The following is a 53,111-nucleotide window of genomic DNA, read 5'->3' as shown; positions in this document are numbered from 1 at the left end:
AATTTCGGGGGATTTCGGGAGAATCAGAAAAACACCATTAAAATCAACATGTTAAAAAGAGACCGAATACGATTCCTCTTTTAGATTTAAAAGAATTTTTCTTCTTAAAATCAAACGATTAAATCAATATCATCTCAAAAAACACCTTCCATTACCTTACTTCCCTAGTCTTTAAATTCATATAGTTAACTGCTAATTCGGAACCATTCGTAAAAATTTCGATACGTTTAATGCGTTCGGCTTGTGTTTTGTAGCAAGGTACGATTAAGTCTGACTGGCAGCTATGAGCGAAAAGCGGAAGTCTATCTACTTGAACATGGTTCCTGAAGCTGCCGGGGGTATTCAACTCCAATAGTAGCTATTATGGCTTGACATTTAAGGGATTAATCTCTGGAATCGCACTTAGTGGATTAGATTCTCCGGTATATAATTGATCTTAGGGGTAGAAATGCAACATTTAAATGATTTTCCCAAAAGAGATAGAAATCATAGAGTTGAAAGGTTTGCCATTACAGCTTTTGAAGGATTTCTTAGGGACTCAAATGATTTTTTTATACAGAGTCAGGATGTTAATGACTACGGGGTTGACTATCAACTGGAAATAACATTTAACGGTCAAGCGACAAATATTAGATTATTTGTTCAACTGAAAGGTACGGAACAGGAATTGAATTTTGATGGCTCAGTTAGCATTTCAGTTAATCGAGCTAACTTGAATTACTTATTGATGCATCCTTATTCATTTTATGTGTGCTTTCACGCTCCTACAAAGATGCTCAAGATATGTTTCGCTGAAACTATATTGAGAAATTATGAACAGTCAGAAAAAAATTGGTCTACGCAAGAAACCCTGACTGTAAAGTTTGTGGAGGATATTTCCGAATCCCGTCTACATCAAGTTTCAGAAATGCTTAGGCACAACGCCCTTGCAATGCGGGATGCACGAATAAATACAATAAAAAATCCAATTAAAAACGTTACAGAGACAATTAGTAAAACTGTAGCAAAGATTCATATTCCTGAAGATAAAGCATTAGTTCAAGAGATGTTAACGTCATTATATGATGATAATCATGATGAAATAATTAGTGCTAGTTTTCATGAGTTCTTGGCAGTTTTGGGCACAGAACATCCTGGTATGATTATCCCTTACATGTCAGAGATTAATAAGGGTATGGATGGTGTAGGCCATGATGAGAATAGAATTATTGATGGAATTAAATATCTTAGATTAAGATTATCTGAAGGAAAAATTACTAAAGGTAGTCTTTATTATTCTATCGGCAACGGATTTACGGCTCTTAATAAGGAAAATGAAGCCATTCAAGAATATAAAATGGCATTGGAATATTTATCTGGTGATGACCAATTAGCAGCACAATGCTATAAAAACATGGGGGGGAGTTATTCTTCTTTAGGAGATGAAGAAAAAGCCATTGACTGCTACCAAACAGCACTTAAATTAGATCCTAATTTAAGTGAGGCAATTTATGCATTAGGCGTATACTACAATAAAAAAGGAAATTATGAGTTGGCACTTGAGTATTTCGATTCCATTATTTTTTCGTACAACTCTCCACATAGACTAGTTGGTGTAGTGCAGTGGCGAATCAATACTCTTTTCAATCTAAAGGACTATCGCTCAGCATATAGAGAAATCAATACATTACTGAGTAGAAGCGAAAATAAAGAGCAGTTATGGAAGTGGTGCTTAATGTTAGTTGCTACTTTTTGTCGAACATCTACAATCTCTGCAAAATTGAGTTTACCGTTCTGGGAACGTTTTTTAAAAATGTACCCACACAATCCAGATGCATCAAGAGAATTACTTTTAGCAAAAAATTATCTTAGAAAAAATAACGATGAAATCTTCTTTTCTTATGATGATTTCAAAGAGGAATTTGAATTGCGTATCTTGGATGTTAAATATGAAGATACAGCATTTCTATGGGATCGTTTGGGTCATTGGGCTCAAGATGAAGATAAGTGGTTAGATGCAGAATCATGTTTTCGAAAAGCCCATGACATTGACGGAGGGGAATACGGATACTGTCTTGGTGTCGCTTTAAATCATCTTGGACGGTTTAAGGAGAGTTTACCCCTACTCCTTGAGCAAGCTGAATTAATTCAACCAGATGATTTTAGTTGGTTTCAAGTGGCAATTTCCTATGAGTTTCAAGGGCGTATACTAGAAGCCATCGAAGCTTATGAGAAATGTTTGTCTTTGAATGAAAAAAATGAACTGGCGTTGTTTAATCTTGGTGGGCTTCATTGGAATAACAATAACTTAGAAGAAGCAAGCCGTGTGTGGAAGTTGGCCGTTAAGTTTTATCCTGAACATGAACTTACGCATAAACTTCGCAGTGATATTCCATTTATCTTGATTTGATAGTATTGAATTTAAGTTGGATACCAAATTGAATAAGAGTTATAAAACTTAACTGCCACGTCTACCCTTTCCGTTAGTTTCACTATGTATCTGGGAGACGTCCGCTTCTGGCACTAAGCCGACTGTCAGACCTAGCAAAGGTTTCTGATTAAGTATGAGTTGCTACAGATGATTGGTCTCATTTTTAAGTCACCGACCAAGAATGCAATGAATAGACCGAGCGATTAAACTCAGAGCTTCTTGATAGCGCTTCGCTGCTACAAGCTAGATGACTAGCTTAACTCTTTTCTTCCTCCTCACCGAAAAATTACATAACCATGACAGTCTATTGATCAATCGACACAACTGTTAGAATAGCGTCATTCAAACATGGATGTTTTTTGAAAAATTTAACAGCAGGCAGTCATCTTAATGTTAGCAACAACTCCAACACAAAAAACAGCATCTAATAAATTTCGTAATGATATCAATGGTCTTAGAGCATGGGCGGTTATTGCCGTTGTTCTGTACCATTTTGGTGTACCAGGGTTCTCGGGTGGGTTTGTCGGTGTGGATGTTTTCTTTGTCATCTCCGGCTTTTTAATGACCCGGATCATCGTTTCTGGCATGGAGTCTGGCAATTTTTCATTCTTACAGTTTTATCTGGCCAGAGCGCGAAGAATTATTCCCATGCTTTTGGTGCTATGTTTTGCGCTATTAATTTTTGGTTGGTTCTGGCTGCCTGAACAGAATTATAAATTGCTAGCAACCCATGTGGTAAATACACTCTTTTTTATATCGAATATTAAATTTTGGCGTGAATCGGGTTATTTCGATGCGTCCTCACATGAAAAGTGGTTGTTACATACCTGGTCACTTTCTGTGGAGTGGCAGTTTTATATTATTCTGCCTATTATCATTTTTGTGCTGTGGAAGTTCATCAATTACAAGGCCGTTAAATTTGCCTTATTCGCACTAGGATTCCTATCACTGTGCCTTTCTATCTATGCTTCACAACGCTGGCCGTCAGCGGCGTTTTACCTTCTGCCAACCAGAATGTGGGAAATGCTGGCTGGGGGGATGGCTTGGTGGGTAACGCGTAGAAAGGCCATGCCGGAGACTCTGGCGAGATGTACAGAAGTTATCGGCATAGTATTTATCTCTGCGTCAATTGTGCTATTTAACTCATCAATTGTTTGGCCCGGCTCAAATGCGCTATTACCGGTAGCTGGTGCGGTGTTGGTACTGATTTCTGCGCGGCAAAAATCAATTTTCACCGCTAATATTATCGCTCAAAAGTTGGGGGCCAGTTCCTATTCTATCTATTTATGGCATTGGCCTATTGTCGTCGCATTAACTTATTTAAGTTTACTCAGTAACTATAAATGGGTGCTGCTGGCTTTAGTTGCTACCGTGATATTAGGTGAATTATCTCTTAAGTTGGTGGAAAATCCATCACGGAAAGTTTTCGCCAAATTATCCACCACCTCTAACCTGGTCTATATATCACTGTGTACACTGGTCGTTGGTGTGCTGGCACTGACAGTTAGGCACAGTACGCTCGATCGCGACATTATGGCAGATAAAGAAACCGTTGAGCTTTATGCAAAAATACAATCATTTCATGTAATGCCAAACCGAGATAATGGTTATTGTTTTTATAATGTTGACGGTGAGTCCGACCCCATCATCTCAATGGAAAAATCAGTGTGCAAACTGGGGGTTAAGTCATTGAAGCCAAAAGGTCTGCTGTTTGGTGACTCCTTTGCCGGACATTATGAACCCTTCGTCGATGAAGTCGCGAAGAAACTCGGTATATCAGTAGATTCCGTCACCACTAACTGGTGTTTCCCGAGCTTAACGGATTCAACCAATGGCACTAAAACACGAGTGGCCTATAAACAGTGCCTGTTAAATAGAGAATATCTAAAAGATAATATTTCAAAATATGATTTCGTTATATTTTCTGGCATCTGGTTTGATTTATATCGCAAAGGTTATCAAAATGAAATTGTTGATGTGATTAAATATGCCAAATCTAAAGGGGTGAAAGTGTATGTCATGGCATCCCCAACACAATACGACATCAATGTTTTTGCTAATTTTATCGCTGCGGGGGTCAATGATTTACCGTTTAAGTTAAAAGGTAACTCCAATAAAAAAGATGATGACACCCAAAAGATGGATATTATCTTCTCGCAATTAGAAAAAGATGGGTATATAAAATTCATCAAAAAAGATGACATATTTGATGAAAGTGACTCATACCATTACAACGGAATAGAGATCCCCTACTCTCTTGACGGTGCTCATATCTCAATTGACAGTTCATTGATGGCTGCCAAACGATTTATTGAAACTGGTGTCTATAAAAAATACTTTTCAGATGTAAAGTAAATATACAATTAGCCGGGCGATAGCGCCCGGCATTGGTTACTCTGGTACCACCGGCCAGATAATATCAGGCGATTGCGCTATATCAATTCTCATTAAGAGAACCCGATATTTCTTCCATGCGGTAATCAATTCTTTTTCGCGCTCCGTTGCCATTGCCAGATCAACTGCGTCCTGAAGCGGTGCAATAGCCTCTGCGGCTAACGTTAATAAATTGGCTTTCTTGTATTCATCTGCCTTTTGCTCCAGTTCTGCATGGGTTCTTGCCAGCACCCAGCCGGAGCCATCCCATTCATAATAATTGCCATCATCGGGACAGACTGATACAACACCATAATCCCCGGCTAAAGCTCGCTGGTAGATCTCAACACAATACGTCATAGAATCTACTGGCGCGGCGCTGAAATTAAAGGTTCCACCGGCGATATTGTCAGTGATCGTAACATCAATATAGCGCTCGATATTCCGTGAGCGGGGCGCGGTGGCAGTAATTTTATCTATATCATTAATCATGAGATACGCATCCATAATGTGTTTCGGGTAAGGCCATCATTAACCGCCGCAAAACCTTGGCAACGCCATGTCCCGGTTAATAGTGTTTGTCCGTTATTGTAGTTTGCAACGTTATTCCACTTTAATTCACTGCCCGCTTTCACATCCCCCGGATTAACGGCATTTCCGACATTGGTAGAATTGATGGCGAAAGCATAAGAGCCAATACCGTAAGTATCCGGCACTCTGGCTTGCGCTATTACATTGGCAATATAAGTGCTTAAATAGCCGCCCCATACCGTGCCATACACATTGCCGTCACCTGGCAACCATGCGGCACCGTTTCCTGCGGTCACATTGCCCACCGCGTTAACTGCTGACCCCTTTAGCGCGCCCGCTGTAGTCAGGCTGCCGGGTAAATTGATTGCTGTATTGGATGACTGAAGCGCATTAACAATACGTGAGTCATTGCCCGCCGCCACGGTGTTAGCGATTGACCCCACATCCAGCACTGCCGCCCCTTTAAGCCCTAAATTGGTTCGTGCGGCGGTTTTATCTGCTACATCGTTGAGGTTTTGGCTTTTCTGTAATGCATTGGTGGCAATGGCTGCGGTATCCGTTAAGCCAAGGTTAGCAATGGCGGTAGCTATTGCCTCCGGCCCTGCCGCCGCGATTTCAGCGAGGTTATTAGCAGTCTGCAAATAGGTACTGGCCCCCTCTTTACGCCACACACCAATGTCTAATGCGCCAGTGGGTTCTACGCCGGTGTTTTCTGACAATGCAATATAGCTATTGCCGCCGTGACTCACTCTCGCCCCAGCCTGATAGGGGGCATCGGTAAACCAAATTAGCTGCCCAAGGTTTTGCAATTCCTGTAAGGCTAAATCGACCCGGTTATGCCACCAGTTTTCCCACTTGGCCTCGGGTGGATCTTCTGATGCCCCCCCTGCCCAACCACGCGCAATCAGGCCGTCGCCGGGGCGTTCAAATTGTGCAGGCACACTGGCCCACGGCTGATTAAAGCTGTCATTTCTTGCCATATAGTGGCTCCAATTAGATATAAGCGCCCATGCCGTAAGGCTGAGCGTCGAATGTGCCTTTATAGGCAAAGGGATGATGGTTAACGCGGATCAGGCTGGCTTTGACGCCTTGCGGTCGGGGGATTAAATCAAATAGCTGAATGAGCACTAAGACATTAGCGGGGATCGGTTTATCGACCCAGATAGTTTTCATGGTCATATCCTGCCCATCGATGATGGCGGAATTAACATCCAGAATGTAATCAACGGCAGTTTTGATTTCATCCAAGGTGGCGTTGGTGTTGTTTTTCTGGATCTTGGCTTTGATTAATATGCGATAGAGATAATCCGACACCGGAACTTTGCCGATTTGTTCATGCGGGGCTTTATACGGCGCGACATTATAGGGCTGTGCGCCGCCGGTACCGTTATAAGCAAATATCGATAAGTAATCGCTGCGGATGAGTGGCCGCTCAGTAAATCCGGCAATGCGACCACAGATATCCAGTTGATCGCCCTCGGCATTATCAATATCCAACAGGTTATTGATTTTAGTGATCTGCTCTTCCAGTGAAGATTGGCTGATGTCCGGTAAAATACTGATCCATTCAAGCAGTTTCGGCGCATTTTTATATTGCAGGTAAATCCGTGACAGCGCTTTTTTGCGGTGGTTATACATAAACCACCTCGATATTCTCAGTACTGAACACACCGAGGTGATTAAAGGCTATTCTCACTGCACTCTCATTGGCCTGTTCGACAGCAGTACCAACGGTAATCGCATTCACAAAGCCATTACCGGCCACCAAATAATTGACTGGGGTAAATAAACGGCCCGCACCAATACTTTCACCAATTTTAAAACCCAACTTAGAAAAGCCATTGGTCTGATCAAAACCGGTAATGCTGTAATCGACAATCGCCTGTTTTATCTCTTCGTCAATAAATTCGCTATTACTGGCGATCTCTACCCGTACATAGACCGGTATTAGTTGGGGGCGAAAAAAGGTTACGGTGATCGGGTTACCTTTTGGGGTAACAGTATCCAACGAGATTTTATTAGGGAAAGTGTTATAACGGTTTAACCCACAGCCGGGGCTTTTATTGATGGCAATACTGTTAATAACATCCTCGATGCTGCCACCATCAACAAATATCGCCATTGAGTGACCGAGCACCCCATTCTCGTCGGCTTGATCCTCAAAATTTTCATAAATCCGCGCTCGTTTAACATCATCAATATTGACCAGCGCCGCATAAATATTATCAATCTGATTGGAGCCAGGTAATGCCACTGATTCATTGCGCCGGATGCGAAATGCATTATTGGTTTCTATATCCAACCCCATTGACGCTGCTGTGTTATTTGTCACCGCCGTAATGCCGCCGATCGATGTGGCAATAATGGTCAGATTATGACTATTGGCCCCCTGCGCCCCTGCCAGCGTACAAGTGACATTCACCGTCGCATTCCCTGCCGCGTCAGTAATAACATCACCATCGGTCGCCCATAAGGTATTAGTCGCCCTATTTCTGATTAATGTTCCGGCATTGATCGGAGTAAAAGCGATACCGCTAAAATTAACGGTGGCAGTTGAATAGGTCGCACTTTTGCGTTTGATTCCAGCGAACGCAGCAATGCGGTCTAATTGTTGGTCAATCGCTGAGTTGGGATCGGCTGCGTGATAAGCATTAATTACCGCTTCATCCAAATTAGCTAATGCCTCACACCAGACCGCTATTGCCAGACCATCTGGCGATTCCGGGTTAATATTCCAGCCATCATCAATAGCAAGATAACGCTGGCGCATAGTATCCAGATATTCACTCAGCGTGGTGCCGCTAGCCCCGTCACGATTAATGGTTGCCATTAGATAAGATCCTCAGTGAACAGGAAATCAAATGCGTCGTTATTAATATCAATCACCGCGGCAAATATCGTTATTTTGCGATTCTTCATATCGAGATCCATTTCAAAGCGGTTAATGGTCAGCACGCCTTTGGCCGCCAATAAGCGCTGTTTAATATTGGCTTCGGCAATATCGCGTGAGGTTTTGCCCAATATGCTTTGGAACCACGGCGTTCCCTCGGTGGCATCAAGAAAATACTCGCCAAGAAATAATCGTAGGCAGCAGATCATGGCTTGCCGGGTTTCTTCTTTGCCGCTAGCAAACTGGCTGCCGTGGGTAACAATGTCGCCATTTTGGAAATTGCGGATCACAGTGCCTCCGGAAACAAAAAGCCCCGGCATAAGCCAGGGCGATAATAGGTAGAATGAAATCAGGGTAATGAGCTATTGCGGCCCATCAGTGCGATCATTGCCGTGTTGCACGCCGCCGTGGTCGTGGTCGCCAACTTCCAGTTCGCCAACCGCCAAGCCACCTTGAGTGACCTCAGTACGACCATTAAGGGTGGTTTGCCCATTATTGGTAAATTCAGGGCCGCTATAACTCATGCCAGATTCGGTAAGCGCCAATGAGGTACCGCCAGCCGTCAAAGTCATTCCACTATCAGTGAGGTGAATGCGCACCCCGCCACTTTTGTTAGTTAAACCAATCCCCTCGGTCGGCAAGCCCGCAATCGCGGTTTGCTGTGAGCGGTAACCGGGGGCAAAGAAAGCATCGGACGGATTAAACATCCGTGCATCCAGTGGTGCTACCGGCCCCCCCTGACTGAGCCAATTGTCGATAGAACGTTGGCTGAAATGAATATAACCCTCGGTACCCGCGGGTAATTCATGAAAAACCGTCCATTCGGCACTGCCAGAAAATTGCACCGGCACATGTTCGATAACGGGGAGTGTCTTAAATTGACCGTCACCGATATGACGCTGAATGCCACACTCCACCACTGCGCGTTGCTGATCGGCGTTATAGCTAATGACTTTGCCGGGCATGCCGATCATCAGGTCACGCACCATATCGCGCTTGAGCAGCATCATGGTGGTATACAGCGGGTTGCTCTCAATCATCATTACCTCAGGGCATACGCCATTGACTGATCAGCGTGGTTTTCCACGTATCACCCCATAAAGTACCTTCGTGGTAGGTACGCAGCACATTAAACTGGCCGGTCTGCTGCTGAATATTCGCCAGATTATTGAGGTCGGAGTTATACATGCCGCTGAAATTGATCGTCCAAAAACTTGAGGTGACATTAATCACATCAGCCGGCTGAATTTGATGATTCATTTTGACGTCAATTTCCATAGTGCTGAGATACCAACGCGGGACGCTTTCCATACCATTTTTAGCGGTGATCTCATGGGTCGCCCATTTTCTGGCGGCTCCCTCTCTGGCTAATAGCACCCGTGATGGCGTGATCATCCAGTAATATTTCCAGTCATCTTTTACGCTATCGAGAATATCGCGACACAAGCGGCCACCAGAATTATAGGAAGTGGCAAAACGTGGTAAGTCGGAAAAGTCACCAATCACTTCAACATCAAGGCCAAAAGCCGCGGCGACATCTTTGAGCATTTCAATAGCAGGAGTATTCGCCCCCCAGGTTTTAAATATAGTGGTATTCCATGCCAGCCCAATCGTGCGGCAATATAACCGCAGGCAGGTATTTACCCCCTCTTTGACCACTTCGACATTGTGAATGCGTCCGCTGAATATCGTGCCGATGTTGTCGCCATAACCGGCTTTTAATACCAGGTTGCCATAACGTTTTTCTTTGTCGTCATAGCGCTGGATCAAGGCGCGGGTGCGTGCTGAAATGCCGTATAGGGTGATTCTGGCAGTAGCATCGACATTCTGCGGGGTATTATCGACAGCAAAACGGATCTCTAATGGCGGCTGATAGGTAAGTTCATCACCACTCACTGGGGTAATGGTCAGTAAGTAATTACGGCCAAAATAGCTACTCATTATCGGGATACCATGTCAGGCGATTATTAATGCCAAGATTGGCGATAGTCGGGGTCTCCCCGGCTAATATCAGTAGGCCAATATCGGTATTGAGTCCCGCCAATAAATTAACGCCAATATGCAAAGCACGCCCCAAAACTACCGGCTCGCCCTGTTCATAAATATCGACGCAGAAATAATTAAAACGGGTGAGCCAGTGCAAACGAAAAACCAAATAGTGATTATTTAATTGCACCCGAAAACGCTGTACCGCGTAACCATTATTTAATGGGATAACTTTCATTACGTGGCCTCGACAAAAACTTCACCAAATGAGTATTCACGTTGCCCCTGAGTGGCAGCACTATCGCCATAGGGTAAGTTGTCATTGGTTTCAGCAACGGTGTCGTAAATAATATTGAGCTGCAACAGTTCAACCACAATCTCCAACCCGCCCTCATTCTCTTTTTTCAATTGGGTGCGGGTATTGGTGATCAGACAGTTTTTATAGGCGGCCCCACGGCTGGCCACTAATTCGAACGGCGTATGTGAGCGCTGTAATTCACGCAATTGCTCGAGTAAATTTTGCGAACGGGTTGAGCGCGATTGTGATCCCAAGCTGCCGGAATAGAGACTGGTGCCAACCGAAGCAGCCACTCCTGCCAGCGCCGCCGCCCGGCCAGAAAGCAAACTGGCCGCCATACCGGTTGTGATACTGGCTCCGGCCCCCAGTAGTCCGGCAATGCTGCTATCTTGCTGGGCCAGCAGTTCACGAAACCAGTTATCGGACACACCGATAATCATGGTTAGCGCCAACGCGCGGGTCACCGCGTTATCGTGGGCGGTATTGGCATCTTCCAGCGGGAACTCACTGACATCAGTACGCAGCTCGCTCGACTCTTCCAGTAATGCATCAAAATAGAGATTGCCGATTTTCGGTCGGTTACGAGTAAATAGTCCGGTAATAGCCATCAGTAGTGCTCCGTATGCATCATGTCGCGCGCTTGCTGGGCCAGTTGAGTGGTGGCCTGTAGCACCCCGTCACGGATGGATTCACTATCACCGCCCACGGTACCCACATTGATAATATTGTGTTGTTCCAGTCTGACATCACCACGGGGCGGGGATGCGGCAACTGATTGCATGGGGGTGGTTTGGCGGTCGCTGTAGCCCTGAATCTCTTCCCATGAACGTTTGGGCTGGGCGTAATTTGATGAAGGTAGCGAGGCCCACACCCCGCCAAGCCCGCTGGTGGCATCAGCAAAATTCCCGTTCGTCACATTTTCTAGCTGACCGGCACGTTGAATAAGAAACAACGCGGCGAGATCCTGACTGCGTGGTGAAAAGTCGGTCAAATTAAGCGCTTTGACGGCATCATCCCAAGAGCCGCTGGTGAACTGATAACGACCGGCAGCCGAGGTTTTATTTTTAGTGCCGTCCGTTTGCGTGAACTCTTTTAATTGCCGTGGGTGGTCGCTGCTGTCATAGAATTGGTCGCCGCCAAACATCGTGTTATAGCCAGAATTAGCATAACTGGCGGTTCCCTCGGCTTTGGATAGCACCTCCAGATACTGGCGAACGTTGGGATCATCAACCAGATTATTAAGGTCGCTGCTATCACTGGGGTAAGGCACGCCGGGGTTATTTTTAGCCCAGTTCTGCCGCCCTATCGCATCAGGATTACTCATGGCTTTGGCATCGTCGGCACTGGTAAAAATATTACCGGGCGTTAATGCCGCCGCCGCGCCGATGGTGACCGGATTGACCAACAAGCGTGACAACCAGCCACGCCCACCAGCTGCACCTGCGGGTGGCTTACCACCGCCAGGTAGCATGCCGCCGACAAACTTTAATGCACCGGCGGTACCGGCCAAACCGGCAGCAGTCAAAATCGCTTTGGAGACTTCGGGATTTTCTTTAATAAACTGATTAATACTTTCTAATATCGCATTGATGATTGACAGTAAGTCGCCACCCATTGAACGGGCCAGATTGTCAAAGTTAGTCGCCAGATCCGCCATCTCTTTATTAAACTCATTGGCTGAGTCAATAAGCTTGGGATCGAGCGGTTTATATAACTCTGCAAAATTTTTCAGTGAGGCATTAAGCCCCTTGCTACCGCCTTCCAATAAGCGGGTAAAAGGATCATTATCACCGCTGCCAATTCCACTGCGCAGATTTCGCCGCTGGTCATTATCCATTTTGCCATAAGCATCTATAAGATACTTGAGCGAGTCCATACCGGTTTTATTGGCAAATTCCGTCGGGTTAAATGCACCATTCCAATAGGCTTTGTCGCCTAACTCCCCTTGTCTGGCACGCTGTTGCAGGTCAGGGATTTTCTGCACAATCTGATTCGCCGCATCCGGACTAAGACCAAGACTGCGCATCGCATAACGTAGGCCGTCAATCTGCTTAACGGTAAAGTTGGTAATCTTACTCAGCCTGTCCATTTCTAATACTGAGGCAGATAAATCAGCGGTCAGGGCTTTTAACCCAACACCGGTACCGGCTGCGGCGGCCAGTTGCAATATGCCGTCTTTAATCCCTTTAACGGCATCATTGGCGGTTTGAAAGCTCTTTGCATCTGTTTCCAGGCCAAGGGAAACCAATAGAGAATCAATTGTCTCTGACATGGAAACCTCATATTTTAGGTATAAAAAAACCCGCTCGATGGCGGGTTTGATGATCAAGTCAGGAATGTAATACTGGCGAGAAGTTAATTGTACATAATTATTATTCGATATCTTTTTTGCTTCTAGCTATTTCTTCCTTGATAAATTCTACGCTTCCTTTTTTGATATCTATATTTTTGCGACACTGTTCAAATTCGGTAGCAACCAAAGAGAAATCCTGTTGAAGCTGATCATTTGGTAAAAGAGAAGATACTCCACGACTTATATCTTCTGAACAATTCACCATTTGCATTGATAATTTAAACATAATCCACTGAAATCCATAGATTGATGATGGAACGCCCAACACGAAGGCTACGAGTCCTATGATTAATTTGTGTTTAAAATCCATGCGATTTAGTGTCACTCTGTAAAAAAATAATGATATTAGCTAATGCCAAATATTCCCGTTTGTTATATGTAACCTGAAAGCAAAAACCCGCCTGAGCGGGTTAGGTGAGCTAATCATCACTTTGACTTAATCGTCCAATCGCAAACACAGATGCCAAGCCTATCAGATCAAGTGTTATTAATGTTCCAGCGAACCATTTATCGCCTCGCCACGCAAAAACAACAGCAATCACCAAAATAAATAAGGTGATAGAGTAAGCCATCCACTGCCCCCTTCTATCCTTCCCAATCGCCCCATTAATGGCTTTATCTTGGATTCCATGCCTGGCTGCTTGTTCTCTTTCCGTTAGGCTGAAAATTCTTTCCGCTGCGCCTGGGAGTATTTTTTCATATTGAGATAGCATTTGCGGTGGCGGCAAGGGGCCTTGAAACATGGATATTTGACGCTTAATACTTGGTTTTTCCAACAAACGTTCAAGTACTTCGGGCTGTTCAATAAGTTCTGATTCAATCTTGTCGACCAGCTCTAGCTCTTTACTATCCGTGCTTTGTTGGCAATCCAGCTCTTTCTTTGGATTTTCCGGAGCCGCTTTTGATTTTTTTTCCATATGATTCAATTACTTTTGCCATATCATTAGAGATAGCTATTAAGTCACCGTGAATCTGCTCACTATCACTGGCAGATTTCACATACTTTTCGTAATTAGTCGAAGGCATGATATCCATGATGCTACCAGCAGCGCGTAAGTACCTACGAGTCGATCGCAACATATATCCTCCGCTGTTCATGCATGTGCTTATGTTGATCATAGCCAAGTGTATTACCAATGCTCATCTTTGAGCAACTAAAGGTTGGGTTAATTTAAGTTAGTTTAAGTTATCTTCAAGTTGGCCTATCCAAATTTAGCTTGTCCCAAGTACAATTTGCTAACACATAGGCAAATCATTCTTCGTCACCACCACCGCCATAATCTCATCTAACACATCATGCATCAGTTGCACATCATCAATGGTGTAAGTGCCATCCAGCATATCAGACCACCTTGCCAGTGGCGGGCAGTGTTGCCCGGCACCGGCGCAAGGTCGCCATAAAAACCAGTCTACGCGGGAGGGTGCTGCGGATTGTTTTCCGCGCTTTTTCCCTCGCCGCTGAGTTGCCAAAAAGGGCCGATATTTTCCCTCAGTACCTGTCCCAGCAATACCAGGTAATTATGGGCCTCATCTTGGAACAGGTTTTCGCCCACCGGGATGTTATCGGATTGGCGAACGATGCTACCGCTGTTAAAACACAGCTCTTTCAAGCGGTTTAAGCTCATCATATCGACGGAAGCTAAACTGGCCGCCATACCCATTGCGGTGACATTGGGATTGATCGCCGGTAACAAACCAGACTTAGCGGCGATTTGCAGCATTTCCACCTGATCTCTGGCCGGCGATGTTGCCCCGCGAAAAAGGGTGTCACCGATCACGACTTCAATTTGACGCCCCATAATTAGGTTTCCTCTGAGTCAGCAAATTCAAAAATAAATTGTTCATCCGACACGCCACTTTTCCCGGCGCGGGTGGCTGAGCCACGGTTAGTCATGATGCCGTCGAACCCGGCAAAGCGTTCATCGGTGCCGGTCTGTGAAAAGGTAAAGGTGGCATCAATACCGGATTTTTCCACCGCTAATAACTGGCGTGCCTGCACCGAGCCAGGGATCAGGTTGATGGTCAAGCGTTTGGCGCGGGTTTTATTGTCCAGCCGTACTGACGTGCCGCCGATACCGCGTTTTAGCGCGGCACGAGGTTCTAAATCTTCAATGGTGATCGGTGGGTCGGTATCACCAAAATCATCAATCGGGATACCAAAGACGGTGAGGTTAGAGCCATCAGCGCCGTATCTGTGCATGGTCATAAGGGATTACTCCACGGTGGCATTGATTTCAGCGATATGACCGGCACGGCCTAAAATCACTAACAGGGTGGTTAATGGATAAACGCGCTTTTTGCGTTGGTCGGAGGTCAGCGCAAGGACATCCTCAGGGCGGGAGCGGATAACAAAACCAAAATCAGCCACTTTCGTCACGCCATCGTCAGGATCAACATAAGAGCCAGTACCGAGTACACCATTATTGAAAAAGCGTTTGCAGGTAGCTGCAATCGTAGACAGCAATCCGTCATAGTCGCGGGGCGTTAGCGCTCGTTTGGTACCGACATTAGCTATGTAGTTATAGCCGTCCACCTGAATATGGTTTTTCAATACATCCAGATTGACCACATCATCAATAAATTCGCCATAGGACGACATCGATTTACTGTTGATCACCCGGCTGTTATCAATTTGCCCGGCCAGTTCAATTTTGGTGAAAAATACCGCGTTCTTGGCTTTTAAGGCATTGTAAGCACTGGTGGCCATATCATCGCCCATCACCCCCGGTAACACCTGATACTCGCCGGTAATGGCGGTGTTTAACCCTGTTGGTCTGAATTTATGGAACGCCGCGGCCAATTGCACCATTGAATAGGCTTGGGTCGGGTCAGTAGTCACGGATTCAGCGGTTTTATAGCCTGCAAACACATGGCGGTTACCTTTGCTTTTCAGCAGTGATACCACATCCTCCACCTTGTTCTGGTCAGCAATGTCGTTAGCGCTAAATGTCCACCAGACCGGATGACTATTGGCATCAGACCAATCGGCCAACTGGAGAATAATGTCATTGCTGGTTAAATCGCTGGCTTTAAAGAAGTAGTGATAACGCCAAATACGATCAGTGGCGCTATTCACAATTTCCAACAGTGAATTTTCTTCGTTTTTCATCCAGACGGTAATTTGTGGCGGTTTGGGAATTTGCGCAAAGTAGCGGGTGGCAATGTAATAAATCGGGCTGTCAGTTTGGAAATCTGCGCCTAGTTCTGGCAGTGATGCATAGTCACGGAATGAATCTGCATCAAACTTACCTCCCTCAACTAAATCTGACGGATCAGCAAAGGTCAGCGCACTGGAAAAATCACCGTAGCCCAACCCTGCCGCCGTCAGAATAAGATTGACGGGGATAATATTATCAACCGGATAAGCCATAAGAGCTGTCTCTTTCTCTAATTTGAATGTCAAACCCTGCAGCGCGTAATAGCGCGTAGGATACGGTTTTCTCAATGAATAAATGGATATCAGCCTGATAGCGCGGCTGTAGTCCGGCTTGTAACAGTCCGGTAAGATTTCGGAGATTGCTGGAGAAACGCCAGGCGATTTTGTGACGGAACAGATAATCACTGACGGGCGTCAGGAAATTGGCGTTAGCTAAATGCATAGCGGCGGTCGCCGCACCGCTATTGAGCAAATTGACCGACAGTAAAAACTCCATTGAGGTACAGGCTATTTCTTGCAAGTCTTGCCACTCCTCCCCTAGCGCCGGATCAGTTTCAGCAATGGCCGGAATAAATTGGCGCTTGCGCCGCGTTTGCCCATAGGCCCGAACCGGCACCGGGTTATAAGTGGCATATAAGCTATTACCTATTGGTGGGTTACGGCCTTGATCGGCTAATACAACACGTTCGAGGGGGACTGCAGCGGCGAGTGAAATGAGTTGCTGAAATACCGGATACATCTCTTCAATGGTTTCCATCAGCCAGTACCTCGATAACGTTCAACCAGTGCACGGCAAAAGCTGCGCCAAGGCCGGTTATCACAAGCCACCACCCGCCATTGCCGCATTGCCAGCCCGTCGCTGAATTCCAGTAAGTCGCTAAATTTCCCCTCATCATCGGGCCAAAGATAATGCACACCATCGTTGATGTGTACCACTCGCAGATCCTGCGGGTTAGCCGTGCCGCCCATGCCGATCAGCATTTGAATATCTTTCCATTTTGCCGACTGCACATTCACCTTCTGCAATTCGGTGACCTGCGGTTCTCCCTGCTGCCAAATACCTCCGAGGCCGCTATAGTCACCCGCAGTCGGTCGAATTAATCGAATGCCTCCCTCGATAGGCGAATTAAAGGTGGCATCAATATGTCCGTGCATATCCAAGCCATTACCGAACATGATTAATCCTCCACGATATGAGTAAGTGCGCCTTTTAGCGTACCGTGGTTAACCAGCGGGGTTGCGGAACCTTTAGCGGCAATCGTGGCATCCGCATTGCCTGGTTGAATACCGGCTTCTATCGCCTCCTGGCAATAACCCACCGCACGCGCACCAATCTGATCCAGCATTTGGAATGCCGTGATTTCGCCGCGAGTGACCTGCGCCGTCAGCACACGAAAGGCTTTTTTGATGTTGTCCTGATTTTGTCGCAGTGGCACCCGCAGAAATGAGCGCTCAGGGATACGCCCGTCAGCTGAGCCAAATTCCTGTACCGCACCAATCACCACAATGGGAGCACCATCTTCATACACCCCTGTCCCCTCCGGCAGCCCCACCAGCACTCGACGTTTTGCCGTTGCCCGCTGATGGATCTGGCGCAATTTCTGCGCCAGTTTTGTCCCGCCCCGTACTTCGGCCCGAAGTTTCATACCATCATGGCCCCGGTACCGGCTCGGCGGCGCAAGCGCAGGAACTCCACCCCGTAGGTGGTCAGTGGTAAATCACCATTGATATTGAGATCGTCAGCAGTCACCGCCGGAACCGCAAAAGAGGTGGATTCATCACCGACCGATTTTGATGAGATGGCATAAGCCGCCCCAACATCACCACTGATAGCCCTTTTACGCATCACCAACCGGTGGGCAGCAAAGGCAAACAGGCCACGTTTTTTGATTGATGCCGGGCGGGCATGATATTTCAGCCAACGTTGGCCGGTTTCCGAGTCGCCCTCCTCCAATGCCTGAATCACTTCGCGCTCAGCCCATAAGGTGGTATCGCTGAACTCCGGGTAATACTCGCGAAAGTCAGCCACAATTTGTGCAGTAATATCCACATCGCCCCCTAAAGTAAAAACCCGTCACGCGGACGGGTTATCAATGTTATCGGTATCATCCGCTGAGGTTTCTGGCTCCGTGACATCATTCTGCGCCAGCTCGGCTTTTTTGCTATCAATCGCCTTTTGCAAGGTTAACGCTTTAGCCGCCGAGGGTGCTTTTTTACCAAATAAGGCTTCATATTCATCACGTACCGCAGTGATATCCAGCCCACTATCATCTGCATGCTCATTAAGTGGAGCATCGAATTGTTCGGCGCGCATCATGCCTGCCTGAGTAAATAAGTGGCGAGTAAAGTTGCCATTCACCGCCGCTGAATGTCCAACAGCAATCGTGATGCGTTGGCCGGTTTCCTCATCGGTCACCGTCAGCGGTGATGTGTGCAAGTTAGTGAGTTCAAACATGATTAAACCCCATCGACATAGTGAGCGGCTTTAGGAATACGCCATTCAGTGCCACCGGTACGTAAAACGGCTGGCACTTTGAAATTAACGTTGTCTGGTGTGGCTGGTGCGAGGAAGCGCAGTGGCATCACATCGTGGCCTTTCACTACTCGCATATCTTTTTTGTACACCACCAGGCGATCTTTCTTCGCTGCCCCGGCTCCAGCCAGCAAGACATCATCATCAAAATCCATATCTTTGAAGTTAGTGCGCAGGAATTCCAGCAAGGTGACATTTGAAGCGTTATGAGTTGATAACAGGGTGCGCATCAATAATTGATGTTGTTCCGAGGGCAGAACAAAACCATTAGGGCGGTGAACCGTGACGGTATTCTTCAGGTACACTTGGTTATAAGCGGCACCAAAGAAATCAATGATCGGTTGGGTACCCTTGGTAGGGATAGCAGCCACCAACTCGACTAAGGTCGCCGGAGCCGCCTCCACCCCCACATTGGAACTGGTATACAGCCCCTCGCCAATGTCATTGTGACCGAGCAAGTAAATCTTATTCAGACCTTGTTCAACCACATCTCGCACCGCCTGACCGCGCTCCGCATCCAAATTGACGTTATTGAGCATGGCAAAACCGATTTCCTCAATGGAATAGGTGTAACCCAGCGCGGCGGTTTTGATCTCATGGAAGCCCTGATTCATGGCGATATCCACCGTCGGCACATCAGTCGAATTCGGGCCAAATACCTGCAACTCACCACGGGCATCAATCGAGCGGAACGCCACCACTTTTACCCAGTCGGGCGCACTGTTATCCAGCGGCAGCAATGTGCTGTACTTAAACTGCGGATATTCCAGCCGATAAATTTCCGATTCAATATGGGCGGCCTGTTGCACCAGAAAAGAGAGCGCCGATACTGGGCTGACGTCAAATACACTTCGTTTCATGAATATGTTCCTTTAATTTTACTCGCCGCCAGCAGCTGCAGGTGTAGATGCCAGAATGCCATCAACGCGAATTTCACCCACTTCACCGGCCACTACATCATCAACCCAGCGGACAAAATCTAATTCAACTCCGGTACCGCCTGCGGTTAACCGGCCCTGATTCACCCCTACGGCTGTAATGACTGTTACGGTTTCGCCTGCGCTGGCACCATCGACACACAAGGCAAACATCGGCCCACGACGCAGTAACGACGCCACATGATTGACCTCATAACCCACTTCATAATCTGGCGGATTGGTCGGCACGCTGTTGCTGAATACCGCCATCGAACGCACGGTAAAACCGATAATCTGGGCGGTGGTAGTGGTCGGCGTGACAGGTGCACAAGAACGCGCGCCCACCCCACGCATCACTGCCCGACCAAAGGACACCATTTTGGTTTCCACCCGACGCGAGACCACTTCACAGACATCCGTGGTTGAAATTTGGCCCTCGTAGGCTTTACCGCGCCATTTGGTGAATTCACTCTGAGCAATCGCCATTATTTATTCTCCGCTTGTTTGCCATAACGTTTGTCCAGCCAGCTTTGGCGCACGCTATCACGGGTAGTTTGTGCATCGCCGGTTTTGACTTTCTTCATATCGCGACCCAAATTGATGATGGAGTCATTAACCTCATTTTTATCATCCGGATCATCGTCGTCCTCGTTTTCGCGCCGCTCTTCTTCGGCGTCGAAATAAGCTGCCAGGTAAGCATCCGGGGCTTTATCCCATGAGGGGTATTTGCGGCATTTGATCCCGGCACTGTCCAGCGCGGCACGTTTGATTTTCAGCGGGTCTACCGCGTCACAGCTAAATTCTGCACCGGCAATTTTGATAGCAGAGTCACGCGCTGCCACCACATCGGCCAGCCGCTTCGAAATCGCATCCTCAGACGATTTTTCTTTTAATGCCGCGATTTCTTCATCTTTGGCATCGGCTTTGGCTTCGGCCTCCTCTTTTTTCTGTTCAGCTTCATCCTTGGCGGCTTCGGCTTTTTCCTGCCCTTCCTCTGCGTCGCTAACACGTTTTTTTAGCGCATCCATCGATGATTGGATTAGCTGCTGGGTCGCTTCGTCAGCCACCTCTACGCGCACGCCGGAATCCAGCACAACTTTATACATGGGGGTTACTCCCTTGGGTTTACGGTCAAATAACCGCGCCAGGTGTCCGGCTCTGGCCTGATCACACAGTGCGATATGGTTGATGGTGATGGTGCATTGAATAAATTCATAGGCAGTACCGCAGGGCGCGATACCGGGGGCATAACGGTATTCAGAGGTATAACCGGCGGATAATTCCTCTTTATTTTGGTTGATGGCATCAATGGCGTACTGATCTTTAATCAGCAGATCGACCACCACATAATCAGGGTCATCAACATCTTGTCGCCCCGGCGAAATGGCATGCCCTGCGGTAACCTGCTTAAAAGTTTGGGCATTCACCAAATCATCAGGGTGATCAATGGTGACGTCTTTATTGTCATAACTGGCCAGACTGACCGGATCAAACACCTCAGCCGGTGGCCGGTACACATTGACGATTTGACCGGGTGGCCTGTCTTTTAATCCCAGTTCGGAGGCGAGATATTGCTGCACACCGACGCGCGCAACCCGCCCGGGGACTTTTAAATAGCCCTCAGGGGTCATTTCTCGTTGGGAATTAATCGGAAAGGACACGCGGTCACGAACGGCGATCCGCATAATATATCCTGTTAGTAATCAAGCCCCTTGATTTGGGGAATGGCATGACAGCGGCAACCAATATGGGCTCTGCCGGGGAATAATCCGCTTTCACCGTGATAAGCCGCACCCTGCGACCAAAGATAAATACCTGCGCCATAACCCACATCAGTGCGGGAAATTTCAAAGCATTTGATTTTGGCCCGTGGGTATTTACCGGCGGGATTACCGGACACACGTACATCTTGTGAGGTAGACCAACGAAAACGGTTAATTCCCGCGCCGACCTGCCGAGTGTGAGTAATATCACTGCGGATTTTGGCAGTTTGGTCGCGGGAAATAAGATGCGCACGCTGATAGCTGGCACCGGTCACTTGCTGGAGATTTCTGACCATGGTGCTGAGCGAGTCACCGCGCGTGATGCTGTCCATCACTTCGCGCTGAATATCATCGAAATAATCAGTCGACAGTGACTTAATCAGGGCGACATTACTTTCGACCGAGGCATCGAAATAATCCACTAATGATTCATTGACCATTAATGAGGTCATATCAATACCGATAGCGCGATTAATTTGCTCAACAAATGCCGCAGAGCTTTCAGATTCTGCGCGACTCACCACGCGTTGGGCTAATCGGTCAGCCTGACGGCCCATCACCGAGCTATTGAATTTGTCGGCGGCCTGCCTGATTGACTGTTTGATGATATCGACCAGATAGCTGTCAGCGGTATAATTACGACGCAGAACCGGTGATAATACTTCATCAATCGACTGGGCCATCATCCGAACCATTTCACGTAACTGAGCACGATAATAACGTTCGGTTTCATCTGTCAGTTTAACTGGCCTGAGTTGCGCCCTCCGACGCGGCGGCTGGTTTTTTATCATCGCCTGCAGTGTTGCCAAGCCGGAATTGATAATCACCTTGCCGCTCGGCTGACTCATCATCTTCAAGTCGGGTGATGTCATCTTCTTGAATACCATAAACCCCTTGCTCCATCAGCTTACGGGCCACTTGCGACGGCAACACCACTTTTTGCTGGAGACGGATATCATCAGCCTGTGCATCAGCCAGTCGCTGAGCCGATATCTCGCTATCAGTTGGTTGTGACAGTGGCGCAAAGGTAAAATCCAGACCATCAGGCATAGTGCCAAGGGTCGAACGCACCAGCACCTCATCCAGTTTTTTCAAAAATGGGCGGTATTTCGCTTCCTGATCCCCTTTGATGGTGCTGAAATAATTGTTCTGGTCGCCTTGCCCTGAATCCCCTAGTCCTTTGGCCTGTACGCCGAAGATGCGAGTCATCGGAATACCTGATGCGCCCGCCGTCCACTCCATTAGTACCGCCAACACTTCTCCCAAGCCGCCGAATGAGATTTGCTTGCGATCAAAGCTCTCTTTGGAATCCAGCAGCGCCAGCCGAAATAGCGATTTCATCATGCCAAAAGTGTTGTAGCGTTTGGCTATGGCTTCATCCATATCGCCAGATGCTAAGTCAGTGGCTAAATTTTCTTTGCTGATGATGTCGATATTGGCTTCCAGAATTAGCGAAGAAATCCCCCCTTTGGCGGCGACGGCATCTTTCACATCCTCAAGACAGCGCCTCAAACGGCTATCATCCCAACCACCGTTAATCATGCGTAACCGCATCGGCAAGGCAGCACCGGGCGCACGAACAAAATGGCTGAAATGGATTTTCTGCTGGCCGCCGTTTACCAGGTAGTAATCCGGCTGCATAAAGTTTTCGGCTAGCGGGTTAGAAACGTTGTATTGCTGCCCATTGATCAACATGCGATCCAACACCAGCAAGCGCTTAAGTGAGCCTTTTTTAATATTCTTTAATTCCAATTCATGAGACAGGTCTTGGTCGGTCAGCATCAATACCCCCGCCCCGCCATACAATCCGGCCCATTTAAAGGACTCTTGGGTGACCCCTTGAATATTGAACTGGTTTTCAGCATTGCGTAGTGCGGTAGCATCATCTGACGGAAATGAGCGCCATTCGCGAGTGGCATCATCAACCGGAATATCAATAATCGAACGGGCGATCCAGTTTTCAGTATAAGCCGCCTCCAACTCGGCAAAATCTTGCATCGCGCCATACATAAAGCGGCTATACATGCGCCGGTCACGGTCGGTACCCATGCCAGTCATCACATTCGACAAACCATCAGCAGTCAGGCGAATGCGGGGTTTACCGCCAAAATCCAGTGTTTCACTCATCGTTAAACCCACTTGTCATAACTGATGCTGCCACCAGCAATTAATTCGATCTCTATCGAATCCATCATTGTATCGAGGATGTCGTCGTTTTTATGGCTGTCATCTGCTGAGAAATCAGCGCATTCCGTCAGTGCAGGCAGCACCCAATCGGTCGAGGCAGCCACCGCGCCATCCCAGTAATACACCTGCGGGATTTTTTGACCATCGTCGGTCATCAGTGCCGGAAGATAGACACAACCGGTTTTCATCTGCGGAATGGTATTCAGGCAGCGGATCAGCTTGTTTTGGCCCGAACCGCGGGGAATAGTTAAAATGGGAATACTTTTACGTTTGACTAGTGTGGTAATCAGACCTTGCCCAGCTTGCTTATCCTCAATCCCCATATGGCGTAATGGCGCGGGGCGTTTCGGATTATACGGCCGCCATTTCTCCCATAAGTCTTGGGCTGTGGTCAGTAAGTCCTCCGGGTCCCAGCGGCCACGCACACTGTCAATAATGTAGAGATTGCCATCAACCCCCATCCCCACCAGGGTAAAGACGGTGTAATCGTTATAATCTTCAATTTTGCCGGAGTTGGTATCAACATAAACGGCGCGGTGAGTCAGCGGGGGTAAATGGGTGTAGCGTTTAAACCAGTCGGTATCAATTAACCCGCCAGTCAATGCCCGTGGGCGCTGCATATATTGCGACATGAAAGTGTATTCATCGCTTTCCCACAACCGTAGCAAATCACCAACATATTCGTTTACCGGCCAGTAAGACCAATAACGCACCCCGCCGACCACCACACTTTCACTATTTTTAACCGAGAACCAGCATTGTGAGCGCCACGGCTCCGGTAACGCATCGATGTATTCTTCACTGACCAGTGCCGGAATAGTGATGTGGTGAAAATCCACCCCCATCTTGCCGGACAGCATAAATCCGGTAGCGTCGTCGGTATGAAGTCTTTGCTGGATAGAAACAAACGGGGTTGGATGCTCTTTGCTCTTATCACCGCGTCGTGAGCGGATGGTGTTCACCAAAATACGGTTCGCACTGGCCCGTTTGGTGGCCGAAAACATATCTTCGGGTTTGTTGTAATCATCCAACCCAACAAAACCGGAAAAATCAGGGCCGGGGAAACCCGCACGACCACCGGTTAATTGCCCACCGCTGGAGCGTGAAACCGTCTGCCCCACCATTCGGCCACGGCTATTAACGATTTCCCACTCTTCCGCCTGATTAATACCAAAGCGGCAAGGCCACAGTGATTGGTACTCAGGGCTGGCGATAATATCGCGGGTGCGGCGGCTATTACGTTTTACCAGTGTGTCAGCAAACGACACATTGAGATTTCGAAAGCGCCGTAACTGGCCAGTCTGCACCAACATATTGATATAGGCTGGCAAATGAACCGAAATAAACTCGGTTTTAGTCCCACCTGGCGGCACGTTCACAATCAGGTTGCGCGGTTGCAGCCGGTTATTGACCAAATCATCCAGCTTTGCGGCCATCATTTTATGATGCCAGTTCACCAGTAACCGGTCACTTTGCAGCAGCTCAAACCAAATGCGAGTGAAATTAAGAAAAGACTTTTCCGATCGGGATTTCAGGGCGACACGCGACGGGAAATCCAGATTTTCCCATTCGAGAATATCGCTCATGTGGTGATCCTGCTATCGCGCCATGGTTGGGTGATTTATCGCCATTATTCCCCTTGCACTTTTTGCCCGATAGGGACAAAATGACATTTGTAATTACAGATGTCATTACATAAGTGAGGTTCAAAGATGGGTAACATTAATATTCGCATTGATGATGACTTAAAAGATCGTTCTTATGCGGTACTGGAAAAACTGGGGGTCACCCCCTCTGATTTGCTGCGCCAGACACTGGAATATGTGGCACAAAGTGGCAAACTGCCCTTTAAATCCGTGTTGCTGACCGATGAAGATCAAGCACTGGTCGCCGTAGTCAGAGAACGTTTAGCCAATCCACAACCGGTCAGGGTGTCACTGGATGACTTATAATCTTGATTTTGATCGCCGGGCGCTAAAGGAATGGCATAAGCTCGGCGATACCGTACGTCAGCAATTTAAGAAAAAGCTACTCGAAGTGATTAAAAATCCACGCGTTGAAGCCAATAAACTGCGCGACTTACCTGATTGCTACAAAATAAAACTACGCAGCGCCGGATACCGCCTGATTTATCAGGTGCAAGACGAAAAAATCACGGTTTTTGTGGTTGCCGTGGGTAAACGGGATCGTGAAGAAGCCTACAGTGAAGCTGGCAAGCGCGTCTGATTGTCAGTATTCAATCCAACCCCGGCAATTTACCCTCTAGCATCTGCTGTGCTTTCGCATAATCTTCTGGCATGTAATTCACCTGGCTAATGGCACCACCATCAGGGCCGCTGATTTCGGTCTTATTTTTCAGCATACCCAAATGCTGCCCGACCATTTTTAGCGCGTCGTCCTGATTACGAGTAATGACTTCTAAGCCAAACTTGCCCTGCTTGACTCCGGCATAAAGGCGGCGTGCCGAAATCGATAAATCCCGCGAATCATGAAAATGCGCCCTGCCTTGCCCCTCACCATTACAACGTGGGCAATCTGGATTGGGATCGAGCGTACTGTCAAAACCGTAACCGCCATCATCCAGTGGCGCAGGTTTTCCGTTATTAGTCCTTTTCTCTGACTCTTCCTGATATTCCTGCTCGTTAATCCACTGGTATTTATTTTCAATCCCCCAACAGTGGCGGCAACATAAACGACGAAACTCTGAAATTTCGTTGGCGTTGGCCGTGGCAATATCCCACCACCAATTTAAAACGGCATCCTGCGTGATATGCGTCCGTTTCTCTCTGGCTTCCATAGCATCGCGTATGGCTCTGTTTACCGATACATGGCGATACAACCGACGGGCAGCGGCAGCACCGGTTAATCCCTCGCATTTATATCCGGCCCGTTTATATGCCGTAGTCTTATCTAAATCAATTAAATACTCACTGACAAATTTCGCCTGCATATCGTTAAGCCCGTATCTACTGGCGATAGAGCAGCTTTCTTCAATTTGATTTTCAATTGGTGAGCAGTTTGAATTGATTTGGTTTTCAATTGGAGTGATTGATTTTTTATCTTTGGTTCGCAGGTTCGCACCGGAATGATGCGAACCTGTTTTGCGAACCTTTTCGGGCTTAGGCCATTCATCAGCTTTAGCCCTCTTCCGTATTGCAGTATCACTGACACCGTACTTTTCAGCTAATGCGCGAATTGAAAGTTGTCCGGCACAGTATTCGCGCTTTATCGCCTCCCAATCCGGCTTTTTCATTTTTTACTCACATTTTGGTTTTAAATGCTCCAGCAAGAAAATCATGGCTCGCGTGTCGCCTTTCTTGGCTTTGATAAACAGAGAATTGGATATATCCGCTATCCCTTTAGCTTTTCCCCGGCGAACAGCCAGCCGATAAAGCGAGATTGCTGATTTATCTCTTCTTAAATTATCAATGTCGATTTCTAGTGTGTCGGCTATCTGCTGTTCGGTTAATCCACGCCCTGCCAATGCCTCCACCTTATCTAGCGTCGGCTTATCCATCGTCATGCCCTCTTGGGATAGGGTTTATGACGTGACATCAGGATTTTTTTCATTTTCTTGTCGAGAGGCATCAGGTATTTATGCTTTCCTGACGTTTTAAACTCTTGGGCATTGGGGTCTAAATGCTGGCGGATTGATTCAAGGTTTTGCTTTACCCCTTTGGCTGAAACACTGCGCGGATGGGTTTTCTTACCCTTGATAATGAATGCACCCACCGTTCCGGCCCCAAATAACCCCTCATATATCCAATTGGTGGCCTGATAAATTCCGCCATGATGATTTTGGTCTTTATCTGCATAGGAGACGATTAGCCGCAGACCAGGGCAAACATCAGCAAGAAATTTAATCGCTTTAGCCAATATCTGACTAACTGGCGATATATGCTGGCGTAATGCTACACGGGTCAGTTCGCAAACTTGATCCTGCTGCAAACTGTATGGCTGCCCGATATGGTTATTAGCGCCGCGGCTAAAAATAACGACGCCAATAAATTTCCCATCTTCCCACGCACCCACTTTTACTAATTTTCCGACCGGAACCGCTTTAGCATAATGCCAGTTAAGGCATGCAAAGCTGGCCGCCTGATGAGTCGCCCAATCCACCGTGAGTGTTGTCATAAAACACCCCCGCAGTGTGGGCAGAGTTTGGCGTCCAGGTGATCGAGCTTTCCCTGATCATCTTCGTTACCAGGCAGAAAATCGACATTCAACATTTGATCGATTTCATCAGACGAAAATCCGGTTAGACCAAGGTCAAAATTTTCTGCCAATAAATCATTTAATTCCAAAGTTAAGAGATCCTGATCCCATCCGGCATTCAGCGGCAATTTATTGTCAGCAAGACGATAGGCTTTTTTCTCAGACTCCGTTAACCCAGATAATGTGATGGTTGGAACTTGTTCAATACCACACTGCTCTGCTGCCAATAAACGACCATGACCCGCGATTACCTCTCCCCGTTCATCAATAAGAATTGGGTTTGTCCAACCGAACTGTTTAATACTCGCCGCAATTTCATCTACCTGCTCTGCTGAGTGGGTTCTGGCATTTTTTGCGTAAACAATCAACGAACTGAGTGATTTATAGGCTATCTCTAATTTATTCTGATTTTTTACTATGGTCATTTTGCATGTTCCAACTATTATGACCCTGCTCTCGAGAGCAAGTGGGCCTTGGTTCGTACTCATGACCGATCCTGTGGGTATGAATGGCCGTTAGTAGCTCCAACTACCAGCGGTCGCCCACCTTCCTAAATAAAAAAACCACCAGCAACCATGCTCAGGGTGAGCGGAAGGTGTTACTGATGGCTTTGCTTGCGCATTATCAATGGCACTCAGTGAATGCCATCTGTAATGCAGTTAATATTATAATTGCGTATACAATAGGTAATACATTGAAGATTCAAGACATAAACCTAGAGTATTTCAGGCCCTTTAGTAAACTAATAACTCAATCATGCGCAAGCATCGCAAGTTATTTTGTAGTAGTAAGTATCGTATTCTTAATGAGCTTTAGAGCCTCCTGTATTCATCCTACATCTGATAATCTCATTAGAAATATTACGGTCGCTATCAGCGTATTTTTAATACTTTGTTGTGCACTTGACCTAACTATACGCATCAAAGACACTTTACAGCCCAAAAGTCGGCCAAATATGATGATTTTATGGTTCTTCGCTACTTGCGCGTTTTTGATGTCGGAATTCACCTTGTTTGCAGCTGTGGACCAATTGTTTTCAACAAATATGACATGTGAAAATTTAGCTATTAAAGCAAAATAGTTCTGCTGGTGGTCAGTGATATTGACATAACCGCCAAATATACAAAAGCCGTGATTAAACGGCTCATCCATTATTTGTGTTCAAATACAAACCTACGTGAATATAGATTTATTAATAATTTTACAAACTCATCTTTAGTTGTATTGCCAGCAAGGTAGCCATTGAATCTATCGATAAGCTCATTAAATAACTCACTCTCTACCTTTCCATCGAAAAGATGTTCCGTCGCTACCCAACACCCATTACAGTTCTCATAGGTTGCAACTAAATTTTTTAGGCCTCTCGCATATTCAATGAGATTATATTTCTCAGAACCTGCGGCATCACCCATAAGTATCAAACTGTTACCTGCCGCAGCCAACTGCATGTCAAATCTATCAGGCATAAATATGAACGACTGCCTAAAGTTTAGAAGGGATTTTTTGAAACCCATTTTAGCTTTTACTTTTTCCTGCTCCCTCCATGTACTCAAAGCTTTTGCGGCATAAATAAGAGCTACACATGTCACAATAACTGAAGCCCAAGTTCCTAACGCTGATATAGCTTCCCAATTCATAGCTTTCTCCCTCTAATGAGATAAGGAAGATTACCATTATTGGTACTGATCAATGAGTTTCCTTCAAAATATTCTGTCGCCAGCCAATAACATCATCGAGCCGCCCCTTACAGATCCGTAGTTCGCGTTTTAATGCCAGCGCATAAAGACCACTATCTCCCCAAGTGGTACCGCCGAATTCCGGCACTTCACATTCAATTAATGCAGACTCTGGCGGTAGCAATACAGGGCAGGTAACTGCCAGCCGTGGTACCGACTTACTCGCGCAGGATGTTAATGCTAGCGTCAGGCATGCGCTGAATAGCACACTCATCATCTGACGACGCTGCCAGAAACCGCTTAAGCCGGTCTTCACTTTCATTGCGTAGTTTCCTTTCATTCTCTAGCTGGCGGGTTGTAGCTGCTCGGTTGGCGGCTTCATTCACCTGGTATGCATCAATGACGTTTCCCAGTGCCATGTTTGTGGCTTGCTCATCACTCAGCGATTTTTCCGCTTTTTGGATATCATTTGAAAGTCGATAACTGTTAAAGAACAGAGCCGACACAATAACCACCAGCACAGCAATGACTATTCCAATGGCCTTATTCATCCAGCCCCCAACAGGTCAGTTCGCTTTCCTGTGCACGCCGTTCTATCTGCCCATAACAGTTATTTGAGCGGATATTGCAATCTTTACCGCCGTCATATACCCAGCGTTTGATTTCAGAGCATGCGCCTTTGCGGTCGCCCGCATTGAGTTTTTGGTAAAAGGTGGAGGTAAAACATTTACTCGGGCCGATGTTATAGGGGCAAAACGACGCGATACCGGCAATCTGTGGTTCAGTCAGCGGTACCCGGACATTTTTCTTCACCCAGCTAATAGCCTTGTCAGCCTCCAACTGATTGACCGCAGCGCACTTGTCTGCTGACAGCTTCATCCCTTTCACTACCGGTTTGCCATCAACTTGAGTAGCACCACGGCAAATAGTCCAAATCCCCTTTCCATCTGGATAAGCTACCAGCCGGTTACCCTCTTTCTCATCCAATAGCTGATCAAAAATTATGGTGGCCGGTGCTGCAACCATAATCAGAGCCAGGACAGCCGCGCTTAATTTGCTTTTGGTCAAGGCCATCACTCACCATCCGGTTTATAGCCGTGGCGACGATCCCAAATCTTGACGCCAGCATTAAGCATGAATGTCAGGGCCATAAAGAATAACGAACCAAGCACACCAATTACCGTCCACTCATCAGGGGTGAAGCCAGCTATCAGCTCTTTAGCCCAAAAAATAAAACTACCACCCGACGCCAGGTAGGAAGCATTAGAAGCGATATTGCTCATTTTCATGATCTCCCCCTCCCTGATGGGTTGGGTATGAAGCGAAAAGAAAATGCGCCACAATCACATGATAATCATAGTTATTGCAGATTATTTGGGCGCAAAAACGACAAAACCCCGCAAAAAGCGAGGTTTTTTTTGATTGTGTAAGCTACGTGACTAAGTAACCACTCTTATCACAGTACAATCATTTTTGCGTACGCGTTAGCATTTTTGTAAGATGTTATTACGAAAGATAAATCTCTCTTAAGTCTAAAAGGCTGAGCTAATGGAAGATATAGAGCTTAATGTTCTTGATTTGTATCTTGATACAGATAACCCGAGACATGAACCAATTAAAGATAGGAATAGTATAATTTCACACTTGGTGAAACATGAAAAAGTGAAAACTCTTGCAAAAGATATATCCGAAAGAGGAGTCAGTCCTCTTGAGTTATCTGGCGTAATCGTGAATGAACAAGGAAATCATATTGTTGTAGAAGGTAATCGCCGAATTTGTGCACTCCTATTGCTAAATGACCCAGCTTTGGCCCCTGAGGGAGAAAAGAGTTATTTCGATTCGTTATCTAAAGGTAATATTTTAATCCCCCAAAAAATAAAATGCATTAAATTTTCTGATAGAGATGAAGCAAAAACATGGATTGAGTTACGACATAATGGAGCCCAAGGTGGTGCTGGCCTTCTAAGCTGGGACGCAAATCAAAAAGCTCGATTCTTTAATGCTTCTGAGAATACATTAGCTTTAAAAATTTTAGATTATGCTGCTCTTAAAGGCTTAATATCTGAAGAGGATCGGCAGTCAAAAATTTTAACTACTGCGGCTCGTTTTCTTGGAAATCCCTATTTTAGAAAAACTCTTGGTATTACTACTGGCCGTTCAGATCCAGAAGTAAAAATTGATGTCGAACAAATCGCGTTTGATAAGGTTATCAAAAGATTCATTAGCGATCTATTAGATGACAATAATGAAAAAGTCAGTTCAAGATCAAAGAAATCTGACTGGGAGAGCTATGCCAGACAATTACAACAAGAAGGAGTGGCACCGATCTCTTATGGGGAAGAGAGACCGCTAATATCCGAGAAGAAAAAAGAAGATAGTAAGAAAAAAGTAGATGTAAGAAATAACCCAAGCCCTGACTCAAGGAACTATATAGTACCAAGTGATTTCAAAGTCATAATAAATGATAAAATATTAAAAAGAATATTTGATGAGCTTAAGAATGTTAATTGTAATGAGTTTACTTTAGCTTCATCTCTAGTATGTAGGGCCTTTCTAGAAAATTTATATGCCTTATATTACGAAAAGTTATTTGGCAATTTTCCAGATAAAATGCTGACACACTTAGTTTTAGATAAAATCCTTAAAAGTTTCGAGAGTGATGAAATAAAAGGTACACTGACAAAGAAAGAGAAGAGTGCTTCGGGGGCGTTGAGGCGTGTTCAGACAAATGAAAATAATGTTCTATCACCCAGAACTCTAGGAGCTTTTGCTCACGGAGGATGGTACCCCGATCCCAAACAACTAAAAAGGGAATGGGACAATATTACACCAATTCTATTATTTATGTTAAAAAACATATAGTTACACAATTCATTCAGGCATGGCCAAATTTTTCCTTATGCTATATAATATGCCTCAATTGTACATTTAGTTTAAGGATAGTAGCCATGCCTCAAACACCATCACCGCTTAGGTATCCTGGCGGAAAAACATCCATCTTGGACATGGTATCTACAATTTTAAAAAATAATGATCTGCTTGGCGGTCATTATGCAGAGCCATATGCTGGAGGTGCTGGACTGGCACTCTCGTTATTATTCCATGGTTATACTCACGAAATTCATTTAAATGATTTAGATAAATCTATTTGGTCTTTCTGGCATTCCATTATAAATAACACAGATGATTTCATCGAGAAAATAAACACCACACCTGTAACTATTGACGAATGGTTAAAACAGCGCGAAATACAGAATAATAAAGATAATGTGACAGTTTTTGATTTGGGATTTTCTACTTTTTTCTTAAATAGGACAAATCGTTCTGGCGTGATTTTAAAAGCCGGTGTTATTGGTGGGTTGCAGCAAAATAGTGATTATAAAATTGATTGTCGATTTCATAAAGAAAATTTAATTAAAAGAATTAAAAGGATAGAGAAATACAAGCATCGCATACATATTTATAATAATGACGCATTAGATTTTATAAAAAAGATAGATCTGTCACTCCCAGAGAAGTCACTTTTCTGTATTGACCCTCCTTACTATAATAAAGGCTCTACTCTATATACTAACTTTTATATCGCAGATGACCATACTACTTTATCAAAAGTGATCTGTGATATAGCTCACCCATGGATCTTAACATACGATGACGCGCCTGAGATTCAATCTCTGTATAATAAAAACAAGCAGTATAAGTTTAATTTAAATTATAGTGCTGCAATAAAAAGGATTGGCACTGAACTTTTAGTGGTTAGCGATGAAATTAAAATTGTCGGGGATTTGAAAGTAACCCCCGTTTCCAGTAAAAATATTGCAGCATAATAGATACATAAATGAAAGATACTTTATTTGTGTATCTTTCATTTTATTAATAAAGCCTTGCTGTCAACATAGCCAAACACCCACCAATAAACCCCTGCGCCGTTTGCATCTCTTTTCTGATTGTCCCATCTGAGCACTTACGCCTTTTAGCTATCATTCGCAGTGAAACACCATATACATAGTGCAAAATCACCAGCTCATACTCTTCTGGTTTATACTTCTTCAGCCGCGCCACACAGCCATCAATCATAATGCCGTCATCATCACAGCACTGTGGCCGTGATTTATTGGTATAGGGGAGCAGCCCCTTAAAGCCTGCGGCAATAGGTTGCCAATCTACCTGGCTATTATCATTAGCGGCCCATGATCCCCAAAGCTCCAATAAATATTGAATATCCAGCATTGGTTTTTCCTGCTCTGACGGCAGGCTTTGCGGTGCGGCTCTCATAACTTCCCTTCCTTTCGTAAAATATACTGTGTGCGCATAACGCCCTCTGCGTGATACAGACGGGCGGTGTCACTATCAATTAAACGGGTGCGCCGGTCACACTCGTCGTGACATGCACAGCATCCCCAAGCCCCCTGCTCATCAGGTGGTTTAATGGCGGTGCCACAGGTTCCCGCTAGCCGGTAATGAGCCAGAACCACGGTTTCAGAGTTGCCATTGCATATGCCGGGGATTCTTATTTGACACTCACGGCCCCTTGCCTCTTTGCGTAAATTAGCCACAAATCCCCCTACGCATAACTTAATAGCTGGCTAGCTGCGTTTTCTGCGGCAGCTGGCGTACTAAAGGTTTTGTTCAAGATGAATTGCCAGAGCACATCAAGAGTGGCTTTGTAGAGTTCGGAGAATTCGGTATCGTCCATCGAGGCAAAAGAGATCGATTTAGGCTCTTTAAATTGCGAGCCATCTGGCATTTGAATAATGGCGTAATAACCGGCTTGAATGGTTGTCCAGCGGCGAAAAGCATCAAAAGATTTAAGCAGGGTTACACGGTCGGCCCGCTGTTCTGCCAGGGTATCGAGGTACTGACGGGCTAATTCTTCCAGCGTATCGCTATGACCGGCATATTCTGCCAAATAGTTTACATAGCCGCGCACCAGTTTCTTTTCTTCAGGCGATATGGTGCCACCGGAGGGTGTCCAGTAATCAAAACCCAGATTCAATAAAGAGAAGTATTTACGGTGAAACTTTGGATTGCGAACCTGCTTAAAATCAGCGGTGAGAATAGCCCCCAGCTTGACTTTATAATGCAGAAAATCCCTAACATCGGGTGTGGCCGGTGTCAGTGTCTCATTGCCAGATTTGATAAATGAAAGTTGTGCCATCTTGCCCCCAAGGGTGATGACACAACAACAACTTAGGTTGTCAGTTGTTCAGGCTGACTTGGTTATTATACCGTTAAATATCAGGGATTGTAATGATATACCCCGCTCTTTTTGCCATCTCGATAAAGGCTGGCAGCGTTGCTATAAATTGATCCGGTCTTAATTGTGCAATACTTATTATGTTACCTTTTTCACTATGAATTACAGTTCGACCATCCGTTGGTAAGTGTTGAATCAAGTTTTCTATAGTAATCATTAAGCTAATACCTTTATGATCTCAATAACCCCATACAGGGGACCTGGTTCAACCGATTTCATGTGAATGTCAGTTAAGTAAAGTTTCATATTCTAAATAGCGGATATAACCACATAAAAAGTATGAATATCAGCGATTTCTTGTTGATTATGCCGCCATCCTCCAGATACACAGCTCTGGCATATTGGCCCTTACCAATGCCTCGGCAAAGGGTGGCGGCACTGCATTGCCACATCTTGCCACCTGTTCAGATTTGGGCCAGAGGGTGCCATCTATATCCCGATCAATAATGTAATCTGGCGGGAACCCGCTGGCATTGTAGAGTTCACGGGCAATCAACATGCGCATACAAATATCAACGATGATGTATTCGCCCACAGATATATATTGTGGTCGTGGCGCGGGGAATAAATGCCAGTCGTCCGATAAATCGCTGAAATGATCCACCAACCGCGCGCAGTTCCATGCGTTGTAGCGTTGCTCGTCGGTCAGGGGTTCTATATCAAGATTATTTTCTACCAGTCCGAACCGTTCTTTGGTCGTCACCGCGTGTATTGGTTCTGAGAGATCTACTGAGCCACCGGTACCGTAATACTTGGTCAGAAAGGCGTTTATTATCCCGACATGATTACCGCCGGCGGTTAAGGTCGGTACTGGTTCAGTGATCGGTTTACCATCGCGGCATGTGCCGCGCAATTGCACCAGGTGAGATGTACAAAGCGCGTGGTGATCAACCGTGGTGATGGTGTGCAATGGCTGGTTAATATTGATGCCTGCACCGGTATAATTGCCACCGTAATGCTTTACCAAATGGGCAGCGACCATACCCATGGCATGACCATTACCACCAGGGCGAACCGATGTACCGGCGGTGACTGTGGATAATGGCTCATCACATTGTTGGCCTATAGCGCCGGTTCTAAATTTGGTTATATGCGGTGCCAGTATTGCACTGGCTAACTGGCTTTTACCTCCCCCACCCGCCGTAACGGTACCCAACGGTGTATTGATATCATTTGCCGTACTGTTACCGAACTGACGCACAACAACAGGCGCAGCGACAGCAAAACCATGTGTTCTGGTAATGGTCTGCAACGGATCACGTAATGATTGCCCACGGAAGCAATCATATTTGGTTTTGGTGCTGGTGTGGTTGCACTTCACCGCATACGGCTCCAGCAATAAATGCTCGGCCTTGCTGGTGATGGTGGTTAGCGGTTGGTCTATTGGATACTGCAGACGATCGCCACCGAAACCGGTTTGGCCCAACCGCACAATAAACGGATCAGGGTTATCAATAACAAAGCGTTGCAGCCCTTTGACGATGCGCCGCAAAGTATTATCAGCCAAATCTTTCTTGCGACCGAAAATAGAGCGTGTCGGCTGGCTCCAGTCGATACACTCCGCCGCCGTTCGCCAAGGTTGTAACATGCCAGAAAGCACATCTGCAGAGTTTGGTGCGCCGTGGCTTGGCTCTGGCCATACAACCGGCTCACCGTCACAACGCCCAACCACAAACAACCGCTTTCTGATGGTGGGGGTTCCGTAATCACAGGCTTTTAGCTCCCGATGATCCACGTTATAACCTAAACCTGAAGTTAGCCTCTCCGCCTCAGGGCCATTGATACCTATCTTCAAAAACTCACACACTTCGGCCAGCGCGGGATGATTCGCATCAATACCGGTACCCAGCATGCCAATAAATGCCTTGAACGTTTCTCCCTTACGGGCGGGATCAGGTCGGTGATTACCCTGACTATCCGTCAATAATGGCCCCCAGCCGCGAAACTCTTCGACGTTCTCCAACATCAGAAAGCGTGGACGTACTGCCAGCGCCCAACGCAACACTACCCAGGCTAAACCACGAATTTCTTTCTTAACCGGCGTGCCGCCCTTGGCTTTAGAGAAGTGGCGGCAATCAGGACTGAACCAACCCAGCAATACTGGTAAACCGCCCGTTGAGATGAGCGGGTCAACACTGAAAATACCAACACGCAGGAGGTCGGGGCCGCTTCCCTGCTTTTGGTCATACCAAGCATATTTATCAAAGTACCAACGGTTTCATTTGTGACGATGAAGTCAGCAAGAAAAGCCTAACGGACGCCACGACCAAAGCATTAGCACAGCTTGGTTTCAGCGCTGATGTGTTTATGGGGCTGTTTGATGATGCTGAATACACCGCCGACAATAATATTGAGTTCGGTATTAAAAATGCCAGCACTAAAGCTGATGATGTGGTTCGTCTACGTAAAGAGTTAGACGACAAATTCAAAGCCAATACCGAGACGATGAAAACAGCAGTCACGGCGAATGAAGTGACAAAAATCAGCACCTCACTAACACGCACCATCGGGGTTCATCTCAAGAATGCCGAATCATCCCATGATGATGAACACGTCAAATATCTGACCGGCCGTCTAACCCGTTTGAATCAAATCAAAGATGAGTGCCTGGCAAAATTTGTCACTGAGGGAGAAAAAGCATGAGCACAAGCGCCATATCATTAGCCACTGATTACCGAAAATTACAGGAAATGGCCGATAGCGGTGATGAACTCACCCCCGAAATGGTCGCTGACACTCTCTCTGGCATTGAGGGCATGCTGGAAGATAAGTTCGATGCCTTGATGACATTGGTTCGTAACACGCTGGGTCAGGCAGAGATATGCGCCAACGAAGCCAAACGGATGAGTGCACGCAAGAAAAGTTTTGATAATCAGGCTGAAATCTACCGTAAATATATATTGGAATGCATGATTCAGGCCGGTAAAGACTCGATCAAAACAGCGGCCAATACCTTTACTGCCCGAAAAGGGACAAAAAAACTCGTTATCACCGATGTAAATTTGTTGCCTGATGAATATGTAGACTCCGTTTCTCAGGTGCAAATTATCACCACCCCAAAAGCCGATGAAATCAAAGCTGCCTTAAATGAGGGCCTATTGATAGCCGGTGCCAAGTTTGAAACTGGCGAACGTTCGTTAGCCGTCCGCTAACTGATTTTTAAAAATCAAAACTGAACCGGTCAGCGCGTTACTATGCTGGCCGGTCATATCGAGGTATGACCAATGGCTAAATTAATGACATTAACCGAATGGTGTGATGAAACGTATGCGACTGACAAGCCGACGATTCAAACACTCCAACGCTGGGCCAGAAACGGTAACTTTTACCCTGCAGCTGAAAAACACGGCAGACAATATCGCGTGCGGCCTGGTGCCATTTATATACAACCCAAAAGCTACAGAATGGCGAAAACGCTGAACATTTCACATTCTACGATACCGCCAATATTGGAGAAGATGGGTTATGGCAAAAAGGCCGGGAAAGTATGACGCTAATTTGCCCAAAAACCTCACCTTTAGGCGTGTTCAACTAACTTTCTATTGGCGCAACCCGCTAACTGGAAAGGAGTTATCTCTCGGCAAAATTGCCCGGCGAGACGCCATATCTCAAGCCATTGAAGCCAATAATTTCATTGAACAAAACTACACTCCTGTCGCGCTACTAGAAAAGCTCAAAGGCACGCAGGAGTACACACTGGCAGCATGGCTAAAACGATATGACGTAATTTATAAGCGCCGGGAATTGGCCGAAAACACCTATAAAGTTCGCAAGGGACAAATAGCCATGATCAGCGAAAAAATGGGCAACAGGGTGTTAGCTAAAATCAGCACGCGCCATATTGCCGAGTTTTTAGAGTTTTGGGTGGCACAGGACAAAAAAACTATGGCCGCTACTATGCGGTCAGTGTTGTCTGATATTTTCCGAGAGGCGATTGTCGAGGGCCATATAGATAATAATCCAGTGACACCGACACGCTCAGCTAAACCGGTGGTGAAACGTGAGCGCCTGGAACTGGATCAGTATCTCGCTATTCGTGAGGTCGCTGACACATTACCGGCGTGGTTTGGGCTATCAATGGATCTGGCACTGGTGACGGGCCAACGACGTGAAGATTTATCACTGATGCGCTTTGACCAGATTGTTGATGGCAGATTACAGATAGACCAAGGCAAAACAGGAGCCATGATCTCCCTGCCCTTAGATCTTGAACTTAAAGCCGTTGGCCTACGCCTTAGCACCGTGATTGAACAATGTAAATTAGCCAGTAAAACAGACTTTATGATAAGTGCTGGCATCAGAAAAAATAGCCCTGATGGATCACTACATCCAGATAGCCTGACAAAGAAATTCGTAACGGCGAGAAAAGGAACAGATTTTTGTTTTGATGAGAGTCCGCCAACATTTCATGAGATCAGAAGTCTGGCTGGGCGATTGTATGAAAAGGAAAAAGGTAAGGAATTTGCGATGAAACTGCTGGGGCATAAATCGGAGAAGATGACGAACAAGTATCTTGATACGAGAGGGAAAGAATACGTGATGCTATAAAAGACCGAATATCAGATTTCGATAAAATTTCGATAAATTTCGATAAACCACAAAATTCACCATTAAAATCAACATGTTAAAAAGAGACCGAATACGATTCCTAAAGGTGAAAATTCTTAATTTTATCTATATATAACAATAAGATAACCAGAGTTATGACCTTTAGGACACGTTTAACACCGTCTTTAAAAGATCAACATGATCATATACTTATCATCTATTTCGAAAATGCTCGGGAAAAGTTCGGGCGCTAAAATGAGGGAAACATGACATCGACACTATTTATAGTCAGCCTAATCCTGGCCGCCGTAATGATTACCATCCACCCCGCTCTCTGCATTCCTTTTGTTATCGCTGCTTACCTACTGGCTGGTAAGGGCAATATGCACATGGACAGTAATGCCAGCATCATCTTGGGTATCATCGGATTTATTCTGTTATTGGTTCTGTTCATCATCGTTAAAGATGCCCTCAAATAAATATTGATGCTGTAATATGGATTAGTAGCTACTCAATATGACAGTCGGCTAAGAACGAAAAACGGGCGTTCTGCTTGTAGAAGAAATGGTATGGAAGTTTCTAGATTTGACGCGGAAGTTCAATTTACTGTGTGCCTAACAATAGAGCGACGAGTAGACTGTAAACTGCAAGAAGGGTATACTAACCTTACAACTTAAAATTCTTCTGGAGAATCATTAATGACTACCCGAACCACACGAAACGATGCATCTGACAACGTTACTGTGATTATCCGCGGCGGTAAGTCTGGTTCCCGTAGCGTTAGCCGTCGCTCAATCGCTCAGTCCGCAATGAGCAACGCAAAAACATCTTTCGAGATTGAAGGACATCGCTATAGCGATGCTGACTGGTCGAAAATCATGCGCATAGCTGATCAACTCGAAGCTGTGATTTAAGCCAACGCCTTGTTGAGTAAGGCTGTTAAAATCTTCGGAAAACCTTGTACAGCCTTCCTCACGGCAAAATGATAGTAACGTTTTTTCTTCTTACTGTTCATGGAAGCAGTTAGATCAAACGCATAACCTCTTGTCTTAGCCACCAACTCCAGATAAAGCCTCATCGTTCTACCATTGCCATCTTCGAAGGGATGTATCCATGCCAGTTCTTTGTGGGCAAACACCAAGGCATTAAGCATCCGTTCTCTATCACCACCTACCAGCCTCAGATATTGATTACTGAAGTCATGGCAAAAGTCTCTCATAGCTTTTTCAACTTTAGATGGATGCATCGTTGGGAATTGCCTTTCACCGATAACTAACTCGATTTTCCGATACTGACCAGCCCAAGAATAGATGCCTTTAAAGAGTTCGTAGTGGCATTCTTTAAAGGTCTTCTCACCCATGCTGAGGTTGCCATTCGTAAGATATCGCAGGATCATGCGTCTGCTTCTAATCGGCGCATAAATTTCTTCGATTTTATTTAACTCATCCTGATAAGCCGCGTAGATTATGTTGGCTGGAGCGCGATAACGATCTGTTCGATTGTTAGACACAAAGAAAAAATTACCAGACTCATACAGGGCCCATGTCTCCGGCACCACAGAGTTCGGATCGTTCGGCATCAGACGAAGAAAACGCTTGCCTTTCTCTTTTCTCACCCCTACCACAGTCGCACACACCATAGGCTGTATCTGCTTTCCAAAGAACCAGACAACCGAGTCACCCATTTGAATTTCATTACGGCCAAGGTCAAAGAATGATTTCCTATATCGCTCAAGGTGAGCGATTGAGGGGACAGGGAAATGCACCTTCGAACCTACGATCAGTTCAGCGCGACTCTTGTTCCAGTAAAAATGAGTTTTACCGTTTAGGCTTGGAGTTGTTTTGATGTGAATGATTTTGTGGCTGTTAAGATCTTTATGGCTAAGATAATCAACACCGTCAATTGCTTTAATATGTTTTTTCACTAAACCAATCGTCCCTTCTAACGAACAAGCCAAAACTAACAATAATCAACTTATTATCCTACGTTACAGGAGTAATTGCTTCTAAATCCTTGAATGTGCACTTTCTTAACGGGTACGGATAAGCATAATTTTATCGATTATGAGCGAGGATCGAGCATAACCAATACCGCGTACTGAGGAAAATTTGTCCGGCAAGCACCTTGTTACCCCAACATGTCTGCATATCTCACTGTACTGCTTCCCGAATCGCAACTTTCCAATCCACCAAATTTATTGGCCAATATTAGATAATAACTACTTGCTTTCGGGCAAAGTCAACATGCACATGGACAGTAACACGAGTATCATTCTCGGTATTATTGGTTTTTTCATGCTATTAGTTTTATTTGTTGTTGTACGAAATGCACTCAAATAGACATTGAAGAAATACTACCGCACCGCTAGTATCTATTACTGATTTTTTACCCATAGGAAGGGAATTATGAACAACGGCCACCCAGCAGTATCTGACTCTGATAAAGAACTAACTCCCCTTATTGATCATGCCTCACATTTAGTGGGTGACGCAGCGCGTAGAATATTTATGGCTGGTGAGATTATTAACAGCGACACCTTAACAGAGTGTTTAGTTGATGACCTGACTCTAGCCCAAGTTAAAAAAGAAAAATATAAAGTAGCCGCTATAGAATTAGCTCTTCAGTCAATACAGCACAGAGACCTCTCATCTCAATCCTAATAAATCATGGGAGCTTTTATAGCTCCCGTAAGCTGATTAAATGATGCTACTTTTTAACTGGGCTAACTAAGTTACCACTATCTGTACCGTAGTATTTCTTCGTAGTCATCCCTTGCTTGTAGTAGTCATTGAGAAGCCTAAGAAAATTTCGACCTTGCTTTTCATCTTCAATGACGATTTTTCCATCTTCATTGATGGTGAACTCTTCATCTTGAAACATTTTTAACACACCATTCATTGATTGAACCTCGCCTTTATTCAAGGTGGTGTGATTACCCTTCTCTGCAATATGTGCAAGTGTTTTTCTTAACGAGGGTTTATGTAGAATAGCTTGCTCAATAATATCCAAGCCTTCGACGAGGTCAAATTCCCTGATTGCATTTAAAGTTTTTTGGGCAGCCTCTGTAAATTCGGCTTCTAGCCCTACGATAGACTCAAAACTCTTCTTATGGAATACATAGAATTGTTCCTTTATATATATACAGTCGATTTTATCATCAAAATTTATAGCACTACCATCAAATGCTCTTAGCTCTTTGTCTGATTTATCAAAAAGCGCAAATATACGTTGAGCAACATCTTGTGGTTCGTTTGTTGTCACCTTACCTTTACTTATTTTCCGGAATGAATAAGTAAGTTCCAAACCATTTTGAACTTTAATACAGTAGGCCCACAAATCGTCCTGAATTTCAGCTAGAGAGGTAAGAACATTTGGTTTATCACTCTTGATATCTTCATTTATAATTCTCGAGAATGAAATGGCATTATTCATCGCATACGCATAAATTTTATTATCAATATCGTCGTCAATCACAGTGTATTTTTTCATCTCAATGTCATCTTTTGAAGCATGAGATATTATTTGATTTGATAGCGTACATTTAAAAAAACTTGCGATATCAGGAGCGATAGGAGCTTTAATAACTTTAAAATCGTATTTATCGGTTACCTTTGCACTTTTACTCATACCAGTCTTAAGGTATCTAGTGACAAAGTACAAAGATACTTTAACCTTTTCATCGTCCTTTAATTTCTCAGCATATTCTAGTAATTCTTCAAGCTTTAACATTTTTATTCCTTGTGAAATTCAGCATAAAAAAGTTTGGGGCCAAGGTCTTCAATATCAAGGAGATCATCTTCCTCTAAAAACTTTGATTTGGTTAAAATCATTCCACTACGTTTTCTTTCGCTTTCTATATCTAAATAACTAACCTGATATAACGTGTACTTGATGCTTATTGTAGGATTTATAAGTATCATGCTGGAGTTAATATAGATCAAAGCCGTTACCGTCAACAATATTGCTATAGGGACAACATTGGATAATAACGATAAATCTTGAAAAACAAAAGGTATTATATATGTGAACAGATAACTTATTGATTCATTGTTTTTGTTCTCTATATCTAATATTTTAACAGTTCTTCCACTTGTTTCACACCGACGTTTTATATTTTTCAAAAAGATGTTCAAGCCTACTATGCCAAACAATGACAATGCAATTAAAATGCTTACAACACCGAAATACTCAATAAAGATAGTTACTGACTCAATGCTTATATCCTTCCAGTTTAAATAATCTCTATAGGTATAAAGCTGTACAAAACACATGATGAAAAATAGAGGGAGATAGGACACTATGAATAAAGCAATTCTAGCTCCCAAATGTAATTTATTAACTCTCATTATCATCCCCTATTAGTGACATAAACATTTTAGTACATACAGTTCGTACAACGCACCAATTTTGTTGTGTCAGCTATCACATAGTTTATATTAAAACGCTGTTTTTTTTTAATGAATCTTCTCCGATCATAAGTAGAAAACTCAGAACTGCGTCTAAGTCGCCACATGTTTAACCAACGCATTTTACGGATCTTGGTCTATAACCTCACTGCGTTAGCGCGATCACGCGCTATGAACATCCACTTCAACACCGAGCCGACTGTCATTTCCGATTACACCCAGCCGAGGTTACTATCGAATTTGCAATTCAAACCTTCTATAATCGTGACAGCATTGCCTTACCCAAAAGTTAATAAATCAGGGAGTCTTTCCAAACTCCCTTTCAATTCACTTATTAAAATACGGATTCACCCGTTCCACCGCCTGCTGTACCAGTTTATTTCTGGTTGCCATCAACCGGTCAATTTTTTCTCTTTTCTGATCCGCCGTGAGTATCCGGTCACGCCTCATCATTTCAATCTGGGCATTCAGTGCCTTCACTTGCTTTTGCGTCGCTGTTAGCCCCTGACGCTGCGATAACTTCCCTCTATTGTCCTCTATCAATTCATTAGCATCATCACCACGCCCCTGCTTACGGAAGCTATTAATGGTGCTGTTGATCTGGTTGGCTTCGGTCATCATGCGGTAAAAATCTTCGGTGAACTGGGTAGACTTGGCCGGATCGGAACCTCGGAAGAAGGATTTAATCACCGGCATCTCATCCAAGCGCATGGCCGGGGTTTCGCCGTAGTCTTTCAGGTTACGCATCAGCAGATTGGTCGCGCCCATCACATAACCACCTAGGCTGCCGGTGTAGCCCATCACAATATGATCCAGCATCTTCGGTGACATATTGGTAGCCTGCCCAACTTCACGCATTAACAGGCTGGTCTGGTCGTTATAACGCGCACCCGCAATCAAGTTGCTGTCGGCCATATTCTCAATCGGCCCGCCTTTGAAGAAATCATAGTTAACATAGGCTTCGGCAATCGGCATCGCAACTTGTGGGATAGGATTGAACGCCATGGTTTCCATAAAGTTATGCGCCACCAGCTTGCCAAATTTAGCCGCGCTATCTTTACCGCCCAGCGCACGAACAAATCGTTCTGGTAAAGTGCCAAACATCAAGCCAATTTCGAAAGGTTTGGGGAAACGGATATGCTGACCACCAATCCATGCATGCCAATAGGTGTCTTTATCCCAGTCCTGTAGCTCTTCATAACGCTTATCGTCCCAATTTAGCGCCATCAGTGCCAGTGAGGCTGCGGTGATCATACCGCCGCGCTTCAGCACCTCGCCCGGATTCTCTTTGATACCACGGCCTAATTTACTTAGCCCCTGCATACGGGCGTTGAAAAATGGCAGCATATCACTCAGGTTTATCATGATATTGCTGGCCCCCATCATGCTGAAGTCCATTAAGTCGCGAGATTCAAATGCGGCCTGAGCCTTACTTTTCCCCGATTTAATCGCGGCTTCATAAGTGGCCAGTCGGTTGGCGTTTTCTGCTGCTTCACTGAGATTTTTGTATTTATGTAGCCCCTGTTCGACCTTACCCATGACTTCTTTACTGTTGCGGACAATGGACGATTCAAATTCGTGGATCTGACTGTCGTTGTAACCTTTACGCCGCAGCACGCTGCGGATGGTTTTAGCTGTCGATGCCGGATCATAAACATTCGAGTAACCGCCGCCAAAAGTGGCACCGGCGAACATCATATCCACCAGGCTATCATCAGTGCGTAATGCTTTTTTAAATCCGGCCCATGAAGCGGTAACCGGCTTAAAACCATCTTTGTTAATGGCCCATGAATGAATAGAGTCACGCATAAAGTTACGGATGATAAAGTCAGGCATGGATGTGGTGCTGACGGTCAGCACCTTTTTAGCCTGGCGGGCCGCTTTCATAAAGGTAGAGTTACTACGCTCGAGGTCTATCATGGTAAAGGCGCGATACAGTTCCGGATCATTAACCTGAACCAGTTTTTCCTGCCCATCAATAAACACCTTAACCACATCTTTGCCGATACGCTCAAAATCCATTTTGTTCGGTGATTCAATCACCTCCAGCACGCCGGTATCCACAAGATTGACCACTGAGCGACGCATGGCCTCATTTTTCATTGAAGCATCAACCGATTTCGCCACATAGTTAAACAGGTTTTCGATAGGATCCTTGATGGTTAAATCGCTGCCTTTTAACTTGCGTACGGTACTGCTCTGGTTGGCAATGCCTTTGCTGGTCCACGGCCCTTTCACCTCGCCATTTTCGGCTTCACGGTAATAAGGCAAGTACCAGGCATCCTCCCACTGTGCGCGGCTTTCTGGATCAATCAATCCCATATCTTGTTGCAGATCCAGAATCGACTTAATGAAAGCATCATATTTTTTCTTCTGGCTGTCGAATAAGGCTTCATTACCCCGGTTAAGGGTTTTCATATAAGCAATTTCGTCGGCATTAAAGTTGTTCTCTTTGCCCTCTTTCATCAGCCGTTCAGAGCGATGGCCGGCGATCCATTTAAAGAAGTTTTCCCGATGGTTTCCCAGTCCGTCGAGAATACCCATAAGAGCGTCCTCTTTACCGGTACCGGATTGTCGCTCTACTATCCCTTCGGCTTTGTTATAGCGTGGCAAGCCATGCTCTAAAGTGGCGGCAGTAACAGAGCCTGCCCCGGCAGCCATACGCGCTCCAATGTAGGCAGAACTTCGTGCATCATTGATACCGGCAGCATCTTCGGCATATTTCAGCGGAGCCATACCATCAAAGGTTTTGGTATTGAGTTTACGGCCGGTTTCTTTTAGCCAGGCTTTCAGTTCCGTTTTGTCTTTGCTGGCCACTGTACCGTAGAAAGTCTTGGCCTTATCAAACCACCCCTGCTCAACGTTAAAGCCCATTTTTCGGTTGGTTTCAGCATCCATTGATGGGTTGGCAGTGCGGGAATACAGAGCATCAGAGCGTGAAAACGTATTATCAAACTCCCGCGTTCCGGGTTGTTCGCCATCATACATAGCCGTCTTTTTAAACCGCCCGGCGACGGTGCGCAGAATATTGCGTATCTCAGTTGGCGAAATATCACTCGCGTTCATGATGCCGGTTTTCTTCAATGCATTGATCAGCACAGAAACAAAACGGTCCCACATCGCCCCAAGACCGCTGAGTTCTGAGCGCTCCGCCATGTGAGCTAAGAATTCATTAGCCTGCATTTCAGGGGACTCATTGCGATATGACTTATCGACTTCCCGCCAAACATCCTGAATTTCTTTATTTTTACTGTCACGCGTTTGATGTAATACGCGCATGATACGGTCATATTCCACATCACCAATGACTGAAGCCAGCCCGTGGTGTGCCAAGACCTCATGACGCAATTTCGCCCGTAGTTGGCTGTCGGAAGTAATGTTATCCGCTACCACAATCACCCGGCTGAGTTCAGGTTGATAAATGGCATGGACAATGCCGAATTCTTTCGGGATCCCGCGCGGCATCATGGCAGCCGCTTCAGCTTGGGTTTGCACTACCTTAACTTTGATTTTGGCTGCACCATTCAAATTGCGCACCCAGACATCAGCGATAACTTGGGCTCGCCCTTGGCGCATTCCCTGAGCGGTTTTTTCACCCGCAGCAGTGTGGCCGGTATCTGAAATAACATTGCCTTTATCAATATCGGTACCTTTACGCGAATAGAAAGCGATACCTTTATCGGTTGGCTTGGTTTTGAGCGTTTTGAATAGGTGATCAAATGCCTGACGCACGCCGCCGTTTAATTCCGCTTCGGTTGGGTAAGCATAAGTTTCTGGGTTGGCGTGTTCGTCAGCTTTGCGCAGGTTAACCAGATAGTCGTTAGTGATGCCTTTACTCTGGGCTTTATCCAGCAGATAGCGTTCAAAGGCTCGCGCTGACATTTCCAGTTTAGTCGTCCAGTATGCTTTGCTTCGGCCACTGTCCAGCAATGCAGCGCGTTCCATCATTCCACTATGGGTAACTTTATCGACGGCGCTCTTAAAGGCGTCATGCACCTCTTGCCTGACTGGATGGATGATTTCTTGCCTTTTGCCGCTGCTAAATTCATAGCGCGGACGTTTACGATCGGTAATAAATTCGGATGAATGCTTACCGGACGCCTCGCCATGGACATCATAGGTACCAAAATAGTTATCCAGTGCATGGAACCACTCATGAGCCAGTGAGCCTGCGCCATTACCTTTGGTGAGATTGATAACCACTTGCCTAGGCTCATAATGAGCTTTGGCCCCTCCCTTACCCCGCGCGCCAAATGCCAGGCCCAACTCGCCATTCAAGGACAGCGCTTTTGGCGGCACACTCAGTAATTCGGCCATATCGATCAGGGAGTCATAGGCGTCGTTTAATTCAGATTGACGGCGTGGCCCCTCAACATAGTTACCAAACTGTACCCCGCGGAAGCCGAAGGCATCACTAAATTGTTCAGGCGTCACATTACCCTTACGACGCTTAATACCAGTACGTGGCTCATTGGTGGCTTTGCGTTGTTCCTCGCGAGAGACTTTGCGTAATTTATCCAGTTTGGCTTCTATTTCAGCGCGGTTCTCTGCCAGATAAGCGCGTGCCTCGTTGGGTGTTTTGAAGCCCGCTTTCAGCGGCAAAACGCCCATTGCCCCTTTATAGCCAATAAACACGCTCTTATCTGCCCGCCGAGTATAGATCTCCAACTTAGCCTGTTTAGGGACTGCTTCCCCTTTATCACTATTGAGCTGAGTCTCGATAAAGGCCTTGGCTTTGGGTAATAGTTCCGCCATGGATCCCGCTGAAATATTTGCTATCACTCCCCTTGGCGTGACCAGCTGATACAGTGTTTTACCGCCGGGATAGCTCTTGCCGTCAAAATAGGTGTAATGACCGGAATGGATCGTATATTTAGACGCCTCTGCCATTTGCGCAGGTTTGAACTGTGATATCAGATCAATAGTATCGGCGGCAGAACGTAAAACGGGCTTACTGCGGAAGCGGGCTTTTATATCATCAGCGTTCGCATGGCTATTGATAATAGAATTCGCTAAATCACGAATCCCCTTAACCTGTTCAGCCCACTGATTGAGTTTATAAGGGGAGCCTGGTTTGGTCGGGATAACCGAGCGCAATGCGGCAAGTAGTGCCAGTTTCTCTGGTTCAATGCCATTCTCATGCATCTTGGCGTAATCAGGGTGCGGGAAGAGTTTCGAAAGAGGCTGTTTTTTAATTTCTTCGATATCATGATCGGCTTTCAGTGACTCTGCCAATTGGCCCCATTTATGCTTCGCCGCTCCCTTAAGTTCTTCACCAAAATCATCAATTTTCACGTCACTGCTTTTGGCTTGACGTGTTGATTCAGGCGCGGGCAAACGAACGCCATACCCTTTTCCCACCGGTTCAATCGTGGCACCCGGCATCTTGCCCCACTTGGAATACTTCGCTACTTTCTCACTGGAGAAGGGTTGACCGCCGTATAGTTTTAATTCACCGGTTGGCTGCTCATCAGATGCCACAACGCCCTCATTAGAGGGCGCTGTTTTCGTGTTATTCGTTGTGGGTTCAGGTGGCAATCGCACACCAAAACCATCACCTACCGGCTCAATAATAGCACCGGGCATTTTCCCCCACTTGGAGTATCGAGCCACCTTTTCGCTGGAAAACGGTTTACCAGCAAATAATCTTAATTCGCCAAGAGTCTCACCCTTTGCATAAGCTTCGGTACCAGCATCAATAGGGATACCACCCGCACGCTGACGCTGATCGGTAATCGCTGTTTCAGGCTGCCCACCCATGGCCTCCGTAAAGCGGCGTACATCTTTACGCTGCCCTCCCTCAAACTGTGGCGCTTGCCCTGACTGAACATCATCCGGGCTAACAACTGGCCCCTCGGCAAAGATGATGTTTTTATCGGTAATGGCCTGCGGATCCGTTTGACCATCGTAGGTCTGGGTCTCCCGCACCGCGCCTTGCTGCTCTGCCGGCTCCCTCGGTAAATACACTTGCCCACGAGCCTGCTCCCCAGCGGTGAATTGTGGTGCTGCACCGGCTTGAGATTCATCACCTTGAATTGGCCCCGGCATTGGGAAGCCTTCCCCCGGATGAATATTGCCGGGCGCTGGCAAGCGTGGAGTTCGCTGCGCCCGAATCTGGTCAGCTTGCTGAAGTATCGCTAACTCATCAGGTGTAAAGCCTTGCTCGCCCGACTCCATTTGTTGCTGAATCAGATCTTGTGCGGTCGGTTGTGCCTCTGGCTCTGCAAGTGAACGCTGAACATCGCTATCATCAGCAAAACCTTGCACGCGAGGATCCTGACGCAGATAGGCTGGAGTATCGCGGAAATCATCAATTTGAGAGTTGGGTACACCATTTTCACTGACTGAGTTTTGCTGTACTGCCACTTCAGGGGAAGTCTGATTTTCTGCCTGCGGTGTCACTTCTGGCTGTAGGGAGGAATCGATATTTTCAGATACTGGCGAACCCTCGATATCAACTGGAGTCTCTGGTGTGGTTTCCGCTGCGGATCTGCGACCTCGAATCCCACCGATAGTACCGGCCCCCATACCAATCCCACCCCCAACAATTGCATTGTTGGCCCCTGTTTCAAAAACATCTTTCATCGGGTCAATTTTTTGGCCTGCGGTGTTAATTAATTGCTGATTCTGGACATATCGCTGGGAGGCACCTTGAGCAAACTCAGTACTGCCTTCCGCGAAGGTTCCCGTCGCTGCACTAGAAATAACACTTTTAGTTGCCATCTTTTTAGTAAGCAATTTTGCTAGGGTATGATCCCCCAATGTAGAGGCGGCAATATTAATAGCCAGCATCCGAGGATCAGCAGTAACACTATTAGCAGCTTGTTCTGCAACCTGGCTTCGAGCCAAGGTTAATTTTTGTGTGTCAGTTAATGAGGAATTAGAGGGGTCGCTATCAATATCAGCAAACGCTTTTTGGAATGTTGTGCTTTCGAGTAATTGATCAAAGGGGATGGAATTAGTCTCTTCACGCATATCAATACCGCCTTGACCTTGAGCGGTACCCGTCGATACGCCAACAAACCCCGTGACTTGGGCTCTCCTTTTTGCCATCTGAGCAGTTTCTTTTGCTGTGGCCCTTGCCGCCTCTTCAGGAAGCACCTTAATTAAACGATTGTAGGCTCCCTTTTCAGCCATCCTTTCAACCGCATTAGCTCCTAGCTTTGCCCCACTTGCCGTTAAAAACATTTGCGATATTGATGGGATAGCATTAATCATCCATGCATCTTTATCGAATAGGCCAGCCCCTGCTTTGATCCCAGTAACATTCTTATTTTTGTCACGCTCAAACGTTATAAAATCCATCGCAGCAGCTTCTTTAGCGCCCTCGCTATAGTTGCTTTTGATTTCTTTCGACGCACTTTGAGCAAGATCACCTACCCCGCCAATCATTGCATTACCCGCACGTGATAACAGATTACCGCTGTTATCTTGCATCACTTTTAGCATCTCAGGACTGACAGGAATATCAATCAGCGGTTTCTTTTCACCACTTCGGTATTCTGATGCCTTACCATCTAAGTGCTGATTACCCGCCTTAAATAGTTGAGCATTGCCGCTAATGATATCCGCAGGCGCTGCCGCCACCGAAAGAAGTACATCTTTTAAACCTATGCTAGGGTCGTTGACCTGCGGCGCTTTTGACTGCCGTCCAGCAGCCTCACGCGCAGCCCTGACTGCTCCCCAGTCAAAACCCGTATTCGCATTTTCACCTGGCTGCCGGATATTGAGCGTTTCACGATTACTGTTATTGGTTTGCTCTTCTGGACGTTGTTGCTGCGGATCGTAAGTCATTTGGTACTCCTTTATTAGAAATGAACCTTTGGCGCATAGGAAACCAGCCCACCGAGGCGTACCAACCGTACTGGCTCCTCAAAGGCTCATTTCTAATCAGGTTCGATGGTTTGAAGCACATGCGTTGTGCTGGGGAAACTGGAATAAAAAACCCCGGCAGGCGAACCTGTCGAGGCTAGATTTCGTGCATAAAAAAACCGAAGGGCTTTTTAAAGCTCACTTCGGCATCTTTCTGTAATTTAGCGCACTTTAATGAAATTGAGAAGTGATTAGATCATAGCTATAGTTAAAGCCTACTTAATAAAAAACAACTCTTTAACCAGATTAACTAATCCGCCTGAAGATAAAGACGGGAAAAATAAATTCAAACATAAATAAATAGCACCAAGAATTACGAGCCCATCGGCTAGGCGATCTATACTTTTTATTCTTGCCTTTGCTTTTGATATTTTTTTTACAAGATCTATTTCTATATTTTTTGCACTTGTAGTAACTTCATCTCCCTCATCAAATCGTAAATACTTTTTAAAAGCACTAGTGATTATTATTTCAAGAGAATTATAGGAGTCCCTATAAACTTCATTTGCTGATTTTGTAACTGATGATATCATCCATAGACCGATCATAATGAGAGATGCTTCTAAAACGCCACCAACCTTAACTAAAGCACCGACTGCAATCAATGCTCCAGGAATTGTGAACGCTTTGTTTTGACTAGAAGATATATACTCATTAATTTTACTTGTAAACTCTATGCTTTTTTCATCCAACTCATTAAGCATTTTATTAATTGAAAATCTATTTGTATATAACTCATAAAGTTCGTCATACTTTCTCCCAAGATGTTTACATTTTTCCAACACGGCAGCCATATTAATAGATTCATTTCTATATTCTAAAAGCTCCATTAAAGCTGATCGCGTTACTGACCTACGCTCAGACTTATGAACGTCACTGAAATTCAACTTATCCACTAATACATCAAGACATTTAATGGTTTTTTCTGCATCTTCAATTTTTAATATTTCTTCATTGGTCGCATTATTCTTAACATCTATTTTCTTTCCACCATTCTCATCAGTTATGAAAAATACAAACTCATTATTTATTTCATGATCTGCTGTCAATGCTATAATTTTAATTATAGAAACATATAGCTTATATTTAATGATTTCTTCAGAATCAGTGGCGTCAAGTGACGAAGCTTTACTTGGGAGTAAATAAAACTGTTCAGGGATACATAATGTATCTTTAATCTGTTCCCAGAATTGATCTAAGCTATGATAAATAAGTGCCACTCCCCCTTTCCAGTCTTGAAGTTTTAAGCTAATGAAGAGTATATTATCCCTTGGGGGGGAGTAATTCATAAGTCCACAAAACTCTAGGGAATCTTGAATAGTACCGACATCTGAAAGGTACTTCCCAGATAGTTCCCCAGACAAATAGCCAGACTGATAGGTAAATATATTATTTTTCAACATATCGAAAATATATTGATACTTATCAGTACTATTCATAATACCCTCATTTATATCTTGCTTCTGATTGTTTCAGCAATAAGCTGAACATTATCATCACTAATTTTTATAGTTATTGTCTTGTTTTTCTGGTCAAAGACAATAGGTTTCCCCTCACCTTTATTACCAATTGCATTAATGGAAATCCTACAGTCATAATTTTTAGTGTCATCATTAACTGCAATAGATGTAGCTGCAAGCCCTGAAGCAAAAGTTGGCTCAAAAACAGGGTCTACCTTAAACTCTTTTAGATTTACATAATCAACAAACTTATTTTTAATATTCTCTTTATCACAAAAG

The 53,111-nt window shown here is 45.4% G+C and carries 56 protein-coding genes and 1 pseudogene; 12 read left to right on the top strand and 45 right to left on the bottom strand.

Features of this window, described 5'->3' with window-relative positions; translation table 11 throughout:
* The first annotated feature begins 448 nt into the window (after positions 1-448).
* Both FTA91_RS02725 and FTA91_RS02720 read left to right on the top strand, forming a co-directional pair.
* Positions 449-2,389 carry a tetratricopeptide repeat protein gene (locus tag FTA91_RS02725; RefSeq protein WP_046050484.1) on the top strand — a complete coding sequence of 647 codons (1,941 nt, stop codon included), beginning with the start codon at positions 449-451 and terminating at the stop codon, positions 2,387-2,389.
* 411 nt (positions 2,390-2,800) lie between these two features.
* Positions 2,801-4,765 (top strand): acyltransferase family protein, encoded by a 1,965-nt coding sequence (locus FTA91_RS02720; protein WP_145582931.1) that lies wholly within the window; start codon positions 2,801-2,803, stop codon positions 4,763-4,765.
* Positions 4,766-4,801: 36 nt separating this feature from the next.
* Here the strand turns inward: FTA91_RS02720 and FTA91_RS02715 are convergent, their stop codons facing one another.
* The 26 genes from FTA91_RS02715 to terL all read right to left on the bottom strand — a co-directional run bounded on the left by FTA91_RS02715 (position 4,802) and on the right by terL (position 24,984).
* Positions 4,802-5,275, bottom strand: coding sequence for a tail fiber assembly protein (locus FTA91_RS02715; protein WP_050127504.1), 474 nt, complete (start codon positions 5,273-5,275; stop codon positions 4,802-4,804).
* Positions 5,272-6,294, bottom strand: a complete 1,023-nt coding sequence (locus FTA91_RS02710) for a hypothetical protein (RefSeq protein ID WP_235896821.1) — start codon at positions 6,292-6,294, stop codon at positions 5,272-5,274. Before FTA91_RS02710 ends, FTA91_RS02715 begins: the two co-directional genes overlap by 4 nt.
* Before the next feature lie 13 nt (positions 6,295-6,307).
* Positions 6,308-6,952 carry a DUF2612 domain-containing protein gene (locus FTA91_RS02705; protein WP_050880171.1) on the bottom strand — a complete coding sequence of 215 codons (645 nt, stop codon included), beginning with the start codon at positions 6,950-6,952 and terminating at the stop codon, positions 6,308-6,310.
* Positions 6,945-8,144, bottom strand: coding sequence for a baseplate J/gp47 family protein (locus FTA91_RS02700; protein ID WP_145582929.1), 1,200 nt, complete (start codon positions 8,142-8,144; stop codon positions 6,945-6,947). Before FTA91_RS02700 ends, FTA91_RS02705 begins: the two co-directional genes overlap by 8 nt.
* Positions 8,144-8,494 (bottom strand): hypothetical protein, encoded by a 351-nt coding sequence (locus FTA91_RS02695; RefSeq protein WP_049603932.1) that lies wholly within the window; start codon positions 8,492-8,494, stop codon positions 8,144-8,146. Before FTA91_RS02695 ends, FTA91_RS02700 begins: the two co-directional genes overlap by 1 nt.
* Positions 8,495-8,566: 72 nt before the next feature.
* On the bottom strand, positions 8,567-9,244 hold the full coding sequence (locus tag FTA91_RS02690; protein WP_129199248.1) for a Gp138 family membrane-puncturing spike protein: 678 nt from the start codon (positions 9,242-9,244) through the stop codon (positions 8,567-8,569).
* 7 nt (positions 9,245-9,251) lie between these two features.
* A complete protein-coding gene (locus FTA91_RS02685; protein ID WP_129196008.1) occupies positions 9,252-10,145 on the bottom strand; it encodes a baseplate hub protein in 894 nt (297 codons plus the stop codon).
* The gene (locus tag FTA91_RS02680) at positions 10,138-10,428 is read right to left on the bottom strand and encodes a phage baseplate plug family protein (protein ID WP_046694911.1); all 291 of its coding nucleotides are present in this window, start codon (positions 10,426-10,428) and stop codon (positions 10,138-10,140) included. Before FTA91_RS02680 ends, FTA91_RS02685 begins: the two co-directional genes overlap by 8 nt.
* A complete protein-coding gene (locus tag FTA91_RS02675; RefSeq protein WP_019079697.1) occupies positions 10,428-11,096 on the bottom strand; it encodes a phage baseplate protein in 669 nt (222 codons plus the stop codon). The genes FTA91_RS02680 and FTA91_RS02675 overlap by 1 nt, the downstream gene beginning before the upstream one ends.
* A complete protein-coding gene (locus FTA91_RS02670) occupies positions 11,096-12,760 on the bottom strand; it encodes a glycoside hydrolase family 24 protein (RefSeq protein ID WP_145582927.1) in 1,665 nt (554 codons plus the stop codon). The genes FTA91_RS02675 and FTA91_RS02670 overlap by 1 nt, the downstream gene beginning before the upstream one ends.
* Positions 12,761-12,860: 100 nt before the next feature.
* Positions 12,861-13,067, bottom strand: coding sequence for a hypothetical protein (locus tag FTA91_RS02665; RefSeq protein WP_145510126.1), 207 nt, complete (start codon positions 13,065-13,067; stop codon positions 12,861-12,863).
* Positions 13,068-13,260: 193 nt separating this feature from the next.
* Positions 13,261-13,758, bottom strand: a complete 498-nt coding sequence (locus tag FTA91_RS02660; protein ID WP_145510127.1) for a DUF2335 domain-containing protein — start codon at positions 13,756-13,758, stop codon at positions 13,261-13,263.
* A 492-nt stretch (positions 13,759-14,250) separates the two neighbouring features.
* Positions 14,251-14,640, bottom strand: coding sequence for a hypothetical protein (locus tag FTA91_RS02655; RefSeq protein ID WP_050291215.1), 390 nt, complete (start codon positions 14,638-14,640; stop codon positions 14,251-14,253).
* A gap of 2 nt (positions 14,641-14,642) precedes the next feature.
* Positions 14,643-15,047, bottom strand: a complete 405-nt coding sequence (locus FTA91_RS02650; RefSeq protein ID WP_025378479.1) for a hypothetical protein — start codon at positions 15,045-15,047, stop codon at positions 14,643-14,645.
* Positions 15,048-15,053: 6 nt separating this feature from the next.
* Complete coding sequence (locus FTA91_RS02645; RefSeq protein ID WP_145582925.1) at positions 15,054-16,211, bottom strand: DUF3383 family protein; 1,158 nt, start codon at positions 16,209-16,211, stop codon at positions 15,054-15,056.
* Positions 16,195-16,755: a phage neck terminator protein gene (locus FTA91_RS02640; RefSeq protein ID WP_145582923.1), complete on the bottom strand. Its 561-nt coding sequence runs from the start codon at positions 16,753-16,755 to the stop codon at positions 16,195-16,197. Before FTA91_RS02640 ends, FTA91_RS02645 begins: the two co-directional genes overlap by 17 nt.
* Complete coding sequence (locus FTA91_RS02635) at positions 16,755-17,174, bottom strand: hypothetical protein (protein ID WP_145582921.1); 420 nt, start codon at positions 17,172-17,174, stop codon at positions 16,755-16,757. Before FTA91_RS02635 ends, FTA91_RS02640 begins: the two co-directional genes overlap by 1 nt.
* A 2-nt stretch (positions 17,175-17,176) precedes the next feature.
* Positions 17,177-17,644, bottom strand: a complete 468-nt coding sequence (locus FTA91_RS02630) for a hypothetical protein (protein ID WP_145582919.1) — start codon at positions 17,642-17,644, stop codon at positions 17,177-17,179.
* Complete coding sequence (locus tag FTA91_RS02625) at positions 17,641-18,048, bottom strand: DUF4054 domain-containing protein (RefSeq protein ID WP_025378620.1); 408 nt, start codon at positions 18,046-18,048, stop codon at positions 17,641-17,643. The genes FTA91_RS02630 and FTA91_RS02625 overlap by 4 nt, the downstream gene beginning before the upstream one ends.
* Before the next feature lie 24 nt (positions 18,049-18,072).
* Positions 18,073-18,453, bottom strand: a complete 381-nt coding sequence (locus tag FTA91_RS02620) for a hypothetical protein (RefSeq protein WP_145582917.1) — start codon at positions 18,451-18,453, stop codon at positions 18,073-18,075.
* Positions 18,454-18,455: 2 nt separating this feature from the next.
* Positions 18,456-19,391, bottom strand: a complete 936-nt coding sequence (locus FTA91_RS02615; protein WP_145582916.1) for a DUF2184 domain-containing protein — start codon at positions 19,389-19,391, stop codon at positions 18,456-18,458.
* 18 nt (positions 19,392-19,409) lie between these two features.
* A complete protein-coding gene (locus FTA91_RS02610; RefSeq protein ID WP_145582914.1) occupies positions 19,410-19,934 on the bottom strand; it encodes a structural cement protein Gp24 in 525 nt (174 codons plus the stop codon).
* Complete coding sequence (locus FTA91_RS02605) at positions 19,934-21,133, bottom strand: DUF2213 domain-containing protein (RefSeq protein ID WP_145582912.1); 1,200 nt, start codon at positions 21,131-21,133, stop codon at positions 19,934-19,936. Before FTA91_RS02605 ends, FTA91_RS02610 begins: the two co-directional genes overlap by 1 nt.
* Positions 21,134-21,144: 11 nt before the next feature.
* Complete coding sequence (locus FTA91_RS02600) at positions 21,145-22,002, bottom strand: phage minor head protein (RefSeq protein WP_235896820.1); 858 nt, start codon at positions 22,000-22,002, stop codon at positions 21,145-21,147.
* A complete protein-coding gene (locus FTA91_RS02595) occupies positions 21,953-23,338 on the bottom strand; it encodes a DUF1073 domain-containing protein (protein WP_145582911.1) in 1,386 nt (461 codons plus the stop codon). Before FTA91_RS02595 ends, FTA91_RS02600 begins: the two co-directional genes overlap by 50 nt.
* A 2-nt stretch (positions 23,339-23,340) precedes the next feature.
* Positions 23,341-24,984 carry a phage terminase large subunit gene (gene terL, locus FTA91_RS02590; RefSeq protein WP_050094903.1) on the bottom strand — a complete coding sequence of 548 codons (1,644 nt, stop codon included), beginning with the start codon at positions 24,982-24,984 and terminating at the stop codon, positions 23,341-23,343.
* A 126-nt stretch (positions 24,985-25,110) separates the two neighbouring features.
* Here terL and FTA91_RS02585 point away from each other — a divergent pair, with 126 nt between their 5' ends.
* Positions 25,111-25,350, top strand: a complete 240-nt coding sequence (locus FTA91_RS02585; RefSeq protein WP_012105237.1) for a type II toxin-antitoxin system RelB/DinJ family antitoxin — start codon at positions 25,111-25,113, stop codon at positions 25,348-25,350.
* Positions 25,340-25,624 carry a type II toxin-antitoxin system RelE family toxin gene (locus FTA91_RS02580; protein ID WP_012105238.1) on the top strand — a complete coding sequence of 95 codons (285 nt, stop codon included), beginning with the start codon at positions 25,340-25,342 and terminating at the stop codon, positions 25,622-25,624. The genes FTA91_RS02585 and FTA91_RS02580 overlap by 11 nt, the downstream gene beginning before the upstream one ends.
* A 10-nt stretch (positions 25,625-25,634) precedes the next feature.
* Here the strand turns inward: FTA91_RS02580 and FTA91_RS02575 are convergent, their stop codons facing one another.
* The 8 genes from FTA91_RS02575 to FTA91_RS02535 form a co-directional block, all read right to left on the bottom strand.
* Positions 25,635-26,651, bottom strand: coding sequence for a terminase small subunit (locus tag FTA91_RS02575; RefSeq protein ID WP_145582909.1), 1,017 nt, complete (start codon positions 26,649-26,651; stop codon positions 25,635-25,637).
* Between the two features lie 3 nt (positions 26,652-26,654).
* Positions 26,655-26,921 carry a hypothetical protein gene (locus FTA91_RS02570; protein WP_235896819.1) on the bottom strand — a complete coding sequence of 89 codons (267 nt, stop codon included), beginning with the start codon at positions 26,919-26,921 and terminating at the stop codon, positions 26,655-26,657.
* Positions 26,918-27,532: a Mom family adenine methylcarbamoylation protein gene (locus FTA91_RS02565; RefSeq protein ID WP_145582907.1), complete on the bottom strand. Its 615-nt coding sequence runs from the start codon at positions 27,530-27,532 to the stop codon at positions 26,918-26,920. Before FTA91_RS02565 ends, FTA91_RS02570 begins: the two co-directional genes overlap by 4 nt.
* Complete coding sequence (locus FTA91_RS02560; protein ID WP_145582905.1) at positions 27,529-28,038, bottom strand: ParB/Srx family N-terminal domain-containing protein; 510 nt, start codon at positions 28,036-28,038, stop codon at positions 27,529-27,531. Before FTA91_RS02560 ends, FTA91_RS02565 begins: the two co-directional genes overlap by 4 nt.
* Before the next feature lie 726 nt (positions 28,039-28,764).
* Positions 28,765-29,250, bottom strand: coding sequence for a hypothetical protein (locus FTA91_RS02555; protein ID WP_052489937.1), 486 nt, complete (start codon positions 29,248-29,250; stop codon positions 28,765-28,767).
* Positions 29,251-29,299: 49 nt separating this feature from the next.
* The gene (gene lysC / locus FTA91_RS02550) at positions 29,300-29,611 is read right to left on the bottom strand and encodes an Rz1-like lysis system protein LysC (RefSeq protein ID WP_145554115.1); all 312 of its coding nucleotides are present in this window, start codon (positions 29,609-29,611) and stop codon (positions 29,300-29,302) included.
* A 221-nt stretch (positions 29,612-29,832) separates the two neighbouring features.
* On the bottom strand, positions 29,833-30,363 hold the full coding sequence (locus FTA91_RS02540) for a lysozyme (protein ID WP_145582893.1): 531 nt from the start codon (positions 30,361-30,363) through the stop codon (positions 29,833-29,835).
* Positions 30,363-30,578 (bottom strand): phage holin, encoded by a 216-nt coding sequence (locus tag FTA91_RS02535; RefSeq protein WP_005174491.1) that lies wholly within the window; start codon positions 30,576-30,578, stop codon positions 30,363-30,365. The genes FTA91_RS02540 and FTA91_RS02535 overlap by 1 nt, the downstream gene beginning before the upstream one ends.
* Positions 30,579-30,837: 259 nt before the next feature.
* Between FTA91_RS02535 and FTA91_RS20020 the strand changes: the two genes are divergently transcribed.
* Positions 30,838-32,151, top strand: a complete 1,314-nt coding sequence (locus tag FTA91_RS20020) for a hypothetical protein (RefSeq protein ID WP_186377337.1) — start codon at positions 30,838-30,840, stop codon at positions 32,149-32,151.
* Between the two features lie 86 nt (positions 32,152-32,237).
* Positions 32,238-33,116 carry a DNA adenine methylase gene (locus FTA91_RS02525; RefSeq protein WP_145582891.1) on the top strand — a complete coding sequence of 293 codons (879 nt, stop codon included), beginning with the start codon at positions 32,238-32,240 and terminating at the stop codon, positions 33,114-33,116.
* 46 nt (positions 33,117-33,162) lie between these two features.
* Here the strand turns inward: FTA91_RS02525 and FTA91_RS02520 are convergent, their stop codons facing one another.
* The 5 genes from FTA91_RS02520 to FTA91_RS02495 all read right to left on the bottom strand — a co-directional run bounded on the left by FTA91_RS02520 (position 33,163) and on the right by FTA91_RS02495 (position 36,701).
* Entirely contained in the window at positions 33,163-33,519 is a 357-nt protein-coding gene (locus FTA91_RS02520; RefSeq protein ID WP_145582933.1) for an antiterminator Q family protein, read from the bottom strand.
* Positions 33,520-33,560: 41 nt separating this feature from the next.
* Positions 33,561-33,845: a DUF1364 domain-containing protein gene (locus FTA91_RS02515; RefSeq protein WP_145582889.1), complete on the bottom strand. Its 285-nt coding sequence runs from the start codon at positions 33,843-33,845 to the stop codon at positions 33,561-33,563.
* A gap of 8 nt (positions 33,846-33,853) precedes the next feature.
* Positions 33,854-34,447, bottom strand: a complete 594-nt coding sequence (locus FTA91_RS02510; protein WP_048615665.1) for a DUF1367 family protein — start codon at positions 34,445-34,447, stop codon at positions 33,854-33,856.
* Between the two features lie 73 nt (positions 34,448-34,520).
* Positions 34,521-34,703 carry a hypothetical protein gene (locus tag FTA91_RS02500; protein WP_145582887.1) on the bottom strand — a complete coding sequence of 61 codons (183 nt, stop codon included), beginning with the start codon at positions 34,701-34,703 and terminating at the stop codon, positions 34,521-34,523.
* 147 nt (positions 34,704-34,850) lie between these two features.
* A complete protein-coding gene (locus FTA91_RS02495) occupies positions 34,851-36,701 on the bottom strand; it encodes a DNA cytosine methyltransferase (RefSeq protein ID WP_413081215.1) in 1,851 nt (616 codons plus the stop codon).
* Positions 36,702-36,853: 152 nt separating this feature from the next.
* On the opposite strand from FTA91_RS02495, the gene FTA91_RS02490 reads away from it, so the two are divergent.
* The 5 genes from FTA91_RS02490 to FTA91_RS02470 all read left to right on the top strand — a co-directional run bounded on the left by FTA91_RS02490 (position 36,854) and on the right by FTA91_RS02470 (position 39,573).
* On the top strand, positions 36,854-37,189 hold the full coding sequence (locus tag FTA91_RS02490) for a hypothetical protein (protein ID WP_145582885.1): 336 nt from the start codon (positions 36,854-36,856) through the stop codon (positions 37,187-37,189).
* Positions 37,186-37,698, top strand: a complete 513-nt coding sequence (locus FTA91_RS02485; protein WP_145582883.1) for a siphovirus Gp157 family protein — start codon at positions 37,186-37,188, stop codon at positions 37,696-37,698. Before FTA91_RS02490 ends, FTA91_RS02485 begins: the two co-directional genes overlap by 4 nt.
* Before the next feature lie 72 nt (positions 37,699-37,770).
* The gene (locus FTA91_RS02480) at positions 37,771-38,037 is read left to right on the top strand and encodes an excisionase (protein WP_145582882.1); all 267 of its coding nucleotides are present in this window, start codon (positions 37,771-37,773) and stop codon (positions 38,035-38,037) included.
* Positions 38,012-39,094 carry a tyrosine-type recombinase/integrase gene (locus FTA91_RS02475; protein WP_145582880.1) on the top strand — a complete coding sequence of 361 codons (1,083 nt, stop codon included), beginning with the start codon at positions 38,012-38,014 and terminating at the stop codon, positions 39,092-39,094. Before FTA91_RS02480 ends, FTA91_RS02475 begins: the two co-directional genes overlap by 26 nt.
* 266 nt (positions 39,095-39,360) lie before the next feature.
* The gene (locus FTA91_RS02470; protein WP_145582878.1) at positions 39,361-39,573 is read left to right on the top strand and encodes a hypothetical protein; all 213 of its coding nucleotides are present in this window, start codon (positions 39,361-39,363) and stop codon (positions 39,571-39,573) included.
* 431 nt (positions 39,574-40,004) lie between these two features.
* Here the strand turns inward: FTA91_RS02470 and FTA91_RS02460 are convergent, their stop codons facing one another.
* Complete coding sequence (locus FTA91_RS02460) at positions 40,005-41,018, bottom strand: Fic family protein (protein WP_145582874.1); 1,014 nt, start codon at positions 41,016-41,018, stop codon at positions 40,005-40,007.
* A gap of 481 nt (positions 41,019-41,499) precedes the next feature.
* Between FTA91_RS02460 and FTA91_RS02450 the strand changes: the two genes are divergently transcribed.
* Positions 41,500-41,754, top strand: a complete 255-nt coding sequence (locus FTA91_RS02450; protein WP_145582869.1) for a hypothetical protein — start codon at positions 41,500-41,502, stop codon at positions 41,752-41,754.
* A gap of 46 nt (positions 41,755-41,800) precedes the next feature.
* On the opposite strand, the gene FTA91_RS02445 is transcribed toward FTA91_RS02450, so the two are convergent.
* The 5 genes and pseudogenes from FTA91_RS02445 to FTA91_RS20015 form a co-directional block, all read right to left on the bottom strand.
* Entirely contained in the window at positions 41,801-42,823 is a 1,023-nt protein-coding gene (locus FTA91_RS02445; protein WP_145582867.1) for a Kiwa anti-phage protein KwaB-like domain-containing protein, read from the bottom strand.
* Between the two features lie 2 nt (positions 42,824-42,825).
* Entirely contained in the window at positions 42,826-43,440 is a 615-nt protein-coding gene (locus FTA91_RS02440) for a hypothetical protein (protein ID WP_145582865.1), read from the bottom strand.
* 387 nt (positions 43,441-43,827) lie between these two features.
* Positions 43,828-51,294 carry an LPD38 domain-containing protein gene (locus FTA91_RS02435; RefSeq protein ID WP_145582863.1) on the bottom strand — a complete coding sequence of 2,489 codons (7,467 nt, stop codon included), beginning with the start codon at positions 51,292-51,294 and terminating at the stop codon, positions 43,828-43,830.
* A 293-nt stretch (positions 51,295-51,587) separates the two neighbouring features.
* Positions 51,588-52,811, bottom strand: coding sequence for a hypothetical protein (locus FTA91_RS02430; protein WP_145582862.1), 1,224 nt, complete (start codon positions 52,809-52,811; stop codon positions 51,588-51,590).
* Between the two features lie 11 nt (positions 52,812-52,822).
* Positions 52,823-53,111: pseudogene (locus FTA91_RS20015) on the bottom strand (hypothetical protein); the annotation flags it as partial.

The sequence above is a fragment of the Yersinia thracica genome, from assembly GCF_902170565.1.
GTDB lineage: Bacteria > Pseudomonadota > Gammaproteobacteria > Enterobacterales > Enterobacteriaceae > Yersinia > Yersinia thracica.
The sequence above is the reverse complement of the archived record's forward strand: the minus strand, read 5'-3'. Positions and strand labels throughout refer to the sequence as shown.

Bases quoted from the DNA above. Each gene is read 5' to 3' on its own strand.
- FTA91_RS02725 (WP_046050484.1), top strand. From the start codon at position 449: ATGCAACATTTAAATGATTTTCCCAAAAGAGATAGAAATCATAGAGTT.
- FTA91_RS02720 (WP_145582931.1), top strand. From the start codon at position 2,801: ATGTTAGCAACAACTCCAACACAAAAAACAGCATCTAATAAATTTCGT.
- FTA91_RS02715 (WP_050127504.1), bottom strand. From the start codon at position 5,275: ATGATTAATGATATAGATAAAATTACTGCCACCGCGCCCCGCTCACGG.
- FTA91_RS02710 (WP_235896821.1), bottom strand. From the start codon at position 6,294: ATGGCAAGAAATGACAGCTTTAATCAGCCGTGGGCCAGTGTGCCTGCA.
- FTA91_RS02705 (WP_050880171.1), bottom strand. From the start codon at position 6,952: ATGTATAACCACCGCAAAAAAGCGCTGTCACGGATTTACCTGCAATAT.
- FTA91_RS02700 (WP_145582929.1), bottom strand. From the start codon at position 8,144: ATGGCAACCATTAATCGTGACGGGGCTAGCGGCACCACGCTGAGTGAA.
- FTA91_RS02690 (WP_129199248.1), bottom strand. From the start codon at position 9,244: ATGATTGAGAGCAACCCGCTGTATACCACCATGATGCTGCTCAAGCGC.
- FTA91_RS02685 (WP_129196008.1), bottom strand. From the start codon at position 10,145: ATGAGTAGCTATTTTGGCCGTAATTACTTACTGACCATTACCCCAGTG.
- FTA91_RS02680 (WP_046694911.1), bottom strand. From the start codon at position 10,428: ATGAAAGTTATCCCATTAAATAATGGTTACGCGGTACAGCGTTTTCGG.
- FTA91_RS02675 (WP_019079697.1), bottom strand. From the start codon at position 11,096: ATGGCTATTACCGGACTATTTACTCGTAACCGACCGAAAATCGGCAAT.
- FTA91_RS02670 (WP_145582927.1), bottom strand. From the start codon at position 12,760: ATGTCAGAGACAATTGATTCTCTATTGGTTTCCCTTGGCCTGGAAACA.
- FTA91_RS02665 (WP_145510126.1), bottom strand. From the start codon at position 13,067: ATGTTTAAATTATCAATGCAAATGGTGAATTGTTCAGAAGATATAAGT.
- FTA91_RS02660 (WP_145510127.1), bottom strand. From the start codon at position 13,758: ATGGAAAAAAAATCAAAAGCGGCTCCGGAAAATCCAAAGAAAGAGCTG.
- FTA91_RS02655 (WP_050291215.1), bottom strand. From the start codon at position 14,640: ATGGGGCGTCAAATTGAAGTCGTGATCGGTGACACCCTTTTTCGCGGG.
- FTA91_RS02650 (WP_025378479.1), bottom strand. From the start codon at position 15,047: ATGACCATGCACAGATACGGCGCTGATGGCTCTAACCTCACCGTCTTT.
- FTA91_RS02645 (WP_145582925.1), bottom strand. From the start codon at position 16,211: ATGGCTTATCCGGTTGATAATATTATCCCCGTCAATCTTATTCTGACG.
- FTA91_RS02640 (WP_145582923.1), bottom strand. From the start codon at position 16,755: ATGGAAACCATTGAAGAGATGTATCCGGTATTTCAGCAACTCATTTCA.
- FTA91_RS02635 (WP_145582921.1), bottom strand. From the start codon at position 17,174: ATGTTCGGTAATGGCTTGGATATGCACGGACATATTGATGCCACCTTT.
- FTA91_RS02630 (WP_145582919.1), bottom strand. From the start codon at position 17,644: ATGAAACTTCGGGCCGAAGTACGGGGCGGGACAAAACTGGCGCAGAAA.
- FTA91_RS02620 (WP_145582917.1), bottom strand. From the start codon at position 18,453: ATGTTTGAACTCACTAACTTGCACACATCACCGCTGACGGTGACCGAT.
- FTA91_RS02615 (WP_145582916.1), bottom strand. From the start codon at position 19,391: ATGAAACGAAGTGTATTTGACGTCAGCCCAGTATCGGCGCTCTCTTTT.
- FTA91_RS02610 (WP_145582914.1), bottom strand. From the start codon at position 19,934: ATGGCGATTGCTCAGAGTGAATTCACCAAATGGCGCGGTAAAGCCTAC.
- FTA91_RS02605 (WP_145582912.1), bottom strand. From the start codon at position 21,133: ATGCGGATCGCCGTTCGTGACCGCGTGTCCTTTCCGATTAATTCCCAA.
- FTA91_RS02600 (WP_235896820.1), bottom strand. From the start codon at position 22,002: ATGATAAAAAACCAGCCGCCGCGTCGGAGGGCGCAACTCAGGCCAGTT.
- FTA91_RS02595 (WP_145582911.1), bottom strand. From the start codon at position 23,338: ATGAGTGAAACACTGGATTTTGGCGGTAAACCCCGCATTCGCCTGACT.
- terL (WP_050094903.1), bottom strand. From the start codon at position 24,984: ATGAGCGATATTCTCGAATGGGAAAATCTGGATTTCCCGTCGCGTGTC.
- FTA91_RS02585 (WP_012105237.1), top strand. From the start codon at position 25,111: ATGGGTAACATTAATATTCGCATTGATGATGACTTAAAAGATCGTTCT.
- FTA91_RS02580 (WP_012105238.1), top strand. From the start codon at position 25,340: ATGACTTATAATCTTGATTTTGATCGCCGGGCGCTAAAGGAATGGCAT.
- FTA91_RS02575 (WP_145582909.1), bottom strand. From the start codon at position 26,651: ATGAAAAAGCCGGATTGGGAGGCGATAAAGCGCGAATACTGTGCCGGA.
- FTA91_RS02570 (WP_235896819.1), bottom strand. From the start codon at position 26,921: ATGACGATGGATAAGCCGACGCTAGATAAGGTGGAGGCATTGGCAGGG.
- FTA91_RS02565 (WP_145582907.1), bottom strand. From the start codon at position 27,532: ATGACAACACTCACGGTGGATTGGGCGACTCATCAGGCGGCCAGCTTT.
- FTA91_RS02560 (WP_145582905.1), bottom strand. From the start codon at position 28,038: ATGACCATAGTAAAAAATCAGAATAAATTAGAGATAGCCTATAAATCA.
- FTA91_RS02555 (WP_052489937.1), bottom strand. From the start codon at position 29,250: ATGAATTGGGAAGCTATATCAGCGTTAGGAACTTGGGCTTCAGTTATT.
- lysC (WP_145554115.1), bottom strand. From the start codon at position 29,611: ATGAAAGTGAAGACCGGCTTAAGCGGTTTCTGGCAGCGTCGTCAGATG.
- FTA91_RS02540 (WP_145582893.1), bottom strand. From the start codon at position 30,363: ATGGCCTTGACCAAAAGCAAATTAAGCGCGGCTGTCCTGGCTCTGATT.
- FTA91_RS02535 (WP_005174491.1), bottom strand. From the start codon at position 30,578: ATGAAAATGAGCAATATCGCTTCTAATGCTTCCTACCTGGCGTCGGGT.
- FTA91_RS20020 (WP_186377337.1), top strand. From the start codon at position 30,838: ATGGAAGATATAGAGCTTAATGTTCTTGATTTGTATCTTGATACAGAT.
- FTA91_RS02525 (WP_145582891.1), top strand. From the start codon at position 32,238: ATGCCTCAAACACCATCACCGCTTAGGTATCCTGGCGGAAAAACATCC.
- FTA91_RS02520 (WP_145582933.1), bottom strand. From the start codon at position 33,519: ATGCTGGATATTCAATATTTATTGGAGCTTTGGGGATCATGGGCCGCT.
- FTA91_RS02510 (WP_048615665.1), bottom strand. From the start codon at position 34,447: ATGGCACAACTTTCATTTATCAAATCTGGCAATGAGACACTGACACCG.
- FTA91_RS02500 (WP_145582887.1), bottom strand. From the start codon at position 34,703: ATGATTACTATAGAAAACTTGATTCAACACTTACCAACGGATGGTCGA.
- FTA91_RS02490 (WP_145582885.1), top strand. From the start codon at position 36,854: ATGGGGCTGTTTGATGATGCTGAATACACCGCCGACAATAATATTGAG.
- FTA91_RS02485 (WP_145582883.1), top strand. From the start codon at position 37,186: ATGAGCACAAGCGCCATATCATTAGCCACTGATTACCGAAAATTACAG.
- FTA91_RS02480 (WP_145582882.1), top strand. From the start codon at position 37,771: ATGGCTAAATTAATGACATTAACCGAATGGTGTGATGAAACGTATGCG.
- FTA91_RS02475 (WP_145582880.1), top strand. From the start codon at position 38,012: ATGGCAAAAAGGCCGGGAAAGTATGACGCTAATTTGCCCAAAAACCTC.
- FTA91_RS02470 (WP_145582878.1), top strand. From the start codon at position 39,361: ATGACATCGACACTATTTATAGTCAGCCTAATCCTGGCCGCCGTAATG.
- FTA91_RS02450 (WP_145582869.1), top strand. From the start codon at position 41,500: ATGAACAACGGCCACCCAGCAGTATCTGACTCTGATAAAGAACTAACT.
- FTA91_RS02445 (WP_145582867.1), bottom strand. From the start codon at position 42,823: ATGTTAAAGCTTGAAGAATTACTAGAATATGCTGAGAAATTAAAGGAC.
- FTA91_RS02440 (WP_145582865.1), bottom strand. From the start codon at position 43,440: ATGAGAGTTAATAAATTACATTTGGGAGCTAGAATTGCTTTATTCATA.
- FTA91_RS02435 (WP_145582863.1), bottom strand. From the start codon at position 51,294: ATGACTTACGATCCGCAGCAACAACGTCCAGAAGAGCAAACCAATAAC.
- FTA91_RS02430 (WP_145582862.1), bottom strand. From the start codon at position 52,811: ATGAATAGTACTGATAAGTATCAATATATTTTCGATATGTTGAAAAAT.